The sequence below is a fragment of the Amycolatopsis sp. La24 genome, from assembly GCF_029087445.1.
In the GTDB taxonomy this organism is placed as follows: Bacteria; Actinomycetota; Actinomycetes; order Mycobacteriales; family Pseudonocardiaceae; genus Amycolatopsis; species Amycolatopsis nivea.
This window is the reverse complement of record NZ_JARACH010000055.1, coordinates 1-56,476: the sequence shown is the minus strand read 5'-3', so window position 1 is coordinate 56,476 and position 56,476 is coordinate 1. Positions and strand designations below refer to the sequence as shown.

The window sequence follows — 56,476 nt, the reverse complement described above, 5'->3', positions numbered from 1 at the left end:
TGGCGCTCGGGCTCGGCACGCTCGGCGCGTTCGGGTTCGCCGCGGTCGTGCGCTCGGCGGGACCGCCGGTCGCGGGCAGCTGCCTCTACCTCACTTCGCTGGGGTCGAGGACGCAGACCTACACCGGAGCGGACTGCTCCGACCGGGCCGCCACCTACCGCGTCGACACCGTCTCGAAGGGCCGGTCCTCCTGTCGCGGCGAGGACTACGTGCCGTTCGAGCTGTACTCGTCGGCGCGCAGCACCACCAGCAGGCCGACCCAGACGCTGTGCCTCGCGTTGAACGTCGTGTCCGGCGAGTGCGTCCGCGACGTTTCGGACGAGTCGAAGGTCGGCAAGGTCGCCTGCGACGACCCCAAGGCGGAAGCGCGGGCGGTCGTGCACGACGGCGCGAAGTCGGCGTCGAGCTGCGGCGAGAAGGACTTGTCGCTGGTGTACGCGGGACCGCCGGTGCGGACGATTTGCCTGCAGCCGACCGGGGCGAGCATCTAGCGCCTCACAAGGCGTTCGGGAGCATCGCCGCCACGTCGAGCCGGTTCGCGAGCTGCCCGGAGCTGTGCATCAGATCGGCCACGCGCTGCAGCCGGGTCGCCGACAGCGTGGTCGGGTAGCTGCCGAGCGAGATCAGCGCGGCGGTGGTCTGGTCGATGTCGGAGAACGACGGCAGCGCGTCGCGCACCTTCGCCGAGTCGGACGCGGCGAGCTGGGCCTGGGTGAGGACGTTGCGGAACGCGGTCAGCGTGCGCGGGTTCGCGGCGGCGAACTGGCCGGTCGCGGCGTAGCCCGACGCCGGGAAGTCCAGCGTCGCGCCGGTCGAACCGTCGGCGAGGACCTGCGCGCCCAGTTCCTTCTCCGCGCGGGTGATGTACGGCTCGACCATCAGCGCCGCGTCCGCGTCGCCGGACTGCAGCGCGGCGGGCATCTGCCCGAACGGCCGGGTCACGAACTCGATCTTCGACTTGTCGACGCCTGCCGTGCCGAGGACCGCCCGCGCGGTGAGCGCGCCGATGTCGTCGGGCGAGTCGACGGCGATCTTCGGCGACTTCTTCGCGGTCGGTTCGGAGTAGTCGGAACCGGGCAATGTGACGAGCGCGATAGTCGTGCGGCCGAAGGTGTACGCCTCGCCCTGCAATTGCAGCGCGGTGCCGGACCCGGCGGCGCGGAACAGCGACACGTCGCTGCCGAACGTCACATCTATCTGTCCGGACTTCAGTTTCTCCACGCCGTCGCTGTCGCCGAGTTCCACCAGCTGGACGTTCAGCCCGGCCTGGCGGAACTTTCCCGCGGCGACGGCGATCCGCAGCGGGGCGGTGTCGATCGGGCTCGCGACGCCGACCCGCAGCGTCGCGCGTTCCGGCGGTTGCGCTTGTCCGGTGTCACTGGATCCGAACACGGAGCAGCCGCTGAGTGCGAACAACGTCGCCACCAGCGCAAACCTCAGACCGGTCGCTTTCACTCGCCATCCCCTGCCGGGAGAATCTCTGCCTCGTGCTGGATCGTATGGGCCGCTGCCCATACGATCGCCCGCAGGGCCGTGCCCCCGCCAGGGTGGCTTCCCGATCTTTTCGCCGGCAACTACCGAGCGGTAGTTTCCGGCTGGAGCCCGATGACGTCCGTGGGCAGAGGTCCCCGCGGTGGAAAAGGAAGCACAGGTGACCCGTCGCGACGACCGTCCCCGTTCGGGTGACGCGACGGATCCGGCTGCCTCGCGCCCGGTCGGCGGCGGGTGGCGGCTGCGGAACTGGCGGCTGCGCACCAAGCTCTTCGTCGTCCTGCTGATCCCGGCGCTCGCCGTGGTCGTGCTGGTCGGTCTCCGGGTCAACAGCGACCTGCGCGACGCCCGCCAGCTCGCCGAGTTCGCCGCCCGCTGCCGGATCGACTCGACGGTCGCCGAGGTCGTGCACCAGTTGCAGCGCGAACGCGACGTCACGGTGCGGTTCGTCGCGGGCGACCGCAAGGGGGCCACTGACGTCCTCGTCGGCCAGCGCACCCGGGTCGACCTGGCGATCGGCGCGTTCGAGCGGTCGCTCGCCGACAGCAAATCGCGGCTCGACGAATCCGCGGCGGGCGATCTGCAGCAGAGCGACGACCGGCTGCGAGTGCTGGGCGGCCTTCGGTATTCGGCTGAACACTCCGCGTATCCGGCGGACGCGGTGCTCCGTTCCTACAGCGAGCTGATCTCCGGCCTGCTCGACATCAGCGACACCGCCGCGGCCGACGTCACCGAACCCGACCTGGCCCGGCTGCGGCTCGCCGGGAACGCGCTCGCGCGGATCAAGGACCAGATGTCGGTCAAGCGCGCGATCATGTCCGAGGCGATCGCGCAGGGCACGCTCAACCGGGACCGGACGCGCGCGCTGCTCGGCGCGGAGGCCGAACTGGCCGCCGCGCGCAGCGACTACCGCACCTTCGCGACTCCGGACGAGCAGCGGATGTACTCGGACACGGTGATCGGCATCGTCGTCGACATCGGCAACGACATGGTCGAGTCGGCGCTCACGCGCACGGAGAACAACCAGCCGCTGTCCGGTCTGGACGCGGACCAGTGGGACACCGCGTCGACGTACACGGTCAATCTCGCCCACCAGGTGCAGCAGGCGCTGCTCGTCCAGCTTCAGGAGAAAACGGACGCGCGGGCCGCCAGCGCCCGCGCCTCGACGATCTGGGACGGCGGAATCGTCATCGGCGTCCTGTTGGTCGCCGGTGTCCTGTCGGTGGTGATCGCGCGCTCGCTGCTGCGGCCGTTGCGGATCCTGCGCCGCACCGCGCTGGAGGTCGCCGACCATCGGCTGCCCGAGGCGGTGCAGCGGCTCCTCACCGAGCCCGACCCGGCTCCGGAGAACCTGCGGCACCGAGCGGCGGTCGCGCCGGTGCCGATCTTCACCCGCGAGGAAGTCGGGCAGGTCGCGCGTGCGTTCGACGCGGTGCACGGCGAGGCGGTCCGGCTGGCTGCCGAGCAGGCGATGCTGCGCGAGAACGTGAACGCGATGTTCGTCAACCTGTCGCAGCGCAGCCAGGACCTGGTGGAGCGGCAGCTGTCCGTGCTCGACCGGATGGAGGCGGGCGAACAGGACCCGGAGACCCTCGGCGGGCTGTTCGAACTCGACCACCTCGCCACCCGGATGCGGCGCAACAGCGAGAACCTCCTGGTGCTGTCCGGCACCGACCTGGTGCGCGAGGACACCGGACCGGTGGTGGCCGACGAGATCATCGGGGCCGCACTGTCCGAAGTGGAGGATTACCAGCGGATCGAGATCGGCCCGGCCCCCGCGCTCGCGGTGCGCGGCGACGCGGTCAACGACCTGGTGCACGTGGTGTCCGAGCTGCTGGAGAACGCCACCCGGTACTCCGGGCCGCAGACGGCGGTCACCGTGGAGAGCGCGCGGACGGCCGACGGCGCATGGCGGATCGAGATCACCGACCGCGGCGCGGGCATGCCGCAGGCGGAGATCGACCGCACCAACGCGCGGCTGGCGCATCCGCCGGAGGTCGACGTCGAGGTGTCGCGCCGGATGGGCCTGTTCGTGGTCGCGACGCTGGCCGAACGGCACGCCATCGCGGTGCGGCTGAGCCCGGCCGAGGGACGCGGGCTCACCGCGACGGTCGTCGTCCCGGCCGCGTTGATCACCGAGGCCCCGCCGCTGCCGCAGCCGCCCGCGCCGGTCGAACCGGAACCCGCGCCCGAGCCGGAACTGCTGGCCCCGCTCGCGCCGCTGGCCCCGGCTGAGGAGCCGGAGGAGCCCGCCGAACTGGTCGCGCCGACGCTCGACGACGCCGGTCCGCTGCGGCGCGCGCCGGTCGTCGAGGAGGCTCCGTCGTGGCCCGGCCCGGCGTCGCGGTCGCATCTGGAGATCGACGCGCCGACTGACCGGATGCCTGCTTATCGCGACGTGCTGTCGCGCTGGTTCGACCTCTCGGCGCCGCCGGAGGAACCGGTCGCGCCGGAGCCGCGGGTGGTCGCGCCGATGCCGGAGGTCCCCGCCTTCGAACCCGAGCACGCCTACGCGGAGCCGCCGGAGTTCCCGACGGAAGACCCGGACGAGGCGGCCCCCGAATGGCCGGCGCCCGCGCACGCCGAACAACCGGAGTGGCCGTCGCCGGAGCACCTGGAACAAGAGGACGGCGCCGAGGACACCTGGCCGTTCCTGCGGGTCGCCGACGTGGCGGGCGGCCCCGCCGCGGAGCCGGAGCCGCGGCCGATACTCTCGCTTTCCCCCGACGCGGTGCGCGCCCGGATGACGAGCCTGCAAGGCGGCTTCCGGCGCGGCAGGCACGCCAGGGGGGAAGACACCCCGCCACTGGATCGAAACGGATGAGGCATGAGTTCGAACACCGCCCTGCTGGAAGTGATCGCGCTGGGCGCGCAGGACGCGGAGCGGGCGCAGGAGGGCGGAGCGGACCGGCTCGAACTGGTCTCCGACATGGCCAGCGACGGGCTCACCCCGAGCGAGGCGACGGTGCGCGAGGTGCTCGCGGCCACTGATTTGCCGGTGCGCGTGATGCTGCGCGCGGAGAACACTTTCGACGCGCGCGCCATCGACGAGCTGTGCGCTTCAGCGGCCCGGCTGGTGTCCGCGGGTGCGCAGGAGTTCGTGTTCGGGTTCCTGACCGAGGAGGGCGAGGTCGACGCCGAGGCGTGCCGCGCGCTGCTGAAGGAGATCGACGGGCGGCCGTGGACGTTCCACCGCGCCATCGACCGCTCGCGCAACCCGATCGCCGCGTACGACGTGCTGGCCGAGCTCGGCTGCGACACCGTGCTGGCGGCGGGCCACGCGAACGGTGTCGCGAGTGGACTGTCGGTGCTGCAGCAACTGGCGCGGCGGACCGACGGCCCCGCGCTGTTGGTCGGCGGCGGCTTGCGGGCGCAGCAGGTGCATTTGCTGCGGGCTGGCGGCGTGCGCGGCTTCCACGTCGGCGGCGCGGTGCGTCCGTCCGGTTGGGACGCTCCGGTGGACGCGGCCGCCGTGCGCGAGTGGGCCGAACTCGTCAAAGGCTGACGCTCCGCTCCACTGCGGAAGGGAACCTCGCCGGGAATTCCAATTCCGGCAAGGTTCCCTTTTTTGCTTGACGAGCACAGCGCGCGTGCGTGCGCAAGGGGTCCGGATTGTCCGGGGGTTCCGCATTCCGACGGCCGATGGTTTCCGGATGCGGCGGGACATCGCGGCGGGAATCAGTCATAAATCGTGCAAGTGGAAAACAAACCAACCGCGTTAAGGTCAGCCAAAAGTAGGTTTCTTTGTTTCGAGCGGTTTTTTAGGGTCGGGGATACGGGTCGGTACCGCGATTTAGCCGGCCCGGTCCCTGCCTCTCGAGAGGAATTCTCATGCGCTTGCGCAAGCTCGTCGCCGCCGCGGTTCCGCTGCCGGCGTTGCTGTGCCTGTCCGTGGCCGGCGTCGCGAACGCCGATCCGCTGGTCGCCCTTTCCGGCAACGCCGCACCGCTCGCCGCCAGCGCGCGGTCCGGTGACGTCGCCGCTGAGCAGCAGATTCCCGCCGCCCTGTCCCTGAAACTGCACAACCAGCAGGCGCTGGCCCGCTTCCTCGCCGACGTGCAGGACCCGGCCTCGCCGCAGTACCACCGATTCCTCTCTCCGGAGCAATTCACTGCGGCATTCGGCCCAACGCAAGCCGAAGCCGATCAGGCGGTGAATTTCCTCAAGCGCAGCGGTGCACAGGGTATTGAGGTTTCCGGAAACCGCCAGGCGATCACCTTCTCGGCAACTGCCGGACAGCTGGAGTCCGCCTTCCATACGCGCATCGGCAATTACACCGACACCGTCACCGGCCGGAAGTTCTACGCCAACGACTCCGCGCCGGAACTGCCCGCTTCGGTGTCCTCGGTGGTCGATTCGGTCGTCGGCCTCGACAATCACGCGGTGAAGCACCACGCGAAGCCCACGCAGGCGCCGCGCACGGTCAAGCCGGTGACGCCGAGCATCCTCAAAACCGCGTACGGCACCAGCGGCATGTCCGCCACCGGCGCGGGCGTGAATGTCGGTTTCGTGGAGTTCGACGGATACAAGAAGTCCGACATCACCGCGTACGACACCAAGTACGGCCTCAAGGGCGGTTCGGTCAGCACGGTTTCGGTCAACGGAGCCAACTACGACTCGAGCCCCGGCGACGGCCAGACCGAGGTCGACCTGGACATCGAGGTCGTGCACGCGCTCGCCGCGCCGGCGAACGACTACGTGTACGAGGCCCCGAACTCCAACGCGGGCGAGCTGGCGATGTACCAGAAGATCGCGTCGGACAAGAAGGTCAGCGTCGTCTCGATCTCGTGGGGCTCCTGCGAGGCGGCGGAAGGCTCGGCCGCGGCCAACAGCGTCGACAAGGCGCTCGCGACCGGCACCGCCGAGGGCATCAGCTACTTCGCCGCCGCGGGCGACGACGGCACCACCGACTGCGCCCGCCAGACCGGCAGCAAGGCCCAGGCGGTGGACTTCCCGGCGTCGAGCCCGAACGTCTCCGGCGTCGGCGGCACGCAGCTGACGGTCAACTCGTCGAACGGCTACAGCAGCGAGACGACGTGGAACGACGGTGCTTCCGGCGGAGCGGGCGGCGGCGGCATCTCGACGATCTTCGCCGCGCCGTCGTGGCAGTCCAAGCAGAGCACGACCAAGCGCAAGGTCCCGGACGTCGCCGGGGACGCCGCGCAGGGTTCGGCGTACACGATCATCTCCGGCGGACAGACCGGGAACGTGTGGGGCACCTCGGGCGCGGCTCCGCTGTGGGCGGGCTTCGCGGCGCTGCAGAACGAGGTCCACAAGGGTGGCCTCGGCAACCTGAACGCGAAGTTCTACAGCATCGGCAACGGTTCCTCCTACGGTTCCGGTTTCCACGACGTGACCACCGGCAACAACACCTTCAACGGCACCACCGGCTTCTCCGCAGGCACGGGCTATGACCAGACGACCGGCTGGGGCTCGTTCAACGGCTCCGGACTGTCCAAACTGATCGGCTGAGCGCACCGCACGGGAGCGCCTGTCCTGGGGTCCACCCGGGACAGGCGCTCCCGTGCGTTCGGCCGATTGACCAAGATCCGGGACGCTGTTTTGATGGCCGGGTGCAGCCTCTCCTGACGCCGAAGCAGCAGGCCCTCGTCGACCGTGCCGCCAAGCTCGCGGACATTTTCGCCGAGCGCGCGGCCGAGCACGACCGGGAAAACACGTTCCCGCACCAGAATTACGACGACCTGCGGGAAGCGGGCTTCCTCCGGCTGTCGGTCCCGGAGGAACTCGGCGGCTCCGGCGCCGGGCTGCCGGAAATCCTGCCGGTGCTGGAACGGCTCGCGATGGGCGACGGTGCGACCGCGCTGGCGTTCACGATGCACCTGTCGCCGCTGGGACAGTGGGCGAGCGTCTGGCGGCGCACGAAGGCGCCCCGGCTGGCGGAACTGCTGCGCAAAGCGGTGGACGGCGAACTGGTCTGGGCGTCGATCACCAGCGAAACGGGCCTGCGCAACGACATGACGGACGCGAAGACCCGCGCGGTCCGCGTCGAAGGCGGCTTCGAACTGTCCGGCCGCAAGAGCTTCGCGACCAACTCGGCGGTCGCCACGCACTGCTCCACCACCGCCCGCCACGAGGACGCCGACGGCGGCCCGCGGCTGCTGCTGTGCCAGATCGCGCTGGACGCGCCGGGCGTCACGATCCACCAGACGTGGAACACCATGGGCATGCGCGGCACCCAGAGCAACGACGTCGAACTGGACAAGGTGTTCGTCGAGGACGCCGCGGTCGTGCACTCGCTGCCGGTGAAACACCTCGACTCGCGGGTGCTGGAAACCGTCTGGGCGTGGGCGATGCCCGCGTTCTCGGCGGTCTACACCGGAATCGCGGCCGGCGCGCTCGACTGGACCGTGCGGACGCTGGTCCAGCGCGGCAAGGCCGAGGACCCGGTGCTGCAGGACGTGATCGGCGAATGCCAGATCCTGCTGGAAAGCTCCCGCGCGCTGATCTACCGCCAGGCCGACGAGGTGACGAGCCGCCGCCTCTTCACCGGGGATATTCAGGACGGCGTGGCGCGCAGCGCGATCGTGAAGTACACGGCGGCGAACAACGCGGTCCAGGTGATGCAGCGGCTGGTCGACGCGTTGGGCGGCATGTCATACACGAAGGCGCTGCCGTTCGAGCGCATGTGGCGCGACGTGCAGGCGAGCACGTTCATGCCGATGGGCAACCTGGCGACCCGCAAACTGGTCGGGGCGAACGTGCTGGGCGTGCGGACGCTGCCGGAGATCGGCCCGGACGAGACCGGGCCGGATTCCCGCGCCAAGGGCTGAACGGGTGAACCCGGCCGGAACCGGGTGAGTTCTCGCTGCTCAGGGGCTATCTTGAGCGCTTCGGTCTTGGTGTCCAGGGGAGGGACAGCGAGTGGCGAAGCAGAAATTCCGCACGCTCAAGGACGGGCGAGTAGTCCCGATCAACGAGGGCGGCGGCGCGAAGGTTTTCGTGGCCGGAGTGGCGGTAGTCGCCGCTGTCGGAGGCGGCACGGCGGCCGGGATCGGCGGTTCCGCGAGCGTGGGATCCGGGGCCGCCGCGGAGGCGCTGCCGGGAAACCTCGCCGGGGACGTCGCGGATTCCCTGCCCGGCCGCAGTCTCGAGACGCGCAAAGCCGAGGGCAAGAAGTCCGCGAAGCGCGGCCGCAAGGGCGAGACCTTCAGCCGGTTCAAGCTCAAACAGCTCAAGCAAGCCGCGAAACACGAGATCGACTGCCTGCTGAACTCCACCGACCGCGTCCGGGATTACCTCGCGGAGCACCGCTGCACCTCATTGGACCGCAACCTCTTCGCCGTCGGCGACGGTCACGGCAACGCAGCAGTGATTTCCGTTGCCCGCGTGGGGTTTCCGAAGAAGAGCGACGCCGAAGGCTGCGAGCAGGTCGAAGAGGTGCAGGGCAGCGGGGACGTCAAACCCCTTGGCGCTGCCCTGCTCGGCCTCGACGGCGTGCACTTCTCCGGCCATCACTTCAAGTCCAGAGTGGACGGTCGGGCGATGGTGGTCGCCGAGACGGAAACCGTTGCCGGACACGTAGATCCCGGCACCCTCGACGCGCTTGCCGACGTCTCGGTGTGGTTCCCGAAGCTGTGACTACTTCTTCTCCGGAACGACAGCGGCCTCGGAAGCAGCGGCCTCCGCCGCCTCCTGTTCCGCCAGGTCGGCCGCCGCCTGCACGGCCGGACCGTGCAGCAGCCGGGCCACTTCACCGCGCAGCGAAACGAATTCCGCCGATTCCCGCGTCGTGATCTGGTCCCGCTGAGCGGGCAGGTCCACCTTCAGGTCCGCCACGATCCGCGCCGGCGACTTCGACAGCACCAGCACCCGGTCGCCGAGGTACACGCTCTCGTCGATGTCGTGCGTCACCAGCAACACCGTCGTGCCCTGTTCGACCTGGACCCGGCGCAGCAGGTCTTCCAGCTCGAACCGCGTCTGCGCGTCCACCGACGCGAACGGTTCGTCCATCAGCAGCAGCGCCGGACGGCTCGCCAGCGCGCGGGCGATCGACACCCGCTGCTGCATGCCGCCCGAAAGCTGCCACGGGTATTTGTTCACCGCGGCCGAAAGTCCGACCGCCTCGAGCGCTTCGGCGGCCCGGGCACGCCGGGTCGCCTTGTCGAGTTTGCTCCAGCGCAGCGGGAATTCCACGTTCTTCGCGACCGACAGCCACGGGAACAGGGAACGGCTGTAGTCCTGGAACACCACGGCGAGATCGTCCGGCACCGAGGTGACGCGGTCGCCGTGCAGGCTCACCGTGCCCGCGCTCGGCGGGATCAGGCCGGCGATCGCGCGCAGCAGGGTGGACTTGCCGCAGCCGGACGGGCCGACGATGCACGCCAGCTGCCCGGTCTCCACCGTGAACGACAGTTCGTTGACCGCGACGTGCGCGGACTCGCCGCTGCCGTAGCGGTGGCTGAGGCCGGAGACCTCGAGCATGGTCGACATAACGGGAAAACCTTCCTAGTTCCGGCCGGGCTGCCAGCCGAGCACCCGGCGTTCGATGCCGAGCAGCGCGGCGTTGAACCCGTACCCGAGGATGCCCAGCAGCACGATCCACGCCCACATCTGGTCGAAGTCGTACGAACGCTGGGCGGCGAGCAGCGCGTAGCCGATGCCGTTGAGCGCCCCCACCAGTTCGGAGATCGCCATCAGGATCAGCGCGATCGAAAGCGACACCCGGAGCCCGGCGAAGATCTTCGGCAGCGCCGAGGGCAGCACGACCAGCCCGATCCAGTACCGCTTCGGCGTCCGGAACGCGCGGGCCGTCTCGACCTTGACCTTGTCGACCGAGCGGACGCCGTCCACTGTGTTCATCAGCACCGGCCACAGCGAGCTGAAGATGATCGTCGCGGTCTGCATGCCCGGCCCGATGCCGAACAGGATGATGAACACCGGCACGAGCGCGGGCGGCGGAATGGCGCGGAAGAACGCGAAAAGCGGTCCCACGTAATCCATTCCGGTGCGCGAGCGGCCCAGCGCGGTGCCGAGCGCGACGCCGATCACCACCGCCAGCAGCCAGCCGCCGAGCAGCCTGCCGAGGCTCGGCAGGATGTGGTCGAACACCGGCTCGCCGAGGAACAGGTGCGAGGCCGGGCCGGAGAACCACAGTTTCGCGGCCGCGGCGGCGATCTTCGACGGCGGCGGGAAGAACACGTTTTCGCTCAGCTGCGCCGCGATCTCCCACAGCACCACCAGAATCGCGAACAGCAGCCACTTGCGGGCGAACCCGCTGAGCCCGCGGCTCATCCGGCGCGTGACGGTGGAGGGTTTTTCGACCACACTCACGCGGCGGCTCCTTCGACAGCGTTGCTCCAGCGGAACAGCCGGTTGCCCAGTCGTTCGAGGCCCTCGTTCACGAGGAAGCCGAGCAGCCCGGCGACCACCGTCCCGGCGAGCACCAGGTCCATCCGGCCCGGTCCGGAACTGGCTTCGAGCACGAACTGCCCGATGCCGAGTTTCGCCCCGGCCAGGAATTCCGTGCTGATCACCAGGATCAGCGAAATCGCCGCGGACAACCGGATCCCGGTGAACACGAACGGCGCGGCGTGCGGCAGCGCGACCGAGGTCAGCACCCGCGAACGCGGAGTTCCGTACGTGCGCGCGGTTTCCAGCAGCAGCGGGTCGATCTCGGCCAGCGCGTAAATGGTGTTGAAGAGAATCGGCCACACCGCCGCGTACACGGCGAGGGTGATCTTCGCTTCCGGGCCGCCGCCGACGACGATCAGCACCAGCGGAATCAGTGCCACGGAAGGAATCGGCCGCAGGAATTCGACGATCGCCTTGGTCGCGTCGCGCAGCCAGCGGACGCTGCCGAGCAGCAGGCCTGCCGGGACCGCGATGGCGATCGAGATGAGCAGCGCGATCAGCCACGCGAGCACGGAGGCGACCACGTCGCGGACGAATTCGACGTCGCCGAACAGTTCGCCGATCCGGGCGAACACCACGGTCGGCGGGGGAAGGTCGTTCTGGTCGATCAGACCGGCCCGCACGACGGCCTCCCAGATCAGGAGGAAGCCGAGCAGGCCGGTCAGGTTCCGGACGAGGCGCACGTCAGGACGCGTTCGCCTGCGGGACGATCATCGACTGCACGTCGATCTTCGACTGGATGGAACCGAACTGCTGCAGCAGGTCCGGCACCCGCTGAATGCGCCGGGCGTCCAAAGTGGACTGGAAGGTCAGCAGGTTCGTGATCTTCGCGGTCGCCTCGTCCACCTTCGAGAACTGGATCATCAGCGGCTCGATCTTGGAACGGTCGGCCGATTCCTTGGTGGCGCGCAGCATCGCGCGCTGGAACGCGGCGACCGTCTTCGGGTTCGCGTCGGTGAACTTGCCGAGCGAGCCGTAGCCCGCGGTCGGGAAGTCCTTGGTGCCGCCGGAAGCGGTGTCGATGACCTCGACCGTCCCGTTGACCTTCGCCGACTGCGTGATGAACGGCTCGGTCAGGAAGCCCGCGTCGATGTCGCCGCGCTTGACCGCGGGGCCGATGTCCGGGAACCGCAGCGAAACCCACTTCACGTCGGTGAAGCTCACGCCGTTGTCGCGCATGACCGACTTGGTCAGCGTGTCGCAAATCGTGTTGGTGGCGGTGATCCCGATCCGCTTGCCCGCCAGGTCGTGCACGTTCTTGATGTTGCTGTTCGGCATCGCCACGACTTCGGTGCTCTTCGGGCCCGCCGAGGAGGCGTCGGCGACGAGCTTGATGTCCGCGGCGCCCTTGCTCTTGGCGATGAAGAACGGCGTGTAGCTCGCGTAGGCGATGTCGACCTCGCCCGCCTGCAGCTTCTGCAGCGACGCGTCACCGCTGGCGGCGTCGACGGCTTCGACCTCGAGTCCCTCGTTCTTGAAGTAGCCGTTCTGGACCGCGAGGTGGAAAGGCACCACGTCGATCGTCGGCATGATCGAGACCTTGATCTTGGCCTTCTCGACCCCGGAGCCGCCCTTCGCGCTGCCCGAATCGTCCGATCCGCCCAGCAGGCCGCATCCGCTGGCAGTCAAGGCAACGCCGCCCGCCATAGCGAGCGACAGGAACCCGCGCCTGCCGTAGTCGCGCCGGCTGCTCACCGCTTCATCAAACAAGGTCGCTCCTAGCACATGGGCCCGCGTCTGGCATGGACGCGGGGGGAAGGTGGCTCATTGTCCGGAGTCACGCGGCTACTGTAGAGAACCAGGACGATCACTCACAATGGGTGTTCATATACGATTCAGAAGTGGTGCTGGTCACTCGATCAGGTGATCGAATCCGCTGGTATGTCGGGGTATGTGAACGACCCGTGGGTGCCCGATGGGCCTTGATCCGCTGCCTGGGTGCTCTCCGGGCAACTTCTGGAGGGTTACAAATGGGCCAGGCGTTCGCTACCCTCTGCTCCGGCAATGTGAGGTGTGGACCACCGATGTAGTGAGAGCCCGGACTTGGGAAAAGGGCTCTCCGCGTACTCCGGCGACGAGCCGGTGGGGGGTGGCCTCGGCCGAACGGACTAAGAGATCGACCACGTGCGGGGACCGAACGTCATGTCAGACCTGAACCGATTCCGCGCCCGAGGCGACGGGCAGCCGCACCGCGAAGTCGATCTTTTCACTCGAAAGGGTGTAACAGTCCGGGGCGCGGTCCAGACCACTCAGGTGGCGGATTACCTGCCGGGAGCGTGCGCGTAGTGGCCACGAGCACGGCAGGTTCGGAATCAACGGGCCCCTCGGGCCCGGACGGTGGTGCGGCGGTGCCGAACGAAGACACCGCGGGGGCAGGGGAGGCCTCCGCTCAGGAGAACGCGGGGACCGCGCAGCAGCGGTCCTGGCTCGCGCTCGGCAACTGGCGATTGCGGTCGAAGCTCGCGCTCATTCTCCTCATCCCCACGATCACCGCGCTGGTGCTCGGCGTGCTGCGCGTGGTCGACGACGTGCGGTCGGCGGTCGACCTCAACCACACCGCCAACCAGGTCGCCTTCGCCGAGAAGGTCACCGCGGTCGTGCACGACCTGCAGCGCGAGCGCGCGCTGGCGGTGGTCCGGATCTCGTCGGCGGACCCGCTGCGCCAGACCGGCCTCGACGCGCAGATGGCGAAGGTCGACCGCGACGTCGACGACCTGCGCAACGCCGCGGTCAACCTCGACAACGACGACCAGGCGGCCAGCGACCGCTACGCGCACGGCCTCCAGCGCCTCGACGCGCTGCGCCCGCTGCGCGCGGCGATGACCACCTCGGCGTACTCCGACCGCGCGGTCCTCGACACCTACTCTTCGGTGCTCGACTCGCTGATCCAGCTCGGCCGCGAGGTCTCCACCGCGACCACCAACCGCGACCTGCTCCGCCTCGGCACGAGCACGCAGTCGATCAGCGAGGCGAAGGAGTTCATCCTCCGCGGCGACTCCGCGCTGCAGATCGCCGCGTTCCGCGACGGCTTCCCCGGCAACCTGATCGACGAGACCCGGGCCGCCGAGGCCAGCGGCGACGCGTCGATCACCGCGTTCCTCGCGAACGCCACCGGCGACCAGGTCCAGCTCTACAACGACACCTACTCCGGACCCGAGGTCGACGAGCGTCGGCGTTTGCAGACACAGGCGTTCTCCTTCGCCCAGCAGAGCCAGCCGCTCAACCTCGACGGCACCAAGCTCGGCCAGGACTCCACCGTCGCCGCCGACAAACTGCGCGCGGTCGAGGTCAACCTGCTGACCCAGCTGCGCGCCCAGGCCGACGAACTGGCCAGCAACGCGGTGCGGTCGGCGTGGGTCGGCGGGGTCATCGTCCTCGCCGCACTGGTCGCCGCGCTGATGCTGATGCTCGTCATCGCCCGGCTGATGCTGCGCCCGCTGCGGGTGCTGCGGAAGACCGCGCTGGACGTCGCCTACACCCGGCTGCCGGAAACCGTGCAGGCGATCCTGGACGACCCGGACCCGGTCAACGCCTCGAAGAAGGCGGTTGACCCGGTCCCGGTCCTCACCCGCGACGAGATCGGCGAAGTGGCGCGCTCGTTCGACGTGGTGCACGAGCAGGCGGTCAAGATGGCCGCCGAACAGGCGCTGCTGCGCGAGAACGTCAACGGCATCTTCGTGAACCTCTCCCGGCGGTCGCAGCGGCTGGTGGAACGCCAGCTCGGCGTCATCGACCGGCTCGAGGCCGACGAGCAGGACCCGGACCATCTCGCGAGCCTGTTCGAGCTCGACCACCTGGCGACCCGGTTGCGCCGGAACGGCGAATCGCTGCTGGTGCTTTCGGGCGCGGGCCTCGCGAAGTCGGTGCCGAAGCCGGTGCCGGCGGCCGACGTGATCGGCGCGGCGGTGTCGGAGATCGAGCAGTACGCCCGCATCGAGATCGGGATCGTGCCCGAGGTCGCGGTGCAGGGCCTCGCGATCCACGACCTCGTGCACGTGCTCGCGGAACTGCTCGACAACGCGACCTACTTCTCCGAACCGGAAACCAAGATCACCGTCCGCGCGGTCATCACGCGCAAGAAGGCGCTGGCGATCCAGGTCACCGACCACGGCGTCGGGATGAGCGAGGAGCGCCTCGCCGAGGTCAACGAGCGCCTCGCCGACCCGCCGGACCTGGACGTGTCGGTGACGAGGCGGATGGGTCTGTACGTGGTCGCGCGGCTGGCCCAGCGGCACGGCATCGAGGTGCGGCTGCGCGAGAACGAGGACATCGAGGGCGGCGTGATCGCCCGCGTCGTGGTCCCGGTCGAGCTGCTCACCCAGGTCCGGACGGTTTCGCCGACGATGCGGAACACCCCGCCGCCGCCGAACCGCAACGAGGTCTCGCACCCGAGCCTCCCGCCGCTGAACCGCGAGCCGGAACCGTCGAACCCGCTTCCGCTCTCGCCGCCGCCCGCGGCCGCCGAGCTGACCGAGGCGATGGGCTCGACCGGCTCCGGCGCGGCGGCCGACAACGGCGGACTGGTCCCGCTCGACCAGCCGATCAGCCTCGACGACCTCGTCGCGGGCAACCGCGCGGCCGGTCCGTTCCTCAGCCCGGCGACGCCCGCCTCGGAAGCCCCGGCGTGGCCGACCGCGGAAGACCTCGCGCCGCTCACTCGCGAGTCGTACGGCGAGGGCGCGAGCCTGGCGCAGACCGAATTCCCGCCGCTGGTGCTGCCGAAGCGGGAGCCGAAGTACGTCGCTCCGGAAGCGCCGAAGGACCAGCCGCCCGCCGAGCCGGACGGTTCCGCCGCGCTCGAGGACGACGTGCCGACCCGGCGGCTGCCGATCTACCAGTCGGTGCTGTCGCGCTGGTTCAGCGAAGGCGAGGACAGCGAGCCCGGAACCGGAACGGCGCAGTCCGCCGCGTCGGAGCCGGAGCCGGAAGCCGCCGAGACTCCCGCCGCCGAGCCGCGGGAGCGGGACGAGACTCCGGCCGAGCCGGTGCGGCAGCAGGCGAGCGAACCGCTCGAGTCCACGCCGCTCTACCCCGGTTCCGACGAGCCGGAGGACGACAGCTGGCACAGCGTCTCCGACGAGGGATGGCAGGCGGCGCAGTCGCTGCTCGAATCCAAGAACGAGGAGATCACGCCCGCCGGGCTGCCCAAACGCGTGCCCAACGCGTACCTGGTCCCCGGCTCGATCGGCAACGCGCCGGAACCGGCGCAGCAGAACTCGTTCACGGACGCGACCACCGGAATGCCCGGAACGGGTGCGATCACCCGCTCGGCGACGGCTGCCCGCAGCCGGATGGCAAGCTTCCAGCGTGGGTACAAGTCCGGAAGGCACGCACTGAAGGAGCGGCCGCCGGACGCCCGGCTCGACGACGACGGGGTTCGCGTCACCGGGGCCGGGTATGTGAGCGACAGCAGTGAGGAGCGAGAGTGACACGGGCGGGAGTGCAGCCGGGAGGCGGCTCGGTGCAGCCGAACGGCAGGCAGGCCGGCGGCAGCGCGGCGAGCAGCTTCGCGTGGCTGATCACGGACTTCGTCCACCGGGTGCCCGGTGCGGCGCACGCGGTGGTCGTCTCGGCCGACGGTCTGCTGCTCGCGTCTTCGCGCGGGCTGCCGAAGGACCGGGCGGACCAGCTGGCGGCCGTCGCCTCGGGGCTGACCAGCCTCGCGCGCGGTGCGGCGAAGGTGTTCGAGGGCGGCCCGGTCGCGCAGACCGTGGTCGAGATGGCGAACGGATTTCTCTTTCTGATGTCGGTGTCCGACGGCTCGTGCCTCGCGGTGCTGGGTTCGCCGGAAAGCGACATCGGCTTGGTGGTGTACGAGATGACTCTGCTGGTCGAACGGGTCGGCCAGCAGCTGACACCGGAGATGCGGGCACAACTGCAGGGCGCTGCGGTCCGTCGCTAGGCGGACCTAGGACTACAGGAGTAAACCGTGGACGACGGGCGCTTGCGCGGCGACGGCCGGCTCGGTGACGAGCACACCGGGGGCTGGGGCGATCGGGACCAGAGCCGGGAGGACTGGAAGTCCTTCCGGGACCGGGTCGACCGCGAATGGCGTTCGAGGGACGTCCAAGCCGCGGATTCCGAACCGGTGCGCGAACCGCCGAACTGGCTGACCGATTCCAACGCCGGGCAGCAGCCGGGCATCACCGCGGTGCCCGGGTACCGCGAGCGGCTGCTCGGCGGACCCGGTTCGGAGCTGTTCGGCGGGGCGAGCGGACCGCTGTACGACTCGGCCGAGTTCGCCGCGTTCAGCGCCGAACGCGACGGGTCGCCGGGACCCTCGAGCTTCCCGTCGAACGGATTGGCCGCCGCGCTGCCGATGCAGGCGGCGGGCGAATACGTGGACGAGCCCGCCGAGGTGGAGACCTCCGGGCTGGTCCGGCCTTACTTCCGCACCCGCGGACGCACGAAGCCCACCTACGACCTCGCGATCGAGGCGCTGGTGTCGACGAGCGAACAGGGCAGGGTGCTTGACCGCGTCCGCGTGCCGGAGCACCGGTCGATCTGCGACCTGTGCCTCGACACCCGGTCGGTCGCCGAGGTGGCCGCGCTCCTGCGGCTGCCGCTCGGCGTGGTGCGGGTGCTGATTGGTGACGTGGCGGGCCTCGGCCTGGTGCTCGTGCACACGAGCAGCAGCACGAATTCGGGCGACCGCCCCAGTATCGAGTTCATGGAAAGGGTGCTCAGTGGGCTTCGGAGAATTTGACTCCGACGCGAACACACCGCAGACGGGTCCGACCTCGTCGGCCAAGATCGTGGTCGCGGGTGGGTTCGGTTCGGGCAAGACGACTCTGGTCGGGGCGATCTCCGAGATCGACCCGCTGACCACCGAGGCCATGATGACCGAGGCCAGCGTGGGCCACGACGACGTGTCGGCCACGCCGAACAAGTCGACCACCACGGTGGCCATGGACTTCGGCCGGATCTCGCTCGACTCCGACCTGGTGCTGTACGTGTTCGGCACGCCGGGCCAGCACCGGTTCTGGTTCATGTGGGACGACCTCGCCGTCGGCGCGATCGGCGCGGTCGTGCTGGTGGACACGCGCAGGCTCGCGGACGCGTTCCCGTCGATCGACTTCTTCGAGAACCGGAAGCTGCCCTACGTCGTGGCGATCAACTGCTTCGACCGGCTGCTGCACCACCAGATCGAGGACGTGCGGCACGCGCTCACCATCTCGCCGTCGGTCCCGATCATGGCGTGCGACGCGCGCGAGCGGGATTCGGCGAAGCAGGTGCTGATCTCGGTCGTGCAGCACGCGATCGCGCACGACACGGCTTTACGGGCGGGCTAGTCCCGTTCGCGGTCCCCGCCGCCGTCTGCGAAGGAGGCTTGCGCCGACTCCCAGATTCCCTTTACACCCCGGCTCGGGTGCGGCCGTTGGAGTGAACTCCACGGGCTTCACCCGCTTCGGGGAGTGGTGCCTCCGAGCGGGGCAGCTGAGTAGTCCTGTCCCGCTCGCGGCCGAGGCCGGCCGCCCCTGATCGGGGCGTCGGACCGGCGGTGACCTGCACGGACATCCCGCTGCGCACGGTGGCCGCCGCCACCACCGAGTGACCCGCGAATGCGTGGTTGTGCATGCGTTCGCGCGACGTTACATCCGGCAGACACGTACCGTGCCCGGGCACACGCTCGACACGACCGGGTGCGTGAATACGCTGGAACGACGACTTCACCGCGGCCGGGCGAGGATGGCCCGAGGGCGGCGAACGGGCGTCCGGCAGCGTTCGAGGAGCTTGGAGGGGCAGTGACCGATTCCGACCGGCCAGCGGACCAGGGCACGTTCAGCTGGCTGATCTCGGATTTCGTGCGCCGGGTCCCGGGTGCGGCGCACGCGGTGCTGGTGTCGGCGGACGGACTGATGCTCGCGCCTTCGGAGGGCTTGCCGCAGGAACGCGCCGAGCAGCTCTCGGCGGTGGCGTCCGGGCTGATCAGCCTGACCCAGGGCGCGGCGCGGTGCTTCGAGGCGGGCGGCGTGAACCAGACCGTGGTCGAGATGGAACGCGGGTACCTGTTCCTGATGTCGGTCTCGGACGGGTCCTGCCTGGCCGTGCTGGCCGCGCCGACGTGTGACATCGGGACAGTCGCGTACGAGATGACCCTGCTGGTCGAGCGGGTCGGCGAGCAGATCACGCCGGAACTGCGCGCGCAGCTGCAGGGCGGCGGGGTGCTGGGGTAGCCGATGAAGATCTCGGGTTTCGGAGACCAGGACACGGGCGCCTGGGACGCCCTCCACAAAGGCACGGAACGGGAGTCGTTCGACTCGCCGAGCCGGTACGACATGAGTTCGCTGAGCCTCCGGCTGCCGCATCGGCAGCCTCGGGCCACGCCTCCGCCGCCTGCTTCGCGGCATGCCCAGCCGCCTGCCCGGCGTCCGGAGCCCGCGCCTCGCCCGGCTCCCGCGCCGGTCGCGCCGCGCCCGGTGCAGCAGGCGGTGGCCCCGCCGCCCGCTCCGGCACCGGCTCCGGTGTCGGCTCCGGTGCAGGAGGAGAGCTGGGACGACGGCTACGAATGGGTCGAGGACGGCGAATCCGGTTACTGGGAAGAGCCGCGGCAGAACCACCGGTGGGAAGAGCCCCAGCAGCAGCGCTGGGAAGAACCGCCGCCGCCCCCGCCGAGCCGTCCCGCGGCGCACGACCCGTACTCGTTCGACGAGTACGCCGGTTCGCCCGGCCCGGACGACCGCGTGGTCCCGGAAGGTTCGGCGTACCAGCGCCAGCACGTCGAGCAGGCCACCCGCAGCAGGCACGCGCTGGCCGAAGAGCCCCCGGCGGAGGAGCGGTACTCCGACCCCGGACCGGCTTCCGGAGTGTCCGAATTGGACCGGTTCTGGTCCGAAGAGGAGCCCTCGCAACCCGAGCCGCCCGTACAGCCGACGAAGTCGCGGGTGCGGCCGTACGCGCGGACCCGGGGCCGTACGCACTCAGACCACAACCTGGCGCTGGAGGCCCTGGTCTCCACCAGCGACGAGGGCCGCCGCTACCGCGGGGTGCGCTCGATCGAGCATCGGCGGATCTGCGATCTGTGCCTGGACACCCGGTCGGTCGCGGAGATCGCCGCGCACCTGCACCTGCCGCTCGGCGTGGTGAAGGTCCTGGTGGGGGACATGGCGGACATCGGGCTGGTCATGCTGCACCAGACCGACCTGGTGCTGGGCGACCGTTCGTCGAGGGAGTTCATGGAGCGGGTGCTGCAGGGGCTGCGAAACCTCTGACCGCGCTTATGCCGCACTGTCTCCGCTGATGCTGTGCTGGCGCGCTCATGCTGTGGTGGCGCGCCAACGCCGCGCTGCCTCCGCTCCGCCTCACCCTCCCCCCTGATCCTGCCCCGCCTGACCCGGCCCCGCCTTGCCCTGCCTTGCCTTGCCTTGCCCCGCCTTGCCCTGCTCGCTCACGTCCGGACTGCCCCAGCCGAAACCGCCCCAATGTGGCATTGGGTGCGTCAGACGCACCGAACGCCACATTGGGTGCGTGGGATGCACCGAACGCCACATTGGGTGCGCGGGATGCACCGAACGCCACATTGGGTGCGCGGGATGCACCGAACGCCACATTGGGTGCGCGGGATGCACCGAACGCCACATTGGGTGCGCGGGATGCACCCAATGCCACATTGGGTGCGCGGGATGCACCCAATGCCACATTGGGTGCGCGGGATGCACCCAATGCCACATTGGGTGCGTGGGGTGCACCGAACGCCGCTTTGGCTGCTTCGGCCGTGCCCCTGCCGCCGGGCTCAACGGAACCCGCTGGCTCGCAACGCACCCAATGCCATCGCAGCGGGTGCGGCGCTGCCGGGCCGCGAGATAGAGATGTCCGTGCGGGGAACCCTCACGTACCTTTCGGTCGAGCGATCTCAGTCCTCGACCAGCGCAGCGGAAGTGATGCGGTGCAACGGATACCGCTCATGGTTCGCACCCTCCAACACCCCACCGCCGACCCGCAGCGGGCGCACCACGCGCTGGCTAGCCGTGCCGCGGGAGTCGACGAAGCCGATCCACACTTCGCGTTGTTCGAGCGTCGCGCGGGAAAGCAGGTCGAGCGTCGCCGTCGTGTCCGCACCGCCGCCGCCAGGTGCGCGCACCGTCGAACCGCGGCGGCGGGCCGAAGCTTGGTCTCCTGCGCGGAGATTCGACACGATCCGCGTCGCCTGTTCGTCAGTCAGCACCGCTTGTTCGCCTGGCCGGGCGCGGGCCGCGCGGGCGCGGGCGGGCAGGCGGCGTCCGGCGGGGCGCAGGTCGACCACCCGGCCGTCCGGGCCCTCCGCCGCGGGGGCGAAACCCGCGCCGCGCAAGGCTTCCAGTACCTCGGCCAGCGGGGCGGAGCTGATCAGCACCGTCGGCGCGATCAGTCGCAGGTCGTACTCGGCGGCGACCGGGTTCGCGAGGACTTCTGCGAGCAGCGCTTCGTCGTCGCAGCGCAGGAACGACCCTGCGGTGCCGCCGCGCAAGCGGCCGTGGCGGCGGGCGACGTCGTCGATCAGGTAGGTGAGGCCTTGCGGCACCGGGGTCGCCGACTTGTTGCGGAACATCGCGTGCAGTTCGTCGGCGGTCCGTCCGGTGTCGAGCGCGCGCCGCACCGACGGCTCGGTGACGCGGTAAACCGTTGCGTGGCCAGCGGATTCGACGTCCGCGACCGCGGCCATGTCCGCCGCCAGTTCCGGTTCCAGCGGGCCCGGCGCGACAACCGTCAGGTCGGCCTGCACCAAGACGTGGTCGACGGGTGCGGGCAGCGCGTCGTGCATCGCCTCGACCGCGCCGGAGCGGTCGTCCTCCAGCAGTAGCCGGGTAGCGGTGGTGAGGGCACCGAGACCGACCAGGCCCAGTGCGGTCGCTTCGGCCATGGTCCAGCGGACGGTTTCGTCGCGCAGCCGACCACCTCGCCGAGGTGCGCGCCAAGCCAGCACCGCGACTAGCTCGTCGACACTTTTCACGCCTGCGCCCGGATTCAGCTCAGCCAGCGCGGTAAGCACGCGGTGCCGCGAAACCGGCGCGAGCGGCCGTCGCAGCTCTTCGGACAGCGGTGCGATCGGCTTGTCCTTCGCGTCGCGGCCACCGGCGAGCCCCGGCAACCGCGGAAGTTCCAGCCACGCCTGCGCGAGCGTCATCCACCGCTGCACTGAAGGCGACGCGAGCCAGCTGTCGGTGAGCATGGTGGGCACATACTCAGGAGCGGTGTTTTCGCTGTCCGCAACGAGTCCCGCGCCGACGACCAGCTCCACGAGCAGCGTCGCGCGAGTCTCATCGACCTCGAGATCTTTAGCGATCTTCTTCAGCTCGCGTACGCCGAGCCCGCCCGCCTTGAGCACCGGCGGCGGCGAATCCGACCACATCCGTAGCAAGGACTCCGTCTGCCGCAACAACTCCATCGCTTCACCGGCGGCGGTTTCGTCCACTGTGTCCGTCCGATGTGGATGGACGGGCAGCTCCGGCTCGACGAGCGTGTCCGGTTCGAACGCGTGCCCGCCGCGCAGCAGCAGGCCGAGTTCGCGGGGCAGTTCGACGGTCTGGTCGTCCCGGCGCAGCAGCAGGCCGCGCGCGAGGAGCTTCTGCACCGGCGTGGCGGCGTCGGACAGCCCGACGTCGAAGCTCGCGTCGCGGGTGCGGCCGATCGGCGGCCCGGCGGCCAGCGCGGTGAGCACGGCCCGCTCGTCGTCGCCGACCTCCGCGAGCCGCGCGTCGATGTCGGTGGCGGCCAGCGCGGGCGACGGCGCGCCGAGCCCGGCTGGGAACGGCCCGAGAGCGTCGCGGGCCGCGGGCGGCACTCGCAACTCCGCGTCGGCGCCCCAGACGAGCGCCCGCGCGCGCAGCCGGGCGAGCGGTTCGCTCACGTCGCGGCCGACCAGCGCCGTCACCGCGGACACCGGCGTCGGCTCGACGTCGGCACCGGCGACCAGCAGCGCGTCGATCACCGCGAGAGTGAACGTGTCGAGGTCTTCGCAGGCGCGGGCGACCGACCCCGGGGTGCCCGCGCGGGTGGCGAGCACGGTGGTGTCGGACGGAGGAGGGGTGGACAGATCGCGACGCGTGCGCAGCAGTTCGGCGAGTGCGTCGTCGGACTCCGCACGCAGCCAGTCCGCCAGAGAGGTCGCGGGCATAGACACCCAGGATACCGGGCGGGTGCGCGCGCACGACCGGTGTTCGGGCAGACTGTGTGCGAGTTTGCCGGACGAGGGCCTCGGAGGAAGCAGTGGCGAAGGGCGACAAGCAGAGCAAGGGCATCGACCCGACGTGGCCGGGCGAACCGGGCGAGCACCCGGTCACCGAGCTGTCCTCGGACCGGCAGGGAGCGCTTTCGCCGTTCGGCGACCTGGCCTTCCCGCTCGAGCAGGTGCCGTACGTGCACCCGGAGACCGAGATCAACCGCTGACCTGCGGACCGCGTTCGGGAGCGCCGCGCTGGTGGCGCCCCCGAACCTGAAGTTACTGGTCAGTCACCCGGTTGGGGTGTGGTGGCGCGGGTCACCGGACTAGATTCGAGCCGTCCGAACCCACACCACCTGCGGGGAGTACGTGTCATGCCGGTTCCCGGTCCCGGGTATTCGATCACCGTCCGGGTCGAGGCCCCGGCCTCGTCAACGGCCGCGGGTGATCTCACCACCGCGGTCGGCCGCGTCGGCGGCGTGCTGACGGCGTTCGACGTCGTCGAATCGCACGCGGACTCGATCGTCGTCGACATCAGCGCCAACGCGCTCTCGGAAAACCACGCGCAGGACATCACGCAGGCGCTCGACTCGCTGCCCGGCGTCCAGGTGCGCAAGGTCTCGGACCGGACGTTCCTGATCCACCTCGGCGGCAAGATCGAGGTCAGCCCCAAGGTCGCGCTCCGCAACCGTGACGACCTCTCCCGCGCGTACACCCCGGGCGTCGCCCGCGTGTGCCAGGCGATCGCCGCGAACCCCGAGGACGCGCGCCGGCTGACCATCAAGCGCAACACCGTCGCGGTGCTCACCGACGGCTCCGCCGTGCTCGGCCTCGGCAACATCGGCCCGGCCGCCGCGCTGCCGGTGATGGAGGGCAAGGCGGCGCTGTTCAAGAAGTTCGCCGGCGTCGACGCGTGGCCGGTCTGCCTGGACACCCAGGACACCGAAGAGATCATCATGATCGCGAAGGCGCTCGCGCCGGTGTACGCGGGCATCAACCTCGAGGACATCGCCGCGCCGCGCTGCTTCGAGATCGAGAAGCGGCTGCGCGAGCAGCTGGACATCCCGGTCTTCCACGACGACCAGCACGGCACCGCGATCGTCGTGGTCGCCGCGCTGCGCAACGCGCTGCGCGTGGTCGGGAAGAACATCGAGGACTGCAAGATCGTGGTCAGCGGCGTCGGCGCGGCCGGCTCCGCGATCATCCGCCTGCTGCTGCGCAAGAACCCGGGCGACATCGTGGCCGCCGACATCGACGGCATCGTCTACCCCGACCGCGGCAACCTCGACGACAACCTGACCTGGATCGCCGAGCACACCAACAAGGACGGCAAGTCCGGCACCCTGCACGACGCGCTGGTCGGCGCGGACGTCTTCATCGGCGTCTCGGCCCCGAACCTCTTCGGCGCGGAGCAGGTCGCCACGATGAACGACGACGCCGTCGTCTTCGCGCTGGCCAACCCGGACCCGGAGATCGACCCGCTGGAGGCGCAGAAGCACGCCGCGGTCGTCGCCACCGGCCGCAGCGACTTCCCGAACCAGATCAACAACGTACTGGCGTTCCCCGGCGTCTTCCGCGGCCTGCTCGACGCCGCCGCGCACAACATCGACGACAACATGCTGCTGGCCGCCTCCGACGCGATCGCCGACGTGGTGGACAACGGCAAGCTCAACGCGTCGTTCATCGTGCCGAGCGTGTTCGACAGCGCGGTCGCCCCCGCGGTCGCGGAAGCGGTGCGCAACGCGGTGCGGGCGGAACGCGGGCAGTAGCCTCGCGGGCGTGAGTGAACTCAGCCACGTCGACGAGTCCGGGGCCGCCCGGATGGTCGACGTCTCCGGCAAGACCGCGTCCGCGCGCACCGCGCTGGCCGGCGGGACCGTCCACACCACGGCGGAGGTCGTCGGCCTGCTTTCGGCCAACGGCCTTCCCAAGGGCGACGCGCTGGCGACCGCGCGGATCGCCGGGATCATGGGCGCCAAACGGGTGCCCGAGCTGATCCCGTTGTGCCATCAGATCGCGCTGTCCGGGGTCAAGGTGGAGTTCGAACTGGCCGAGACCGCCGTGCACATCAGCGCGACGGCCAAGACCAAGGACGTCACCGGGGTCGAGATGGAGGCGCTCACCGCCGTCGCGGTCGCCGGGCTGACCCTGCACGACATGATCAAGGCTGTCGACCCGGCCGCGACGCTCGACAACGTGCGGCTGATCCGCAAGGACGGCGGCAAGACCGGGACCTGGGAGCGGCCATGACCAAGACCGCGCGCGTCATCGTCGCGTCGAACCGCGCCGCGCGAGGCGTCTACGAGGACAAGACCGGCCCGGTGCTCGTCGCCTGGCTGGCCGAGCGGGGCTACGACGTGCCGCCGCCGGTCGTCGTCGAGGACGGCGACCCGGTGGGCGGCGCGCTGCGGGCCGCGGTGTCCGACGGCGTCCAGGTGATCCTCACGACCGGCGGCACCGGCATCTCGCCGACCGACCGGACCCCGGACGTCACCCGCGCGGTGCTGGATTACGAGCTGCCCGGCGTCGCGGACGCGATCCGGGCGGCCGGGCTGCCGAAGGTGCCCACCGCGGTGCTCTCGCGCGGCGTGGCCGGAGTCGCGGGCCGAACCCTCGTGGTGAACCTTCCGGGGTCGAGCGGCGGCGTGAAGGACGGTCTGCGGGTCCTGACGGACATTCTCGACCACGCGGTGGACCAGCTCGCCGGTGGCGACCATCCGCGCGAGGCGGCGCCGTCCGGTCCGGCGGTCCGGATTCTGCGCGCGGACGTGAGCGACCAGCCGCTGTCGGTCGAGGAACACGCGCAACTGGTGGAGGACGACGCGGCAGGCGCCGTGGTCACGTTCTCCGGCGTGGTCCGCGACCACGACGGCGGCAAGGGCGTGCGCGATCTGACTTACGAAGGCCACCCGACGGCCCGCGACGTGCTCGCCGAGGTGGTCAACGACCTGGCGGCGCGCTGGAAGGGCGTGCGGGCGGTGGCGGTGAGCCATCGGGTCGGCGCGTTGGCGATCGGCGACGTCGCGCTTGCCTGCGCGGTCGCCGCCGAGCACCGCGGTCAGGCGTTCACGGCGTGCGCGGAGCTGGTCGATGAGGTCAAGGCACGGCTTCCGGTGTGGAAGCACCAGCACTTCACCGACGGCACCGACGAATGGGTCAACTCTCCCTGACCACCTCGTGCGCGGCGATGCCGGTTCTCACCGGCACCGCCACTCACGAGCCCGGACACGACGAAGGGCCCCACCGCCAGGGGATTGACGCGGTGGGGCCCTTCGGGCGTTCTGTCACAGCAGATGCTGCGCCGGAACCAGCCTCACGAGGAGGCCAGGGTTCACTTGGTGGCGAGCTTCTGGCCGACCACGATGAAGTTCGCGTTCGACACGTACTGCTTGTTCAGGTCCTGCAGCTTCTGGTAGCCGCCCTGGATGTTGTGCTCCTTGGCGATCTTCGAGAGCGTGTCGCCAGCCTTGACGGTGTAGTCGCCGTTCGGGTTGGAGTTCGCCACCAGCGCGGCCACCGGCTGGGTGACCTTCTTCGGGGCAACGCTCTTCGGGGTCGCCTTCTTGGCGGTGCTCTTCTTCGGGGTCGCCTTGTGCGCGGAGGCCGAGCTGCCGGCCTTCTTGCTGCACACCGGCCACGCGCCCGGGCCCTGGCCCTGCATGACGCGCTCGGCGACGGCGATCTGCTGCTCACGCGACGCGCCCTGCGGGCTGCCGGTGCCGCCGTAGGCCTTCCAGGTGCTCTGGGTGAACTGGAGGCCACCGTAGTAGCCGTTTCCGGTGTTGGTGCTCCAGTTGCCGCCGCTCTCGCACTGCGCGATGGCGTCCCAGTTGGTCGCCGACGCGGGGGTCGCGGCGATCGCGAGGGGGGCGCCGACCGCGATACCCGCGACTGCGACACGGGCAATGGTGCGGGTGGCGGCGGACATCTTGCGGTGCTTGCCTCGGTAAGACATCTGAAAACTTCTCGATTCCTGCGCCTACGAGCTCGATGCTGCGGGTCGGGTTGGGAGCCCGTCCGTCCGTTGCCGGGCGGCTGACGCGGACGTCGCACGACGCGCCGTCTTCGTCCCCTCGTCTCTGTCCGGAAATGCTTTCGCTCGGGGTATGGGTCCGGGGATCCGTTGGACAGAGCTGGGCGCTACGGATTCCCGGTGTTGCTTGGTCGGTCGGGGCCAACCGAAAAGCGACGGTACGTAATTCGCGGCGTGATCGGAAATCATTCGGGGTGTGACCTACGTCACAGTAACGGCACGCAACCTGTCTCGATCCGCCTGTTTCCGCTGGTCAGAGCGTCGTTATCTGCCCGTTTTCTTGCCGAGATATTTCACGGATCGTGAGGCTTGGGTCACGTCGATAACGCGTCAAGGGGCCATTCGCGGCAGATAAGGGAGGGCACTCTAAACCACTCGTCAACGGTCGGCCACTGCCCGCCGAGTGGTTCTTTGAGCTGCGAAAATACGCCGTGAGCGAAACGCTTCGGAGAGTAGGGATAAAGCGTGCCGACCGCTCAGCGCGCCAGTGCCGCCATTCGCCGTGGTCCGGACCAATCGGCCGGAAACCGCCGCTCCGGCCGTACACGCGGCGCTCAGCCGCGTGAACGGGGGCTTTCCGGTCGGTCATCCGCCGGCGAACGGCGGGAGGACGTCCAGGTAGGAGCCGTCACCGAGCGCGCGGCCGCGATCGCGGACCGCCACCTCGTTGACCAGGAAGCTCGCCGCGTCGAGAACGCGGGAAAGTTGCCCGGGGTGCAGCTCGCGCAGCGCCTGGACGGCGTCCGCCACCGTCGCGCCCGCCGCCAGCTCCACCTTCTCCTCCTCGGTGCCCGCCGCGGCCCGCGCCGAGGCGAAGTACCGGACGACGACCGTCACCGGGGAAGAAGGCACCGAGGGAGAGGTCATGGGGCTCAACCGCCGATCGCGCTCATCGGCCGGATCGGCTGCGCGAAGCCGGCCTCGTTGATCTCGTGGCCCGCGAGCTTGCGCCACATCGTGTCGCGCCACGCGTCCGCCACCTCCTCATCGCGCGCGCCCGCGCGCACGAGGGCGCGCAGGTCCGTCTCGTCGTTCGAGAAGAGGCAGGAGCGGACGGCACCGTCGGCGGTCAGCCGGGTGCGCTCGCAGGCGGAGCAGAACGGCCTGGTCACGGACGCGATCACGCCCACGTCGCCCGGTCTGCCGTCGACCAGCCAGCGCTCGGCGGGCGCGCCGCCGCGCGGGGCCGGGAACGGGGACAGGGTGAAGGCCTCGCCGAGCATCGCGAGGATCTCCTCGGCGGTGATCATGTCGCGGCGGTTCCAGCCGTGCTGCGCGTCCAGCGGCATCTGCTCGATGAACCGCAGGTGGTAGCCCTCTTCGAGGGCGAACCGCAGCAGCGGGACCGCCTCGTGCTCGTTGTACCCGCGCATCAGCACGGAGTTGATCTTGACCGGCGACAGCCCGGCGTCGCGGGCGGCGGCGAGGCCGGCCAGCACGTGCGGCAGCCGGTCGCGGCGGGTCAGTTCGGCGAAGCGCTCGCGGTCGATGGTGTCCAGCGACACGTTGATCCGGTCGAGCCCGGCCGCGACGAGGCCGGGCGCGCGCTTGGCCAGCCCGATCCCGTTGGTGGTCATGGACACCCGGGGACGGGGCTCGAGCGCGGTGATCCGCTCGATGATTCCTTCCAGCCCCGGGCGCAGCAGCGGTTCGCCGCCGGTCAGCCGGATGTCGGTGACGCCGAGCATCTCGACCGCGATCCGCATGAGCCGGACCAGCTCGTCGTCGGAGAGCACCTGCTCGCTCGGCATCCAGTCGAGGCCCTCGGCCGGCATGCAGTACGTGCAGCGCAGATTGCACCGGTCGGTGAGGGAGACCCGCAGGTCGGTCGCGACGCGGCCGAAGGAATCGACGAGACCGGGGTGCTCGGGCCGGGGCGTGCCGGACGGGCCTCGGTTGCCGGGGACGCGAGGAAACCCGAGATGTACTGCTGTCATTACGCTCAGGATAGCTTGCGCGGACTGAAAAGGCAGGCTTGCGAAAAGCTGGAAAACCACCCTCGGTTCCGATGTGGAGGCACTCGGTGAGCACCGCTGAGACGAATAGTGAGCTGACTCACTTCGCCGCGCTGGCGGCTCAGCTGCGCACGCACGTCGTCCTCCGGCACGCCCGCGACGCCGCCCTCGAAGGGCTCTCGGCGACCGAACTGCAGGCGCTCGAACTCGCCGGGCAGACCGCCGATTCCCTTACCCCGGGCCGAATCGGGCAGCTCACCGGCCTGTCGACGGGTGCGGTGACCGGCGTGCTCGACCGGCTGGAGAAGTCCGGTCTGGTACTCCGCGAACGCGACCGGGCCGACCGCCGGAAGGTGCTCGTGACGATCACCGAGGCGGGCCGCGAACGCCTCGACGCGATCTCCGCGCGGGTCGCGCGGCGTCTTGCCGGGGTGCTCGCGGAGTTCACTTCCGCAGAACGGAAAGTCCTCGGGCGTTATCAGTTCGCAATGCTCGAAGCGTTACGCGAAAATGCGCATCCCGCATAGCTTTTCCGCATCTGCGGGGATAATGTTCCGGCCATGCCGCAATTTCGGTTGTCCGAGGCCGCTCGGCTGCTCGGCGTAAGCGACGACACCGTCCGCCGGTGGGTTCGGGCGGGTCAGTTGACCGCGACGGACGACGCCGCCGGCCGCAAGGTCGTCGACGGCGCTCAGCTCGCCGGGTTCGCCCGGGCCCAAGCCAGCGAACCGGACGACCCGTCGGCGGTCGGCCGCTCCGCCCGCAACCGCTTCGTCGGACTCGTCACCGAGGTCGTCGCCGACAAGGTGATGGCGCAGGTCGAACTGCAATGCGGGGCGCACCGAGTGGTGTCACTGATGAGCACCGAGGCGGTCCGCGAACTCGGGCTGCGCCCGGGCGTGCTCGCGGTCGCCGTGGTCAAGGCGACCACCGTCGTGGTGGAAACCCCGGAAGGATCCCGATGAAGAAGCTCGCCCTCGTCGCCGCGGCGGCGACCGCGTTGTTCGCCAGTGCCTGCAGCTCCGGCGACCAGCCCAGCTCGAACCCGGGTGCGGGCTCCGCGTCCGCGCCCGCTCCGGGAGGCGGCACGCTGACGGTGTTCGCCGCGGCCTCGCTCACCGAGTCCTTCAACGTGCTCGGCAAGCAGTTCGAGGCCGCGCACCCGGGCGTCAAGGTCGTCTTCGACTACGAGGGTTCGTCCGCGCTCGTGCAGAAGCTGGACAACGGGGCCAAGGCCGACGTGTTCGCCTCGGCCGACCAGAAGAACATGGACAAGGCCGTGCAGGACGGCGTGATCGACGGCCAGCCGACGGTCTTCGCCACCAACAAGCTCGCGATCGCCGTGGCCAAGGGCAACCCGAAGGGCATCAAGACCTTCGCCGACCTGACCAAGCCGGGCCTGAACGTGGTCGTGTGCGCGCAGCAGGTGCCGTGCGGTTCGGCCACGCAGAAGGTCGAACAGAGCACCAAGACCACGCTCAAGCCGGTGAGCGAGGAGACGAACGTCAAACAGGTGCTGGCCAAGGTCCAGTCGGGCGACGCCGACGCCGGGCTGGTGTACGTCACCGACGCGACGTCGGCGGCGGGCAAAGTGGACAAGGTCGACTTCCCGGAGTCCTCGGGCGCGGTGAACCAGTACCCGATCGCGGCCGTGAAGAACGCTCCGCAGGCGGCGCTGGCGAAGCAGTTCACCGACTTCGTCCTCGGGGAGCAGGGCAAGGCCGAACTGGCCAAGATCGGCTTTGGCCCTGGCAAGTAAGGCGGGCGCGGCGGCCGAGACCCGGCCGCCGCACGCCCGGGTTCCGCTGATCCTCTGGTTCCCCGCCGTCGTCGCGCTCGCGCTCGTGGTGCTGCCGGTCGTCGGCCTGCTCGTGCGGTCCGATCTGACCCGGCTGCCGTCGCTGCTGGTCACGTCGTCGTCGCTGAACGCGCTCCGGCTGTCGCTGACGACCGCCGCACTGTCCACAGTGGCCTGTGTGGTGCTCGGCGTTCCGCTGGCGATCGTGCTGGCCCGCTCCCGGGTGCCGGGCGTGCGGATGCTGCGTTCGGTGGTGCTGCTTCCGCTCGTGCTGCCGCCAGTGGTCGGCGGCCTTGCCCTGCTGTACCTGCTGGGGCGCAAGGGTTTCCTCGGCATCCTGATCAACTGGCTGACCGGCGAGCAGGTGCCGTTCACGACGGCCGCGGTCGTCATCGCGCAGACGTTCGTGGCGATGCCGTTCCTCGTCGTCAGCCTGGAAGGCGCGCTGCGCGGCTCCGGCGACCGCTACGAGCAGGTCGCCTCGACGCTCGGCGCGCGCCCGTGGACGGTGTTCCGCCGGGTGACGCTGCCGTTGCTGCTGCCCGCGCTGGGTTCCGGCGTCGTGTTGAGCTTCGCTCGCGCGCTGGGCGAGTTCGGCGCGACCATCACGTTCGCGGGCAGCCTGGAAGGCGTGACCCGGACGCTGCCGCTCGAGGTCTACACGCAGGCCGAAGTGGACATCGACAGCGCGGTCGCGCTCGCGTTGCTGCTCATCGTGGTCGCGATCCTGGTCATCGCGCTCGCGCGGCCGCGGTCGTGGGAAGGCGGGCTGCGGTGACCCTGTCGGCGAAGCTGGCGCTGACCCGCGGCGAGTTCTCGCTCGACGTCGAGTTCACCGTGCCCGGCGGCTCCGTGCTCGCGCTGCTCGGGCCCAACGGCTCCGGGAAGTCCACTGTGCTCGGCAGCCTCGCCGGTCTGCTGCCGGTGACCTCGGCCGACGTCATGCTCGCCGACCGGCGGCTGGCCGGGAACGGCGTCGACTTGCCGCCGCACGAACGGCGGATCGGCCTCCTGTCCCAAGACGCGCTGTTGTTCCCGCATCTGTCCGCAATGGACAACGTCGCGTTCTCGCCGCGCTCGACCGGTGCCAGCCGGGCGGAAGCACGGGCGATCGCCTCGCGATGGCTGGCCGAAGTGGACGCGGCGGAGTTCGCGAACCGGCGGCCGAGCCAGCTGTCCGGCGGGCAGCAGCAGCGGGTGGCGATCGCGCGGGCGCTGGCTTCCGCGCCGGACCTGCTGTTGCTGGACGAACCGTTCGCCGCGCTCGACGTGGACTCGGCCCCGGCGATCCGCGGCTTGCTGCGCCGAGTGCTGCGCGACGGCCCGACGACCGTCCTGGTCACGCACGACCCGCTGGACGCGTTGGCTCTTGCCGACCACGTGGCGGTGATGAACGGCGGCCGGATCGTGGAACGCGGCCCGACGCGCGAGGTGCTGGCCGCGCCGCGGACGCCGTTCACCGCGCGGATCGCCGGGCTGAACCTGGTCTCCGGAACAGCGGTGGACGACGGATTGCGCACGCCGTCCGGCGAAGTGGTGACGGGTTTGCTGACGCCGGACACCGTGGTGGGCGAGGCGGCGGTCGCGGTGTTCGCACCGAACGCGGTCGCGGTTTATCCGCACGACGGCGACCACCACGGCAGCCCACGCAACACGACCGACGCCGTCGTGGCGGCCCTGGAACCGCACGGACCGGTGATCCGAATCCGGACCGAGGGCAGCGGCTGGGCACACGGCCTGACCGCCGACCTCACCCCGGCGGCCGTCGCCGAACTCGCGCTGGAACCCGGTTCGGCGGTGGCGCTGTCGGTGAAGGCCGCGACCGTGGCGGTGCACCCGGCTGCGGCTTCCTGAGCCTCGCTTCCCTGTGCGGTTGCGGTTCTTCGCTGCCGCTGATGTCTGTGAGGGGAACCCTGACGGAATCTGATTCCGTGAGGGTTCCCCTCACAGACGTTCGCCTCGGCGGACCGCGTCCATCGGCCAAGGGCGACTTCGCGCACCGCGGCCGCTGTGCCCGCTATTGAGAAACCCCAATGCCACATTGGGTGCGTGGGATGCACCGAATGCCACATTGGGTGCGTAGGACGCACCGAACGCCGCATTGGGTGCGTCAGATGCACCCAATGCGGCATTGGGGCGCAAGCGATCCCGCTCAGCCGCCGTGGTGGTGGCCGCCGCCGGGGTGGACGTGGAACTTCGCCACCTCGGGCGGGTGGACGACGAACGGCCGCATCATGCCCTCGTCCTCGTGGTCGAGGATGTGGCAGTGGTACATGAACTCGCCGGTGCCGCCGCTGAACTGGCCGGCGACGCTCACCCACTGCCCGGGGTTCACGATGATCGTGTCCTTCCACCCCTCCTCGTACTTCTCCAGGGGGACTTCCGCGAACCCGTCGATCGGCCGGGAAGTGCGCTCGGCGGCCGGGTCGAAGGTCGTGGCGAAGCTGCGGCGGAAGAGCGCCTGGAATTCGGTCAGGTGGATGTGGAACGGATGCGCGGGCCCGCCGTTCGCGACGTGCACGATGTTCCACACCGCCCATTTGCCGTGGTCGATGAAGATGCCGGTGGTGTCGTCGAAGAGCCGCCCGATCATCCGGAACGTCTTCAGCCCGCCCGCCGGGTCGTTGATCTGGATGATGCCCTCGCCGCCCGGATCGGCGTCGACCTGTTCGAGGTCCCACATCTCCGGATGGCCGCTCGCGTTGAGCAGCAGCGCGACCCAGACGTGGTCGTGGTCCTCCGGCAGCGTCGAACCGTGCTTGATCCGGACGTACGACGACGAGAGCTTTTCGGGCAGCTCGAACGAATCGTGCCGCGCGCGGCTTTCCACCCGGAACTCCATGACGTCCGGTTCGACCCCGCCGAGGTTCGGATCGGCGTTGCGCAGCTTGACTTTCTGCCCCTGGCACCGGCTGAAGTCGATCAGCACGTCGAACCGTTCGGCCGGCGCGACGGTCAGCCCGCCGGACGGCAGCGGCGCGGGAGCGGGCAGCAACCCGCCGTCGGTGCCGATCAGGCGGACGGCGTCGTTCCGCGGCACGTTGTTCTCGTCGACCAGGTTCAGCGTGAAGAACCGTTCGTTGGCCGCGTTGAGCAGCCGGAAGCGGTACCACCGTGCGCTGACGTCGAGGTGCGGCCAGATCACGCCGTTGACCAGCGTGAACGGACCGGAGAACGGGATCATCGGCCCGTTCGGCACGTACGGGAACTTGTACAGCAATTGCCCGGTGAGCGCTCCGGTCGCCGGGTCGGTGTCGAGGTTGCGGTCGGTCAGGATCAGCGGCAGTTCGCGATCGCCGCCGGGCAGGTCGAGCTCGTCCTCCTCGTCGTCGCGGATCAGGTACAGGCCCGCCAGACCGGTGTGGACGTTGAACCGGGTGATCGCCATGGCGTGGTCGTGGTACCAGAGCGGCATGGCCTGCTGCCGGTTCTGGTACTCGGCGAGCTGCGAAGTGCCCCGGAGGCCGGCGTTGTGCGCCCATCCGTCGCTGCTCGCGTTGGTGCGCGCGCCGTGCAGGTGAACCACGGTCCAGGCGGGCAGGTCCGCGACGCCGTCGACGATCGAGTAGCCGGGCCGGTCGAGCTCGCGGCCGGGGCGGGTGGTCGGTGCGTCGCCCACCGGTCCTTGCACGGCGACCAACGGGAACTCGCCTTCTATTTCGTTCGACCACGAAATCCGCAGTTGTTTGCCGCTGCGCACTTCGATTGTCGGTCCCGGGAAATGCCCGGCATAAGTCCACAATGTACTCGGCGGCAATTGCGAGTGCAGCCGTTGCCGCTTCGCCACCATCGGAATGGTGATCATGTCCTGTCCCCACCACGGCGGCCGCAGCACCGGCGGAACCGGCAGCGGGTCAAGGAACTTGGTGAGCCCCCAGTTCGGCCCGGTGATCGGGGCCGCGGCGGCGGGCCGGTCGACAATTTCTGTCATCAGGTTGTTCCCCCTTCGAGACAAGGGGCAGGAAGAATTGCGCCACGGCGAATACGCCGGAGCTTACGGAAAAGATTCCCCCGAACCCCCTCGGTAACCGGTGGCGCGACTCCCCTCGCGTTACCGGCAATTTCCACTGTAGCCGTTTTCGTCGTATGCCGCAGGCATCTCGCGCGCGTGATAGGTTTCCGCGCATGAGCGAAGGCCGGTGGACGTATCTCTCCGACATGGACGGTGTGCTGGTCAGGGAGGAACACCTCGTCCCGGGGGCGGACGAGTTCCTTGCCGAACTGCGGAACAACGATATCGACTTCTTGGTGCTCACCAATAACTCGATCTACACTCCGCGCGACTTGCGGGCGCGGCTGCTGCGCACTGGTCTGGACATCCCCGAGGAGTCGATCTGGACCTCGGCTCTGGCGACCGCCAAGTTCCTCGCGTCGCAGCGGCCGAACGGCTCGGCGTTCGTGATCGGCGAGGCCGGGCTCACCACGGCGCTGCACGAGGTCGGCTACGTGCTGACCGAACGCGACCCGGACTACGTCGTGCTCGGCGAGACCCGCACGTACAGCTTCAGCGCGATCACCCGCGCGATCCGGCTGATCGAGGGCGGCGCGAAATTCATCGCGACGAACCCGGACGCGACCGGCCCGAGCGTCGAGGGCTCGATGCCTGCCACCGGGTCCGTCGCCGCGCTGATCGAACGGGCCACCGGCCGCTCCCCGTACTACGTCGGCAAGCCGAACCCGCTGATGATGCGGTCCGCGCTGCGCCGGCTGGGCGCGCATTCGGAGTCGACGCTCATGATCGGCGACCGGATGGACACCGACGTGCACTCCGGGATCGAGGCCGGACTGCAGACCATTCTGGTGCTCACCGGCATCTCGAACGAGGAATCGGTGGAGAACTACCCGTACCGGCCGACGAAGGTGATCGGCTCGGTCGCCGACCTGATCGGGCGAACGCTCGACCCGTTCGGCGAAGGCTGACCGCCCACCGCCCGGGATCAGGGCATATCGTCGAACGATGAGCGTCTATGTGGTGGGCGACGTCCACGGGCACCGGGACGCCCTGGTTGACGCACTGCGCGCCGAGGGCCTGGTCGACAGCGACGGCAAGTGGGCCGGCGTCGACGACCGCTTGTGGTTCCTCGGCGACTTCACCGACCGCGGCCCGGACGGCGTCGGGGTGATCGACTTCGTGCGCGAGCTGCAGGAGCAGGCGGCGGAGGCGGGCGGCTCGGTGCAGATGCTGCTCGGCAACCACGAGATCCTGCTGCTCGGGATGTACCACTTCGGCGACCGTCCGGTGCCGTCCGACTTCGGGCCGCGCAGTTTCGCGCGCAGCTGGGAGATCAACGGCGGCCTGCTGTCGGACCAGGACCGGCTCACCCCCGAGCACATCGAGTGGCTCACCGAACGCCCGCTCGTCGCGGTCGACGAGGATCACCTGCTGCTGCACTCGGACACCCTCGAGTACCTCGACTGGGGCGAGGACCTCGACTCGATCAACGCCACCGCGCACGACATCCTCTCCGGCAGCAACATCGAGGCCTGGTGGGACGTGTGGCGGCGGATGACCACCCGGTACGCCTTCCGCGGCCCGGACGGCGAGGAGAACGCCGATCGGCTGCTCAACGCACTGGGCGGCTCGCGGATCGTGCACGGGCACAGCGTGATCGCCGACCAGCTCGGCATCCACCCGACGCAGATCGAAGGCCCGTACCTCTACGCCGGAGGGAAAGCGCTGGGCATCGACGGCGGCCTGTTCGTCGGCGGTCCGTGCCTCGTGGTGAAGCTGCCCTTCGAGCCTGAGGACTAGCTGGCCGCGTACCGCAGTTCGAGGATCCCGGACGGGAAGGCGGTGCTCTTCACCAGCCGCAATCGCCGGGCTTCGCCGAGTTCCGGGAACAGCGCCGCGCCCTTGCCGGTGACGGCGGGGAGCACCCAGAGCCGGTACTCGTCCACGACGCCGAGCTTGATCAGCGAGTGCAGGAATTCGGTGCCGCCGGCGGCGACGAGATCCTTGCCGGGTTCGGCCTTGAGCTGGGCGATCTCCTCCGCGAGGTCTCCGCTGGCGATCCGGGTCTCGGCCCAGTCCGCGGTGGTGAGTGTTCTGGAGAAGACGACCTTGGGGATCGCGTTCATCGCCTCGGCCGAGGGATGGTCCGAGGTGGGCCAGAAGCCCGCCATGGCTTCGTAAGTGTTGCGGCCCATCAGGAAAGCCCCGGCCTCCCACAGCTGGTCGACGAAGTATTTCTCCTGCTCGGGGTCGTCGATGGACATCATGACGTCCCGGATGCCGTTGTCGGCGTCGGCGCTCTTGCCGTCGAGTGAGACGTAGAAACCGAGGATCAGCTTGCGTGCACTTGTCATGCGGCACAGCTTGCTGCCGATGGTTTGAGTTGTCAAGACAAAATTATTTTTCGGTAGGACCTGCGGAGAGGCCGCGAGGCGAACCGAACTGGCCGGTTCGCCTCGCGGCAGGTCAACCGAGGACGGACCTCAGGAGTCGACGATCTCCTTGCCCAGCGGCATCAGCGAGATGGGGATCATCTTGAAGTTCGCCAGGCCCAGCGGGATGCCGATGATCGTCAGGCACTGCAGGGCCCCGGTGATCAGGTGGCCGATGCTGAGCCACAGTCCGGCGACCAGGAACCAGATCACGTTGCCGACGAACGAGCCGACCCCGGCTTCGCGGCGGTCGACGACCGTGCGGCCGAAGGGCCACAGCGCGTAGTTCGCGATCCGGAACGACGCGATGCCGAACGGGATCGTGACGATCAGGACGCAGCAGATGACTCCGGCGAACAGGTAGCCCAGCGCCATCCAGAAACCGGCGAGGACGAGCCAGATCACGTTGAGGATCAGTCGCATCAGACGTACAACTCCCCGCTCACTACGGTGACGGCCTGGCCACGCAGCAGCACGCGGTCGTCGCGGACTTCGGTGCGCACGGTTCCGCCGCGGGCGGAGATCTGGTGACCGACGAGGGCGTTCTTGCCCAGTTTCCGCGTCCAGTACGGGGCCAGCGAGCAGTGCGCGGAACCGGTGACCGGGTCCTCGTCGACGCCTACCCCGGGGCCGAAGAACCGGCTGACGAAGTCGTCGCCCGCCGCGGTGATGATCAGCCGACCGGTCCAGGTGGCGCGCAGGGCGTCGAGGTCCGGCTGTGCCTGGCGGACCGCTTCGACGCTTTCGAGCTCCACGAAGAGGTTCTCGCGCGCCCGTCCGGTGAACTTCGCCGGCAGGTCGAGGATGCGGGAGAGGTCTTCGCCGGTCTCGACGGGCGGGTCGGCGGGGAAGTCCATCTCGATCCAGCCGTCGGCCTTGGTGCAGGTGAGCCTGCCGCTGAGGGTGTCGTAAACCTGGTGCCCGCCAAGGACATGCGTGACCGCGATGGTGGCGTGCCCGCAGAGCGAGACCTCGTCGGTCGGGGTGAACCAGCGCAGGGATTTCGCTCCCTCGCCGGTGGCGACCACGAACGCGGTCTCGGAGTGCTTCATCTCCGCCGCGACCTGTTGCATCCACTCGGCGTCCGCGGGTTGCTCGAGCACGACGACGCCCGCCGGATTGCCGGCGAACGCCTGGTCGGTGAAGGCGTCGACTAGGTGGAATTGCATGGAGCCGATCTTGCCCTGCCGCACGGGGGCAGGGCATCGGGGATTAGCCCTGAATTCTCAGCGCACGCCCTCTTCGATCGTCTCCAGCAGCCACGTCCGCAGGTGCGCGCCCGTCGACGGGGTGAAATGCAGCCGGAACCCGCCGTCGGGCAACGGTTCCGAGAACGTCAGGTACCGCCCGCCGTCGGTGTCCACGAACGTCGCCGTCGAGACCGGGCGGAGCGTGCCTTGTCCTGGCCGCAGCGAAAGTTCCACGGTTCCGTGCCGGTGCAGCGGCCACTGCGAGTACCCGGCCAGCGCGTCGCGATCCTGGCGCGACGGCGCGGGCGCCGCGGCGTTGCGTTTCGGCGGCGGGCCCTGGGTGATCGCGACCGGGGAGACGGGCAGCGCCGGATAGGGCGGGAACATGCTCAGCACCAGATCCACCAGCCGCTCCGGCCGGACCTGCTGGAAGCGAAGCCCGTCGTCGACCTGCTCCGAGAACACGCCGAGGCCCTCGCCGATGCACGCCCGGTACAGCACGGTCCCGGACGGCAGTTCGGCCGCGCGCACGATGATCAGCACGTCCGGCCTCGTCCACGCGCGCAGGGTCGCTTCGACATCGCGGTCGAGTTTCTCCGCGTCGGCCAGCCCCCGGCCGCGCAGCGCGGTCCACGCCTCCTCGGCCAGCCGGTTGTGCTCGGTCATCGTCGCGCCCGCGCTGCGGATCTCGAACGGATGCCACGACGCGGGCAGCCCGGTGCGCCGCACCGCCACGTCGGTCTCGGTCCAGCCCAGGGAGAATTCCTCTGGCAACGTCCCAGTCCCCTCGTGCACGAAACAACCCGCACCGAGGGTAGCGGAACGCGCACGACCATCAGCCGCTCGTGCGAGCGCACCCCATAACTAGGGTGGCGGAAAGGTCCGAAATCGAGCTTAGACTCGGGCTCGTCGACGAAGACCGCCACGGGAGGCACCGATGCCTGACGCGCCTGCACTGCCGAGTTACGCCTCCGGGACCTCCAGCGTCCCCCTGCTCGGCGACACGATCGGGGACAATTTCGACCGCACGGTGGCCGCGTTCGGCGACCGGGACGCGCTCGTCGACCGCGAGGCAGGCGCCCGCTGGACCTACCGCGAACTCGCCGCCGAGGTCGACACCCTCGCGCACGGGCTGCTGGCGTCGGGCATCGGCAAGGGCGACCGCGTCGGCATCTGGTCGCCGAACCGGGCGGAATGGACGTTCCTCCAGTACGCGACGGCGAAGATCGGCGCGATCCTGGTCAACATCAACCCGGCCTACCGCTCGCACGAACTGCAGTACGTGCTCAGCCAGGCGGGCATCCGGATGCTCGTTGCCGCGGACAAGTTCAAGACGTCCGACTACGGGGCGATGATCGAGGAGGTGCGGCCGAACTGTCCCGGGCTGGAAGCGGTCGTGCTGCTCGGCACCTCGTCGTGGACCGACCTGATGGAGTCGGGCCGCGGCGGCGACACGGAACGGCTCGCGCAATTGCAGGCCGGGCTGTCCGCGGACGACCCGATCAACATCCAGTACACGAGCGGCACCACCGGTTTCCCGAAGGGCGCGACGCTCAGCCACCACAACATCCTCAACAACGGCTATTTCGTCGGCGAACTGTGCAATTACACCGAGGAGGACCGGGTCTGCATCCCGGTGCCCTTCTACCACTGCTTCGGCATGGTGATGGGCAACCTCGCGTGCACCAGCCACGGTTCGTGCATGGTCATCCCGGCCCCGGCGTTCGACCCGAAGGCCACGCTCGCCGCGGTCGCCGCCGAACGCTGCACGTCGCTGTACGGCGTGCCGACGATGTTCATCGCCGAGCTGAACCACCCCGAGTTCGAGACGTTCGACCTCGGCTCGCTGCGCACCGGCATCATGGCCGGATCGCCGTGCCCGGTCGAGGTGATGAAGCAGGTCATCGACCGGATGGGGATGACCGAGGTGTCCATTTGCTACGGCATGACCGAGACGTCGCCGGTGTCCACGCAGACCCGCGCGGACGATTCGGTGGAGCGCCGGGTGTCCACGGTCGGCCGGGTCGGCCCGCATCTGGAGTCCAAAGTGGTCGATCCGGAAACCGGGCTGACCGTGCCCCGCGGCACGCCTGGCGAATTGTGCACCCGCGGCTATTCGGTGATGCTCGGCTATTGGGAGGAACCGGAAAAGACCGCCGAGGCGATCGACGCCGCGCGCTGGATGCACACCGGCGACCTCGCGATCATGGACGACGAGGGATACATCAACATCACCGGCCGGATCAAGGACATGGTGATCCGCGGCGGCGAGAACATCTATCCGCGCGAGATCGAGGAATTCCTCTACACGCATCCGGACGTGCTGGACGCGCAGGTGATCGGCGTGCCGGACGTCAAGTACGGCGAGGAATTGATGGCCTGGATCCGGATGCGCGAAGGCGCGCAGCCGCTGACCACGGAAGCGGTGCGCGAGTTCTGCCAGGGCAAGCTGGCGCATTACAAGATCCCGCGCTACATCCACGTGGTCGAGGAATTCCCGATGACGGTGACCGGGAAGGTGCGCAAGGTAGAAATGCGCCAGCAGTCGGTGACCTTGCTGGGGTTGGAGCAGGCGGCGTCGCAGAAGCACGCGTGAGCTGACACCGGCGGCCGTCCGATGTGGACGGCCGCCGGTTCGCGTCAGGCGGAAGCGGCCGCGGCGGCTTCGGCGAGGGCTTTCTCGTCCTCCTCGCCGAAGGTGTCCTCGAGCTGCTCGGGCGAGTAGTCGAGGTCGATCTGCTCGACCGGCGTGCCCCGCGCGGATTCGATCGCACCGAGGCGGCGCTGGGCGCGGTCGGCGGCGTACTGGATCAATTCCTCGGGGTCGTTGTCGAACGGGACTTCCTCGAATTGGTCCTGCACCCACTGGATCATGCCGAGCGCGTGCGGCAGCAGTTCGCCCATGCGTTCCTGCACGGCGTCCCACATCGCGTCGTCCGCGGCGACGTGCCGGCGGCAGGTGAACGTGCCCCACGCCATGTGGCGGCGTTCGTCGTCGCCGATGCGGCGCACCAGTTCCTGCATTCCCGGCAGGATCTGGTTCTGCGTGCAGATCAGCTGCCACGAGTAGTACCCGGTGAGCGCGAGGCTGCCTTCGATCACGTGGTTGTACGTCACGCTCGCGCGGATCTGGTTGAGCGGACTGGGATCGTCCTCCAGCGTGCGCAGCGACTGCGGCAGTTCCTCGTAGAAAAGCTTGCGGTAGTGCGGGTTTTCCGCGACGTAGGAATGCAGGTCGTCGTCCAGTCCGACGGCGTCCATCCAGCGCCGGAAGACCTCGACGTGCTTGGCTTCCTCGAAACAGAACTGCGTCAGGTACATCTCGTCGCCGAACCGGCCGGTCGACGACATCGCGCGCATGAACGGCTGGATGTCCTCGGTCACCGCCTCCTCGCCCGCGATGAACTGCGCGACGAGGTAGGTGGTCGAGCGCTGCTGCTCGGGCGTCAGGCTTTCCCAGCCCTCGCGTTCCCTGCTGAAATCGAGGTCCGCCGGGTTCCAGAACTTCTTGTTGCCCTTGACGAACAGCCGCAACGGGAACGAGTCCCAGTTCAGCCCGCCCTTGCGCAGGGACGAGAATCCGCTGCGCAGCTCCGGAAGCGTCTCGGTCATGACTGGCCCTCTCGTTTCACTCCATTGTGGACGAATTGGTCGATGGCGGGGGCGATCACCGCGAGGACCGACTCGGCGGCCTCGGACGCGGAATGCGTCGGCAGCACCAGGTGGCTGAGCGACAGCCGGACCACCGTTTCGGCGAGCAGCGCGGCGGCCTCCTGGGTGAGCCGGGGTTCGAGCGCGAGGTACTGCTGCGCCGCGAGTTCGGCCGACGCGGTGAGGATCGGTTCGCCGCGCGAGGTCAGCAGGGGGAGCAGGTCCTCTCCCGCCTCGGTGCCGAGCGCCGCCGCGATCAGCCGGTTCTCCCTGGCGTGTTCGATCGTGTAGACGACCGCGCCGCGGATGCCCGTGAGCAAACTCTCGGCGTCCTCGAACCGGCAGCGGATGCCGTCGAGGAACTCTGCCGCGACGCGCAGCGCGACGGCCTGCGTGAGCGCCGCCTTGCTGCCGAACTCGTTGTAGACCGTCTGCCTGCTGACCCCGGCTTTCGCGGCCACGTCGGCCATCCGGAGACCCTGATGGCCGCGATCGGGGAGCAGGTCCGCGGCCGCGTCGAGCAGCGTTTCGCGAAGTGTCGCCTTGGTCCGCTCGGTGAAGCTGGTCACACCGCCAGCTTGACACAGACTGAATCTGTGTCAAGAACCTTTACCTGGATGGTGCACGTGTACAGCGGACGGTCCGGAACTGTCGGTCCGGACAGCTACCGTGTGGGACGTGGGCATCACGGTGGGGTTCGACCTCGACATGACATTGATCGATCCGCGGCCGGGCATGGTCGCGGCGATGAACGCGCTGGGCAAGAAGTCCGGGCTGGCGTTCGACGGGGAAGCGTTCGCCTCGAACCTCGGGCCGCCGCTCGATCAGGCGCTGCGCGATTTCGGCGCGCCCGAGGACCGGATTCCCGAGCTGATCTGGCAGTTCCGCGAGCTGTACCCGGAGACGGTCGTGCCGAGCACGGTCGCGCTCCCCGGCGCGGCCGAGGCGCTGGAGGCGGTCCGGGCGGCAGGCGGGCGGACGGTCGTGGTCACCGGGAAGTACGGGCCCAACGCGCAGATGCACCTCGACGCGCTGGGCATGAAGGTCGACGCGCTGGTGGGCGAGCTGTGGTCCACGCAGAAGGCGGCGGCCCTGCTGGAACACGAGGCACGGGCGTACGTCGGCGATCACCTCGGCGACGTACGGGGTGCGCGAGCGGCCAACGCGATGGCCGTGGCCGTGGCGACCGGGCCGTGCAGCCGCGAGGAATTGGCCGCCGAGGGCGCGGACGTGGTGTTCGACTCGCTGGTCGAGTTCCCCGGGTGGTTCGCCGGGACGTTCGTGGAGACCGCGGTGTAACCGCTGGTCAGCCGTGCTTTCCGGCGCGGGCTTCCTGGATCAGCGCGATCAGCCCGAGCAGGAGGCCGAGCGGGGTGATCACGCCGGCGGCCGCGCTGAGCCACACCGGCAGGTTCTCGAGTCCGGCGGCGAACAGCACGAACACTGTCGCCACGGCGAGCATGCCGATGGCGAACAGGCCGATGCCGAGCCGCATGAGGATCGGTTTGCCGGTCTGTTTCGCTGCGTTCTCCATGGGGTGAGAGTAACGGGACTATCCGCTTCTCCCCAGCGCCTGTGGCGAGATACGCTTATCGGACGCGCGCCTCGAGATCGCTCGGGGCGCGTTCGTCGTGACCTGCACAGCAGAAGGACTGGTGAGGGAAGTGCCGACCGGCAAGGTCAAGTGGTACGACGCGGAGAAGGGGTTCGGCTTCGTCACGCAAGACGGCGGTGCGGACGTCTACATCCGCAAGGCCGCGCTGCCCCACGGCGTGGAGGGCCTGAAAGCCGGGCAGCGGCTCGAGTTCGGCGTGGCCGACGGCAGGCGCGGACCGCAGGCGCTCTCCGTCCGGTTGCTGGACCCGCCGCCGTCGGTCGCCGAGGCGCGCCGCCGACCCGCGGAGGAGCTGCACGGCCTCGTCGAGGACATGATCAAGCTGCTGGAGCTGAAGGTCCAGCCGGACCTGCGGCGCAACCGGTACCCGGATCGCAAGAACACCAAGCAGATCGCGGAGATCATGCGGGCGGTCGCGCGCGACCTCGACCCGTGATCAGTCACGCCACCGCTTGAAACAGTGAAGGGCTCCGTGCGGGAATCTCCCCGCGCGGAGCCCTTCACGGCTTTTGGCCGGATCAGGCAGGCTGGACCTGCAGCGACCACAGCGCCGTCGTGACGGCTTCCGCGTCGTTCGGGTCGCCGGTGCGGCTGATAACCGACGCCTGTGCGATTTCGACCACCACGATCTGGTCGTCCTTCGCGGGCGGCGTCGCGGTGTAGGCGTAGCGGTCGCGGGAGGTGATGATGTCCTCCTTGAGCGGCTGGGGCTCGCCCTTGCCGTTCACGTACTGCACGGTGACCTTCCACGGCGTCTCGGCGATTTCCTTCGGCACCGAGATCTGCACCGAGCGGCCCGGCCGCACCTTGAGCTTGCCGGTCGCGCCGGGGTTGGCCGCGCAGACGCCGGACTTGATGTCGCAGTTGCCGATCGGGGCGACGTTGATCGTGTGCCCGTCGGCGTAGAAAGTCACCTCGGCCGGGCCCGGCGCGGAACAGCCGGCCACCGCGAAACCACCGGCCGCGAGCACGGCCACCACCCGGGAACGTCGCATGGCCCGAGATTACCGGCGGCCCCGCGCGGGCCCCGGGGCGGGGAAGCTGCCGGTCGGCTCCGGGCGCAATGGGCGATTTCCGCCGAGGCCGGGCAGCAGCGAACCGCCGCGCTGCACCAGGAACGTCTGCGTGAGGCCGACCGCGAGCAGGAGCGTCACGACCAGGAAGCCGATCCAGTACGTCGGCGGCAGCAGCAGCCCGACCGCGCCGCCCATGCACCACGACAGCTGCAGCACCGTCTCGGAACGCCCGAACGCCGAGGCGCGCGACTGCTCCGGCAGGTCCTCCTGGATCACCGCGTCGAGGCTGATCTTCGCCAGCGCGCTGGCGGTCGCGCCGATGAGACCGACGATCGCCGCCGTGGCGAGGCCCGGCAGCAGCGTCGCGATCAGCGTCGTCACGACACACGCCGCCACGCAGGCCACGATCACCTGGTCCGCCGAACCGAAGTGCAGCCGCGAACCCAGTGCGTTGCCGACGAATCCGCCGACGCCCGCGGCCGCGCCGATGATGCCCAGCAACAGCAACTGCACGAACGGGCTGTGCCCGGCGTGCTCGGTCTGCGCCTTCACCGCGAAGGCGGCGAACATCATCAGGAAGCCGGTCAGCACGCGGACGGAACCGTTGCCCCACAAGGCAACGACGATGTGGCGTCCCATCGGCTGGCGCTGCCGCTTCTGCTTCGGCTCCGGCCGCGCGGACAGCGACGTCGGGACTTCGCCCTCGGTCACCTCGACCCACGACGGGATCCGCATCGACTGCACGGCCGCGGCCACGCAGATCACCGCGGTGAACCACAGTGCGCCCGAGGAGTTGGAGAGGCTGCTCACCCCGCTGGCCAGCGCGCCGAACACGCCGCCCGCGATCAGGCCGAAGACGGTGATCCGCGCGTTGGTCTTCGACAGCGTGATCTCCGGCGGCACCACGCGCGGCGTGACCGCCGCCTTCAGCACGGTGAACGACTTCGACAGCACCATCATCCCGAGCGCCGCCGGGTACAGCAGCCAGTCGTCGAAGTGCAGCGCCATCACCACGGCCATCAGGCCCTGGCCGATCGACGAGACGCACATCGCGAGCCTGCGGCCGCGCTGGATCCGGTCCAGCGCCGGGCCGATCACCGGCGCGACGAGCGCGAACGGCGCGATTGTGATCAGCAGGTACAGCGCGACCTTGCCCTTGCTCTCGCCGCTGGTCGCGGCGAAGAACAGCGTGTTGGCCAGCGCGATCGCCATCGCCGCGTCGCTGGCGTAGTTCAGCATCACCGCGTACATCAGCGAGGTGAGACCGGACTTGTCCGCGCCGTCTGCCTTGGTGGCGCGCTGGAACGCGCCGATCGCCTGTCCGCTCAGCTGACGGCTGCGCAGCGCGGCGACCCGCGTGACGGTGAGCTTCTTCGGCAGCTTCGGGACCGACCCGGCGCCGGGGACGGCGGTGGTGTTGAAGGCCTCGTCCTGCTCGTCTTCGACGCGTGGCTCGCCCGCGTAGCCGCCGGTGTCGTAGTGCTCGTAGCCGGCGCTGCCGGGACGGTCGTCGTACGGCCGCGGGTGGACGGGCTCGGTGCGGTGGTCGCGCGGCGGGTATGGCCGGGCGCCGCGCGGGGGCGGCGGCGGACGGTGTCCCATCGGGACAGCGCCGGTGGGCGCTTCCTCGGCGTTCGGCGGGAACGGCGGCGCGTCGTCGTAGAACGCGCTGCGCGGCTCCGGCCGTCCGGGATAACCGCGGGGAGGGCGCTGATCGACGTGCTCGGGCCGCGGTTCGGCCGGGCGGCCGCGCGGAGGTTCGGGCTGGATGCGCTCCGGCCGGGCCCGCGGCGGTTCCGGCGCGTACTCCGGCGGCGCCTGGCGAACGCGCTGGTCAACGGCCTGATCGACCCGGGTCGGCGGGGTGTCGCGCCACGAGCGGGCCTGCGCCGCGCCGGGCTCGGGAGTCCAGCGGCGCTTCTTCTTCCCACGGCCTTTGCCCGACTGCCCGCCGAGGGGGCTGTCGGAACCGGAGCGCGAGCTGAAGAGGGCCACGGTTCAATCCTGCCTCATCGAGGTCACGTACCGCCCGCTCACGTGCCGGTTCGCTGATTTTCCGGGACGAACTTCACGCGGAACGACGTCGGCCACAGCTTCCCGGTCAGCAGGAATTCGTCCGTGCCCGGGATCGCGGCGATGCCGTTCAGCACGTCCTCGCCGGGCCGGGACGGCGTGCGGAGCTTGCCGGCGTCGATCTTCGCGGTGATCCGTCCGGTGCCGGCGTCGATGCGCAGAATGGTTCCGGTCTGCCAGACGTTCGCGTAAACGGTGTCGCCGACGCACTCCAGTTCGTTCAGCTGGTCCTGGCCGACGTCGACGGAACCGGTGACCGCAAACGTTTGCGGGTCGCGGAAGGTGAGCATCGACGACCCGTTGCTCATCACCAGCCGCCCGCTGGGCTGATGGCACAGTCCCCAGCCCTCGCCGTCGTAGTGCACGCGCCGCAGTTCGGCGAGCGTCTGGGAGTCGCGTTCGATCGCGATCCCGTCGCGCCAGGTCAGCTGCCACAGCTTCGGCCCGAGCACGGTGATGCCCTCGGCGAACAACGGCGACGGCACCGTCACCTGTTTGGCTGGTGTTCCGCCTGCCGGTCCCGCGGTGAGCGCGGACTTGCCTTCGAGTCCGCGGCTCTCGTACAGCGTCGTGCCGGAGTACTCGAGTCCTTCGGTGAAGGCGGTCGAGTCGTGCGGCAGCGTTCCGAGCACCTGGACGGTGAGCTGTTCGGGCTGGGCGGGCGCGGCTTGGGTGCCCGCGCATCCGCCGAGCAGGGCGGCGGCCACCAGGGGCCAGACGATCCGGGTTCGCACGAGGAACAGCCTGGCACGGGCGGCGCGGATGCGTGCGGCACAATTGGGGGTATGACGCTGCTGTTGACCCTGGACGACGGCTCTCTCCACCGGAAGCTCGCGGACGCTGTCGAGGCCGCGCGGGAGGCCGTGCTGGCGGAAGCACCCGCTGACCAGGTCGGCGAGCACGTCGGAGTGGAACGCGAGGACGCGGTTTCCGCGAGCCACCTCTTCGAAGCCTCGGTGCCCGGATACCGCGGCTGGCGCTGGTCGGTCACCGTCGCGGTGGCCGGGCCGGACGAGCCGGTCACGGTGAGCGAACTGGTGCTGCAGCCGGGCCCGGAGGCCCTGGTCGCGCCCGCGTGGGTGCCGTGGGAGCAGCGGGTGCGCGCCGGGGACCTCGGCGTCGGCGACCTGTTCCCCGCGGACAAGGACGACCCGCGCCTCTCGCCCGCGTATCTCCAGTCGGACGACCCGGCCGTCGAGGAAGCGGCGCACGAGGTCGGCCTCGGCCGGGTGCACGTGCTTTCGCGCTACGGCAGGCTCGACGCGGCCGCCCGCTGGCACGGCGGCGAGTTCGGCCCGCGTTCGGACATGGCCCGTAGCGCGCCCGCGACCTGCGGGACTTGTGGGTTCTTCGTCCCGCTGGCTGGGTCGCTGCGCGGCGCCTTCGGGGCGTGCACGAACGACATCGCGCCCGCGGACGGGCACGTCGTGGACGTGGCTTACGGATGCGGCGCGCACTCCGAGGTGCGGGTCGAGGTGACGTCCTCGGTTCCCGTCGCGGAGCTGGTTTACGACGATTCGCTGATCGACTTCACGCCCGCTCCGGAGCCGGCTCCGGAACCGAGCGTCGCCGCGGACCCGGCGGTGGTGGAAGAGGCGGCGGCCGCGGCGGCCGAGGAGACCGCTGAGGTCGCGGCGGTGGAGCCGGAGGCGGCCGCGGAGGTGGCGGTCGAGGAAACTGCCGTCGAGGTGGCTGCCGAGCCGGCTTCGGACGCGGCGGAGGAGTCTGCGGCGAAGGAGCCGGACGTCGTCGAGGCTTCGGCGGCGGGCACTGCTGCCGAAGTGGTCGTCGAGGCCGTTGCTCCGGACGCTTCTGATGCGACTTCGGACGAGGACGACTCCGACGGGAGCGATGTCCTCCGGTGAACGAAGTCGCTGGGGGAGCGGCTGATCCTTTCGGGACAGTCCGGCTGCGGGAAGCGGCGCTGAGCGCCTGGCGCGATTCGCCCACCCGCTTCACCGAGGACACCAACTCGGAACGCGACCTGCGCGTCGGCGCGTACCGCGACCGGTTGTTCGTCGAACTCGCGCAGAACGCCGCCGACGCCGCGCAAATCGCGGGCGAACCGGGGCGGATCCGGGTGTCCGTTGTGGACGGTGAACTGCGGTTCGCCAACACCGGCGCGCCGCTGGACACCCGAGGGGTCGAATCGCTGGCGTCGTTGCGGGCGTCGGCCAAGGAAGGGACCGTCGGCCGGTTCGGGGTCGGATTCGCGGCCGTGCTGACCGTCACCGACGAACCCCGGGTCGTTTCGACCTCGGGCGGGGTCGCGTTTTCCGCGCAGCGCACCCGGGAGGAATCCGGCCGGGACGGCGACGTTCCGGTGCTACGGCTGCCGTTTCCCGTCACGGAACAGCCGCCTGCCGGATTCGCCACCGAAGTGCGGTTGCCGCTGAAGGAGTCCGGGCAGGGTCTGCTCGACAGTCTGGCGAACGAGATCGAAGACCTCCTGCTGGCCCTGCCGTGGCTCGCCGAGGCCGAAGTGGACGGTCGCAAGTGGACTCGAAGCGGCGACGAGATCGTCGAGATCACTTCGCCGACCGGGCAACGACGGTGGCTGAAGCACGGAGTCTGGGCCGTTCCGGTCGACGCCGACGGCGTCCCGCAGTCACTCGAAGACGATGTGCTGCACGCGCCGACGCCGACCGACGAAGGCCTTTCGCTCCCGGCCCGGTTGATTGCCGAAGTGCCCCTGGAGCCGTCTCGCCGCCGGGTGCTTCCCGGCGCGGAGCTCACTCGCGCGCTGGAGAGGGCGGCGAGTGAATACGTCGAACTGGTCCGGGCAGTCAAAGCGGAACACCGGCCGACCTTGGTCCCCGCCGCGGGATTCCCGCTGTCCACTGTGGACTCACAGCTGAAAGACCTGGTTTACACCTCGCTCGCGCAGGAACCCTGGCTGGCCACTGTGGACGGTCAGGAAGTCTCCGGACAGCAGGCGCGGGTGCTCGACGTCGACGGGCTGGCTCCGCTGCTGGCCGACGTCATCCCGGGCTTGGTGCAAGCGAATCCCCGGCTGCTCAAGCCGGTCTCCGCGCACATCCTCGGCATCGGCGACGTCCTCGAAGTGCTGACTGGGATCGATCGCGAACCCGGCTGGTGGCAGAAGCTGTACGCGGAGCTGGCGGTCGCGGTCGAGAGTCACGCGCTCAGCGCGAATCAGCTCGACGGACTGCCGGTCCCGCTGTCGGACGGGCGGACGTTGCCGGGCGTCAAGGGCGCGCTGCTCGTCGACGGCAGCAGTGAACTCCGCGAACTTCTGTCCGATGTGGACGTTCCCGGCCTCCGGCTGGTGCACCCAGGCGCGGCGCATCAGTTGCTGGAACTGTTGGGAGCCAAGCACGCGGACGCGCGGCAGCTGCTCGAAGCGGAACAGCTGCAGTACGCGGTCGAGCACAGTGTCGCCGACGTTCAGTCCGGTTTGGACGGAATGAACCTCGCGGGCGCGGTGCTCCGGCTGGTCACCGATTGCGGCGATCAGGCGCCGGAGTGGATCGGCGCGCTGGCACTGCCCGCGGAGGACGGCTGGCGGCGCGCGGACGAACTGGTGCTGCCGACGTCGCCGTTGCTGGATGTCATCGACCCCGAGGTGTTCGAGCCCGGCGGCGCGCTTTCCGTGCTGGACGAGGAATTCGCCGAAGATTGGCCGACGGGAACCCTCGTCGCGGCGAAGGTGCTCGACTCGTTCGCGGTCGTGCTGGACGAGGATCCGCACGAACCCGACCACCACCTGCCGGACGAAGAGCAGTGGTGGGATTCGTTCGAGCAGCCGCCGACGACGGTCGTGTCCATTCGCGACCTCGACCTCGTCGCGGACGACGCCTGGCCGGACGCGCTCCGCTTGATCGCGTCCCGGCCGGAAACGTGGCAGGCACTGCACAGCCCGGACGGCCACGCGGGCTGGTGGCTCGCGCGGTACGCCCTGCTGGCCGGCGAAGCCCCCGGCGCGTGGCGGCTCGCTTCGGCGACCGCGCTGGCGGGCCTGTACGAACCGGTCCCCGACCTCGAGTTGAGCGACGATCTGCTCCGCGCCGTCGGCGTCCGGACCGGACTGGACCTGGAGACCGCGGAGGACGTCACCGACCTGCTCGAACGACTCGGCGACCCGCAACGGACGCCGACCCCGGGCTTGGTCGCCCGCGCACACGCGGCGTTGGTGGCCGCACCGATCGACGTCTCCGACGTCGACGCCCCCGCCCGAGTCCGCGCGGCGGACGGGAGCGTCGTCGAGGAAGCCGTGGTGCTGGACGTGCCATGGGTCGCGGCTGCCCTGGACCCGGCGAAGATCCTCGTCGCGCCCGCGGATCCGGAGCGACTGGCGGAACTCCTCGACGTCCCCGTCGCGAGCAGCCTGAAAGCCGAGGTCGAGAGCACCGGCGAGTACGTCGCGTGGGCCGACCTGCCCGCCCTCGCGCTCGCCGCGGACCAACTCGGCATCACGCTGCCGGACGGCGGGGTGCTGCTGCACGACCCGCTCACGGTAACGGTCGAGGGTGCTTCGGCGGAGGTGCCGTGGTGGTCAGACGACCGACTGCACGCGGCGGACACGTCCGAGGGGCTGGCGCGCGCGTTCGCGTGGGCGAGTGATCGGTGGGGCGAGCGTTATCGCATCACGGCGTTGCTGGAAGATCCGGCGCCGCGGACGCTGCTGAACTGACGTCGTGAGTGCCTAGGCCGGTTAGAACCGGCGTAAACACGCACGAGCCCTAAAGCCGCTGCGCCGATTTGGACCCGCGCCGAGCGGCCGCGCGCTGCCAGAAAATAATCCCGAACCCGATGAACCCGAGCGCGATCCCGGCGAGGCACGTCTGCACCCACACGCCCTCGCTGGTGAAGAAAAGCACCACGAGCGCGACAAGCCAGAGCGCAGTACCTACGATCACCACCGGCGTCAGGTCGGTGAGCCGCTTCGGCAGGTCCGGCGTGTGCCGCAGGGCGGCCGGAGTGTCCGGGGCGCTGGTCGGTTCTTCCACGGGCCAGAGTTTACCCGGACGGAAACAGCGAGACAGGCGGGGAAATGGCGGAGCAGCGCGAGCGGGCGGGGTCCACACTGGACCGCTTCTTCCGGATCAGCGAACGCGGGTCGAGCACCGGGCGGGAGATCCGCGGCGGTGTGGTCACGTTCGTGACGATGGCCTACATCGTGGTCCTCAACCCGCTGATCATCGGCAGTTTCGCGGCCGACACCCCGTCCGCGCACAAGGACGTGCTCGGCCACATCCTCCCGGTGCCGCAGGTCGCGGCGGTGACCGCGCTCGTCGCGGGCGTGCTGACGATCCTGATGGGGCTCGTCGCGAACTACCCGTTCGGCATCGCGACCGGGCTCGGCATCAACAGCCTGCTCGCGGTCACCATCGCGCCGCAGATGAGCTGGCCGGAGGCGATGGGCCTGGTGGTCATCGAGGGCGTGATCATCGTCCTGCTCGTGCTCACCGGCTTCCGCACCGCGGTGTTCCGCGCCGTGCCGCCCGCGCTCAAATCCGCGATCGCGGTCGGCATCGGGCTGTTCATCTGCCTGATCGGGCTGGTCGACGCCGGGTTCGTGCGCAGGCTGCCGGACGACGCGCACACCACGGTGCCGGTCGGGCTCGGCATCGGCGGTTCCATCGCCTCGTGGCCGACCGCGGTGTTCGTCGTCGGGCTGCTGCTCACCGCGGTGCTCGTGGCCAAGAAGGTCAAGGGCGCGATCCTGATCGGCGTGCTCGGCTCGACGGTCCTCGCGATCGTGGTCGAGGCGATCGTGAAGGCCGGACCGTCGAACGGCACCGACCCGAAGGGCTGGAACCTCGGCTACCCGGCGCTGCCGAGCAAGGTCATCGGCCTCCCGGACCTGTCGCTGGTCGGCGACGTGTCGTTCGGCGCGTGGACCCGGTTGCCGATCATCACCGTGGTGCTGCTCGTCTTCACCCTCGTGCTCGCGGACTTCTTCGACGCCATGGGCACGATGACTGGCCTCGGCAAGGAAGCCGGTCTGGTCGGCAAGGACGGGCAGCTCCCGAACGTCGGCAAGGCGCTGTTCGTCGAGGGCCTCGCGGGCGCGGCCGGCGGGTTCGGCTCGGCCAGCTCGAACACGGTGTTCGTGGAATCCGCATCGGGTATCGCGGAGGGCGCGCGGACCGGTCTGGCGAACGTCGTGACCGGTCTGCTGTTCATCGCCGCGATGTTCCTGACCCCGCTGTACCAGGTCGTGCCGGTCGAGGCGGCGGCTCCGGCGCTGGTCGTGGTCGGCGCGCTGATGATGGCGCAGGTCCGCGACATCGACTTCACCGATTTCAAGATCGCGCTGCCCGCGTTCCTGACCATCGTCGTCATGCCGTTCACGTACTCGATCGCCAACGGCATCGGCGCCGGATTCGTCAGCTACGTCGTGATCCAGGCGGTCACCGGCAAGGCCCGCAAGGTGCATCCGCTGATGTGGGTGATCGCGGTGGCGTTCGTGGCCTACTTCGCCGTCGGGCCGATCCAGGCCGCACTCAGCTGACCGGCGGACTGTGCTGATCGTTACTAGTCCGACCACAGTCACGGCCTCATGGCTTTTGTAGCAACGGTTACGTGCCGGGGTGGGGGCGGCCTGCTTTTGGTCGGACTAGTAAGCACCCGGGCGCAGGTCGTGAGGTATGCTAACTATATGTCCGGCGACCCGCACGAGCGTTCCCTGGCGAGCCGCTTGCGTCTCGCGGTGGTGCGGCTCAACCGCCGTCTCCGGGCACAGCGGGTGGCTGACGACGTGTCGCTCACGCAGATCGCGGCGTTGTCCACCCTGCACAAATGCGGCCCGCTGACCCCCGGTCAGCTCGCCGCGAAGGAAGGCGTCCAGCCGCCCTCGATGACGAGGGTCATCGCCGCGCTCGAGGAGATGGGGTTCGTCGAGCGCAGGCCGCACCCGACTGACGGCCGCCAGGCCATCGTCGAGCTGTCCGACGACGGGCTCACGTTCGTGCGCAAGGCCATCTCGGTGCGGGAGGCGTGGCTGGACCGGCAACTGGCCGAACTCGGCGAGGAAGAGCTCGAAGTGCTCTCCCGAGCCGCGGAGATCATCGACAGGATGGCGGGGAACTAGCACAGGTGACCACCACGGGTAGCGAAACAGGATGTCCGGCCCAATCCACTGCTACCCGGGACACGGCACCGCCGCCGTCCAGTTCCGCTCCACCCGGCCCCTCTTCCGTCCCGGCCGGGAAATCGTCTTCCGCCGCGGAATCCCCGGAGACCAAGACCCGCCGCACGATGTTCTCGTCGCTGCGCGTGCGGAACTACCGGCTCTTCTTCAGCGGCCAGGTCATCTCGAACATCGGCACCTGGATGCAGCGCATCGCCCAGGACTGGCTGGTGTTCACGCTGTCGGGCAACGACCCGGTGGCGCTCGGCGTCGCGGTCGCGCTGCAGTTCATCCCGACCGTGCTGCTGTCGCTGTGGGCGGGCGTGCTCGCCGACCGGGTCGACAAGCGCAAGCTGCTGATGCTCATCCAGGCGGCGAACTGCCTGCAGGCCGTGCTGCTCGGCGTGCTCGACCTGACCGGCGTCGCCCAGCTCTGGCACGTCTACCTGCTGTGCGTGATGCTCGGGACGACCTCGGCGATCGAGGTGCCGACGCGCCAGTCGTTCGTCGCCGAGATGGTCGGCCGGGACCAGGTGGCGAACGCGGTCGCGCTCAACTCGTCGATCTTCAACATGGCCCGCATCGTCGGACCGGCCATCGCCGGGTTCGCGATCACCTGGGTCGGCACCGGCTGGCTGTTCATCGCGAACGCGGCGAGCACGCTCGCGGTGATCACCGGGGTCGCGCTGATGAACCCGGCGAAGCTGTTCCGCGGTCCGGCGATCCCGCGCGCCAAGGGTCAGCTCATGGAGGGCCTGCGCTACGTGCGCGGACGGCCGGACCTGGTGACGGTCATGGTGCTGATGTTTTTCGTCAGCACGTTTGGCATCACCTACTTCACGTCGCTGCCGATCGTCGCCGCGAACGTCTTCCACACCCAAGCCGACGGGTACGGCCTGCTGTCGACGCTCGTCGCGGTCGGCACCTTCACCGGTGCGCTGGCGTCGGCTCGGCGCGGGGTGAAGAGCCGTCCCCGGGTGCGGCTGATGCTGGTGTCGGCGGCGCTGCTCGGGGTGTTCGAGTTCGTCACCGCGTTCATGCCGACGTACCTGGCGTTCGGGATCGGGCTGATCCCGCTCGGGTTCGCCACGATCACCTTCCTGAACACGGCGAACGCGCTGGTGCAGACGTCGGTGTCGCCGGAGATGCGCGGCCGCGTGATGGGCATCTACGTGCTGGTGCTGATCGGCGGCAACCCGATCGGCGGGCCGATGACCGGCTGGATGGCCGACGCGTTCGGCGGCCGGTCGCCGTTCTACATCGGCGGGGCGATTTCGGCGATCGCGGCGGTGGTGTGCGCGGTGGTGCTGATCCGGCGCGGCGGCGTCCGGATGCCCCGGCGGCTCGGCAACGGCCTGCGAATCCTGTCGCGGGAACGGGTCTGACCTGCGGAAATGGCTGTCCGAAGGCAGCGGAGACCGCCGAAAGTCGTCACTCGTGAGGGTGAGACTGAGGTCTCCGCTGGGACGGGCTTGCCTCGGTTGGTGAGGTTAGGCTAACCTCATACATGTCCGCTTCGTGGTGGGAGCGGCAGTCAGTTCGGGAACGGACAGAGCCCCGCGACCTGGGAACCCCGGGACGCGGGGCTCTGTTCATGGTCGGGGCTCTTCCCCGCGAGGGCAAGGCCGTTCACGGGGTGAGCGTCAGGACGGGTGCGGGGTCGGGGTCTCCAGCGGATGCTCGCCGGGCCGCATCGGGAGCCGGCGCAGCCGCAGGCCGAAGTACACGTGGTAGGCCACCCGAACGGCATCGTCGTTCGGCAGCAGCACCTCGTGGCGCACGCCGTCGACCGTCTCGATCAGCCGGTCGCCGGACAGCGTCACGCGGCCCTGGGCGGTCGGGCGCGAGCACGTGAGGGTCTGCGTGAAGTGCGACTGCGGCGACGTCGACTGCCACCACGCCATCGGCGCGAAGTCCGACAGCTGCCGTGGGCGGCGCTCCAAGCGGTACTCGGGCTTGCCGTCGCGCAGGACGTCCACGTCGCCGTACGGGGCGTCCAGGAGGAGGTATTCGCCCTCTGGATCGCTCTGCGGCTCGACCGCGGACAGCGCGAGCGGCTGCCGGCTGAACTTGCCGAAGCCGACGTCCACCAGGTACTGCTCCTCGCCGAGTTGGACGAGGATGGCGGCGTGGTCGAGCGGCGGTCCGGGCACCCCGGCGTCGTTGAAAACGCGAGCCGCGTGCAGCGTCGCGGCGAAGCCCAGCTCTCGCAGCAGGGCGGCGAAAAGACCGTTCAGCTCGTAGCAGAATCCGCCGCGATGGTGGCGCACGAGCTTGTCGAAGAGCGCTTCTTCGGTGAGTTCGATGGGTTCCCCGAGGTGCACGCTGAGGTTCTCGAACGGGACGTGCATCAGGTGCCGCTCCTGCAGCAGGCGCAGCGCGGCCAGGTCAGCCGCCGGAGGCACCGGCAGGTCCAGGCGAGCGAGGTAAGCGTCGACGTCCATGGGTTCCACTCTCACACCTCCAGTGCACTCCAGGTCAAGCGAAAAAACGGGGTCCGGCCTGTCGCCAGGCCGGACCCCGGGGTGCCGCTGGCCTCAGCTGAGCAGGAGGCCGTTGCCGCCGGCGACGGCGTTGTCGAAGCGCTTGCTGATCTCGGCCCAGTTGAAGATGTTCCACAGGGCGTTGACGTAGTCCGGCTTCACGTTCTTGTAGTCCAGGTA

The 56,476-nt window shown here is 69.6% G+C and carries 54 protein-coding genes (1 of these 54 cut by a window edge); 31 read left to right on the top strand and 23 right to left on the bottom strand.

All coding sequences use genetic code 11. The features are described from left to right. Nucleotides 1-491, top strand: partial view of a hypothetical protein gene (locus PUT80_RS35630; RefSeq protein WP_238604052.1) — the 3' portion only. It extends 130 nt beyond the left edge of the window; 491 of the gene's 621 nt are visible here — the last part of the coding sequence; its start codon lies beyond the left edge, outside the window; it ends in the stop codon at nt 489-491. 4 nt (nt 492-495) lie between these two features. Here the strand turns inward: PUT80_RS35630 and PUT80_RS35625 are convergent, their stop codons facing one another. Next, entirely contained in the window at nt 496-1,515 is a 1,020-nt protein-coding gene (locus tag PUT80_RS35625) for an ABC transporter substrate-binding protein (RefSeq protein ID WP_134661894.1), read from the bottom strand. A gap of 136 nt (nt 1,516-1,651) precedes the next feature. On the opposite strand from PUT80_RS35625, the gene PUT80_RS35620 reads away from it, so the two are divergent. The 5 genes from PUT80_RS35620 (at nt 1,652) to PUT80_RS35600 (ending at nt 9,090) form a co-directional block, all read left to right on the top strand. Then, nucleotides 1,652-4,315 carry a nitrate- and nitrite sensing domain-containing protein gene (locus tag PUT80_RS35620; RefSeq protein ID WP_275294773.1) on the top strand — a complete coding sequence of 888 codons (2,664 nt, stop codon included), beginning with the start codon at nt 1,652-1,654 and terminating at the stop codon, nt 4,313-4,315. Between the two features lie 3 nt (nt 4,316-4,318). Next, nucleotides 4,319-4,996 carry a copper homeostasis protein CutC gene (locus PUT80_RS35615; RefSeq protein ID WP_275294772.1) on the top strand — a complete coding sequence of 226 codons (678 nt, stop codon included), beginning with the start codon at nt 4,319-4,321 and terminating at the stop codon, nt 4,994-4,996. 326 nt (nt 4,997-5,322) lie between these two features. Continuing rightward, the gene (locus PUT80_RS35610) at nt 5,323-6,963 is read left to right on the top strand and encodes a S53 family serine peptidase (protein ID WP_043827290.1); all 1,641 of its coding nucleotides are present in this window, start codon (nt 5,323-5,325) and stop codon (nt 6,961-6,963) included. A gap of 101 nt (nt 6,964-7,064) precedes the next feature. Continuing rightward, the gene (locus PUT80_RS35605; RefSeq protein ID WP_275294771.1) at nt 7,065-8,282 is read left to right on the top strand and encodes an acyl-CoA dehydrogenase family protein; all 1,218 of its coding nucleotides are present in this window, start codon (nt 7,065-7,067) and stop codon (nt 8,280-8,282) included. Nucleotides 8,283-8,373: 91 nt separating this feature from the next. After that, complete coding sequence (locus PUT80_RS35600) at nt 8,374-9,090, top strand: hypothetical protein (protein WP_275294770.1); 717 nt, start codon at nt 8,374-8,376, stop codon at nt 9,088-9,090. On the opposite strand, the gene PUT80_RS35595 is transcribed toward PUT80_RS35600, so the two are convergent. The 4 genes from PUT80_RS35595 to PUT80_RS35580 are packed head-to-tail and all read right to left on the bottom strand — an operon-like array spanning nt 9,091 to nt 12,510. Continuing rightward, entirely contained in the window at nt 9,091-9,942 is an 852-nt protein-coding gene (locus PUT80_RS35595) for an ABC transporter ATP-binding protein (protein WP_037807849.1), read from the bottom strand. It lies immediately after the preceding gene. A 15-nt stretch (nt 9,943-9,957) separates the two neighbouring features. Continuing rightward, nucleotides 9,958-10,743, bottom strand: coding sequence for an ABC transporter permease (locus PUT80_RS35590; protein WP_051171484.1), 786 nt, complete (start codon nt 10,741-10,743; stop codon nt 9,958-9,960). A 35-nt stretch (nt 10,744-10,778) separates the two neighbouring features. After that, nucleotides 10,779-11,546, bottom strand: coding sequence for an ABC transporter permease (locus PUT80_RS35585; protein ID WP_037807847.1), 768 nt, complete (start codon nt 11,544-11,546; stop codon nt 10,779-10,781). A 1-nt stretch (nt 11,547) separates the two neighbouring features. After that, complete coding sequence (locus PUT80_RS35580; protein WP_037809278.1) at nt 11,548-12,510, bottom strand: ABC transporter substrate-binding protein; 963 nt, start codon at nt 12,508-12,510, stop codon at nt 11,548-11,550. Nucleotides 12,511-13,211: 701 nt separating this feature from the next. Between PUT80_RS35580 and PUT80_RS35575 the strand changes: the two genes are divergently transcribed. From PUT80_RS35575 to PUT80_RS35550, 6 genes are all read left to right on the top strand, one after another. Further along, a complete protein-coding gene (locus tag PUT80_RS35575) occupies nt 13,212-16,292 on the top strand; it encodes a nitrate- and nitrite sensing domain-containing protein (RefSeq protein ID WP_275294769.1) in 3,081 nt (1,026 codons plus the stop codon). Nucleotides 16,293-16,324: 32 nt separating this feature from the next. After that, complete coding sequence (locus PUT80_RS35570; RefSeq protein ID WP_009083960.1) at nt 16,325-16,765, top strand: roadblock/LC7 domain-containing protein; 441 nt, start codon at nt 16,325-16,327, stop codon at nt 16,763-16,765. Between the two features lie 27 nt (nt 16,766-16,792). Then, nucleotides 16,793-17,569, top strand: coding sequence for a DUF742 domain-containing protein (locus PUT80_RS35565; protein WP_037807839.1), 777 nt, complete (start codon nt 16,793-16,795; stop codon nt 17,567-17,569). Then, nucleotides 17,550-18,155 carry an ATP/GTP-binding protein gene (locus tag PUT80_RS35560; protein WP_037807836.1) on the top strand — a complete coding sequence of 202 codons (606 nt, stop codon included), beginning with the start codon at nt 17,550-17,552 and terminating at the stop codon, nt 18,153-18,155. Before PUT80_RS35565 ends, PUT80_RS35560 begins: the two co-directional genes overlap by 20 nt. 453 nt (nt 18,156-18,608) lie before the next feature. Beyond that, nucleotides 18,609-19,040, top strand: a complete 432-nt coding sequence (locus PUT80_RS35555) for a roadblock/LC7 domain-containing protein (RefSeq protein WP_009083953.1) — start codon at nt 18,609-18,611, stop codon at nt 19,038-19,040. 3 nt (nt 19,041-19,043) lie between these two features. Further along, nucleotides 19,044-20,075 (top strand): DUF742 domain-containing protein, encoded by a 1,032-nt coding sequence (locus PUT80_RS35550; protein ID WP_275294768.1) that lies wholly within the window; start codon nt 19,044-19,046, stop codon nt 20,073-20,075. Nucleotides 20,076-20,716: 641 nt separating this feature from the next. Here the strand turns inward: PUT80_RS35550 and PUT80_RS35545 are convergent. Then, the gene (locus PUT80_RS35545) at nt 20,717-22,957 is read right to left on the bottom strand and encodes a helicase-associated domain-containing protein (protein WP_275294767.1); all 2,241 of its coding nucleotides are present in this window, start codon (nt 22,955-22,957) and stop codon (nt 20,717-20,719) included. Between the two features lie 92 nt (nt 22,958-23,049). Between PUT80_RS35545 and PUT80_RS35540 the strand changes: the two genes are divergently transcribed. From PUT80_RS35540 to PUT80_RS35525, 4 genes are all read left to right on the top strand, one after another. Then, the gene (locus tag PUT80_RS35540; protein ID WP_037807827.1) at nt 23,050-23,229 is read left to right on the top strand and encodes a hypothetical protein; all 180 of its coding nucleotides are present in this window, start codon (nt 23,050-23,052) and stop codon (nt 23,227-23,229) included. Nucleotides 23,230-23,376: 147 nt separating this feature from the next. After that, nucleotides 23,377-24,771, top strand: coding sequence for an NAD-dependent malic enzyme (locus tag PUT80_RS35535; protein ID WP_037807825.1), 1,395 nt, complete (start codon nt 23,377-23,379; stop codon nt 24,769-24,771). 10 nt (nt 24,772-24,781) lie between these two features. Beyond that, complete coding sequence (gene moaC, locus PUT80_RS35530) at nt 24,782-25,252, top strand: cyclic pyranopterin monophosphate synthase MoaC (RefSeq protein ID WP_037807821.1); 471 nt, start codon at nt 24,782-24,784, stop codon at nt 25,250-25,252. Next, nucleotides 25,249-26,172: a molybdenum cofactor biosynthesis protein MoaE gene (locus tag PUT80_RS35525; RefSeq protein WP_037807819.1), complete on the top strand. Its 924-nt coding sequence runs from the start codon at nt 25,249-25,251 to the stop codon at nt 26,170-26,172. Before moaC ends, PUT80_RS35525 begins: the two co-directional genes overlap by 4 nt. A 161-nt stretch (nt 26,173-26,333) precedes the next feature. On the opposite strand, the gene PUT80_RS35520 is transcribed toward PUT80_RS35525, so the two are convergent. From PUT80_RS35520 to moaA, 3 genes are all read right to left on the bottom strand, one after another. Then, the gene (locus PUT80_RS35520) at nt 26,334-26,957 is read right to left on the bottom strand and encodes a transglycosylase family protein (protein ID WP_037807815.1); all 624 of its coding nucleotides are present in this window, start codon (nt 26,955-26,957) and stop codon (nt 26,334-26,336) included. Between the two features lie 663 nt (nt 26,958-27,620). Then, on the bottom strand, nt 27,621-27,902 hold the full coding sequence (locus tag PUT80_RS35515; RefSeq protein WP_037807812.1) for a MoaD/ThiS family protein: 282 nt from the start codon (nt 27,900-27,902) through the stop codon (nt 27,621-27,623). 5 nt (nt 27,903-27,907) lie between these two features. Then, nucleotides 27,908-28,972 (bottom strand): GTP 3',8-cyclase MoaA, encoded by a 1,065-nt coding sequence (gene moaA, locus PUT80_RS35510; RefSeq protein WP_275294766.1) that lies wholly within the window; start codon nt 28,970-28,972, stop codon nt 27,908-27,910. A gap of 86 nt (nt 28,973-29,058) precedes the next feature. Between moaA and PUT80_RS35505 the strand changes: the two genes are divergently transcribed. From PUT80_RS35505 to PUT80_RS35485, 5 genes are read left to right on the top strand one after another with little or no spacing between them, the layout of a single operon-like run. Then, nucleotides 29,059-29,517 carry a MarR family transcriptional regulator gene (locus PUT80_RS35505; RefSeq protein WP_275294765.1) on the top strand — a complete coding sequence of 153 codons (459 nt, stop codon included), beginning with the start codon at nt 29,059-29,061 and terminating at the stop codon, nt 29,515-29,517. Between the two features lie 33 nt (nt 29,518-29,550). Beyond that, nucleotides 29,551-29,955, top strand: coding sequence for a helix-turn-helix transcriptional regulator (locus PUT80_RS35500; protein WP_009083933.1), 405 nt, complete (start codon nt 29,551-29,553; stop codon nt 29,953-29,955). Beyond that, a complete protein-coding gene (gene modA, locus PUT80_RS35495; protein ID WP_275294764.1) occupies nt 29,952-30,749 on the top strand; it encodes a molybdate ABC transporter substrate-binding protein in 798 nt (265 codons plus the stop codon). The genes PUT80_RS35500 and modA overlap by 4 nt, the downstream gene beginning before the upstream one ends. Nucleotides 30,750-30,798: 49 nt before the next feature. Next, nucleotides 30,799-31,566, top strand: coding sequence for an ABC transporter permease (locus PUT80_RS35490; RefSeq protein ID WP_037809276.1), 768 nt, complete (start codon nt 30,799-30,801; stop codon nt 31,564-31,566). Further along, nucleotides 31,563-32,642, top strand: coding sequence for an ABC transporter ATP-binding protein (locus PUT80_RS35485; RefSeq protein WP_275294763.1), 1,080 nt, complete (start codon nt 31,563-31,565; stop codon nt 32,640-32,642). The genes PUT80_RS35490 and PUT80_RS35485 overlap by 4 nt, the downstream gene beginning before the upstream one ends. A 298-nt stretch (nt 32,643-32,940) precedes the next feature. Here PUT80_RS35485 and PUT80_RS35480 read toward each other — a convergent pair whose 3' ends face one another. Then, complete coding sequence (locus tag PUT80_RS35480; protein WP_275294762.1) at nt 32,941-34,719, bottom strand: multicopper oxidase domain-containing protein; 1,779 nt, start codon at nt 34,717-34,719, stop codon at nt 32,941-32,943. A gap of 194 nt (nt 34,720-34,913) precedes the next feature. Between PUT80_RS35480 and PUT80_RS35475 the strand changes: the two genes are divergently transcribed. After that, nucleotides 34,914-35,708: an HAD-IIA family hydrolase gene (locus PUT80_RS35475; protein ID WP_275294761.1), complete on the top strand. Its 795-nt coding sequence runs from the start codon at nt 34,914-34,916 to the stop codon at nt 35,706-35,708. A gap of 37 nt (nt 35,709-35,745) precedes the next feature. After that, entirely contained in the window at nt 35,746-36,540 is a 795-nt protein-coding gene (locus PUT80_RS35470) for a metallophosphoesterase (RefSeq protein WP_275294760.1), read from the top strand. Here PUT80_RS35470 and PUT80_RS35465 read toward each other — a convergent pair. The 4 genes from PUT80_RS35465 to PUT80_RS35450 all read right to left on the bottom strand — a co-directional run bounded on the left by PUT80_RS35465 (nt 36,537) and on the right by PUT80_RS35450 (nt 39,157). Next, nucleotides 36,537-37,094, bottom strand: a complete 558-nt coding sequence (locus PUT80_RS35465) for a dihydrofolate reductase family protein (protein ID WP_275294759.1) — start codon at nt 37,092-37,094, stop codon at nt 36,537-36,539. The genes PUT80_RS35470 and PUT80_RS35465 overlap by 4 nt on opposite strands. Before the next feature lie 129 nt (nt 37,095-37,223). Then, nucleotides 37,224-37,595 (bottom strand): YccF domain-containing protein, encoded by a 372-nt coding sequence (locus PUT80_RS35460; RefSeq protein WP_037807799.1) that lies wholly within the window; start codon nt 37,593-37,595, stop codon nt 37,224-37,226. Next, on the bottom strand, nt 37,595-38,341 hold the full coding sequence (locus PUT80_RS35455) for a PhzF family phenazine biosynthesis protein (RefSeq protein ID WP_275294758.1): 747 nt from the start codon (nt 38,339-38,341) through the stop codon (nt 37,595-37,597). The genes PUT80_RS35460 and PUT80_RS35455 overlap by 1 nt, the downstream gene beginning before the upstream one ends. 57 nt (nt 38,342-38,398) lie before the next feature. Continuing rightward, on the bottom strand, nt 38,399-39,157 hold the full coding sequence (locus PUT80_RS35450; RefSeq protein WP_134661878.1) for an ESX secretion-associated protein EspG: 759 nt from the start codon (nt 39,155-39,157) through the stop codon (nt 38,399-38,401). Nucleotides 39,158-39,299: 142 nt separating this feature from the next. Between PUT80_RS35450 and PUT80_RS35445 the strand changes: the two genes are divergently transcribed. Continuing rightward, on the top strand, nt 39,300-40,958 hold the full coding sequence (locus tag PUT80_RS35445; RefSeq protein WP_275294757.1) for an AMP-binding protein: 1,659 nt from the start codon (nt 39,300-39,302) through the stop codon (nt 40,956-40,958). 44 nt (nt 40,959-41,002) lie between these two features. On the opposite strand, the gene PUT80_RS35440 is transcribed toward PUT80_RS35445, so the two are convergent. After that, on the bottom strand, nt 41,003-41,974 hold the full coding sequence (locus tag PUT80_RS35440; RefSeq protein ID WP_275294756.1) for a R2-like ligand-binding oxidase: 972 nt from the start codon (nt 41,972-41,974) through the stop codon (nt 41,003-41,005). Further along, nucleotides 41,971-42,582, bottom strand: coding sequence for a TetR family transcriptional regulator (locus PUT80_RS35435; RefSeq protein WP_037807788.1), 612 nt, complete (start codon nt 42,580-42,582; stop codon nt 41,971-41,973). The genes PUT80_RS35440 and PUT80_RS35435 overlap by 4 nt, the downstream gene beginning before the upstream one ends. Before the next feature lie 109 nt (nt 42,583-42,691). Here PUT80_RS35435 and PUT80_RS35430 point away from each other — a divergent pair, with 109 nt between their 5' ends. Continuing rightward, complete coding sequence (locus tag PUT80_RS35430) at nt 42,692-43,312, top strand: HAD hydrolase-like protein (protein WP_275294755.1); 621 nt, start codon at nt 42,692-42,694, stop codon at nt 43,310-43,312. 7 nt (nt 43,313-43,319) lie between these two features. Here PUT80_RS35430 and PUT80_RS35425 read toward each other — a convergent pair whose 3' ends face one another. Next, nucleotides 43,320-43,547: a hypothetical protein gene (locus PUT80_RS35425; RefSeq protein ID WP_037807785.1), complete on the bottom strand. Its 228-nt coding sequence runs from the start codon at nt 43,545-43,547 to the stop codon at nt 43,320-43,322. Between the two features lie 130 nt (nt 43,548-43,677). Here PUT80_RS35425 and PUT80_RS35420 point away from each other — a divergent pair, with 130 nt between their 5' ends. After that, on the top strand, nt 43,678-44,064 hold the full coding sequence (locus PUT80_RS35420) for a cold-shock protein (protein WP_037718500.1): 387 nt from the start codon (nt 43,678-43,680) through the stop codon (nt 44,062-44,064). Between the two features lie 82 nt (nt 44,065-44,146). Here the strand turns inward: PUT80_RS35420 and PUT80_RS35415 are convergent, their stop codons facing one another. From PUT80_RS35415 to PUT80_RS35405, 3 genes are read right to left on the bottom strand one after another with little or no spacing between them, the layout of a single operon-like run. Beyond that, nucleotides 44,147-44,623, bottom strand: coding sequence for a DUF2771 family protein (locus tag PUT80_RS35415; RefSeq protein WP_037807782.1), 477 nt, complete (start codon nt 44,621-44,623; stop codon nt 44,147-44,149). Nucleotides 44,624-44,632: 9 nt separating this feature from the next. After that, on the bottom strand, nt 44,633-46,639 hold the full coding sequence (locus PUT80_RS35410) for an MFS transporter (RefSeq protein WP_037807777.1): 2,007 nt from the start codon (nt 46,637-46,639) through the stop codon (nt 44,633-44,635). A gap of 38 nt (nt 46,640-46,677) precedes the next feature. Beyond that, a complete protein-coding gene (locus PUT80_RS35405) occupies nt 46,678-47,451 on the bottom strand; it encodes a glutaminyl-peptide cyclotransferase (RefSeq protein ID WP_275294754.1) in 774 nt (257 codons plus the stop codon). A 51-nt stretch (nt 47,452-47,502) separates the two neighbouring features. Here PUT80_RS35405 and PUT80_RS35400 point away from each other — a divergent pair, with 51 nt between their 5' ends. Together PUT80_RS35400 and PUT80_RS35395 are read left to right on the top strand one after the other, a co-directional pair. Beyond that, nucleotides 47,503-48,582 (top strand): DUF3027 domain-containing protein, encoded by a 1,080-nt coding sequence (locus PUT80_RS35400; protein ID WP_275294753.1) that lies wholly within the window; start codon nt 47,503-47,505, stop codon nt 48,580-48,582. Beyond that, on the top strand, nt 48,579-51,371 hold the full coding sequence (locus PUT80_RS35395) for a molecular chaperone Hsp90 (RefSeq protein ID WP_275294752.1): 2,793 nt from the start codon (nt 48,579-48,581) through the stop codon (nt 51,369-51,371). Before PUT80_RS35400 ends, PUT80_RS35395 begins: the two co-directional genes overlap by 4 nt. 49 nt (nt 51,372-51,420) lie before the next feature. Here PUT80_RS35395 and PUT80_RS35390 read toward each other — a convergent pair whose 3' ends face one another. Then, nucleotides 51,421-51,648, bottom strand: coding sequence for a DUF2530 domain-containing protein (locus tag PUT80_RS35390; protein WP_037809264.1), 228 nt, complete (start codon nt 51,646-51,648; stop codon nt 51,421-51,423). 83 nt (nt 51,649-51,731) lie between these two features. Between PUT80_RS35390 and PUT80_RS35385 the strand changes: the two genes are divergently transcribed. The 3 genes from PUT80_RS35385 to PUT80_RS35375 all read left to right on the top strand — a co-directional run bounded on the left by PUT80_RS35385 (nt 51,732) and on the right by PUT80_RS35375 (nt 55,198). Then, nucleotides 51,732-53,195 carry an NCS2 family permease gene (locus PUT80_RS35385; RefSeq protein WP_037807765.1) on the top strand — a complete coding sequence of 488 codons (1,464 nt, stop codon included), beginning with the start codon at nt 51,732-51,734 and terminating at the stop codon, nt 53,193-53,195. Nucleotides 53,196-53,342: 147 nt separating this feature from the next. Next, nucleotides 53,343-53,774, top strand: coding sequence for a MarR family transcriptional regulator (locus PUT80_RS35380; protein ID WP_037807762.1), 432 nt, complete (start codon nt 53,343-53,345; stop codon nt 53,772-53,774). 167 nt (nt 53,775-53,941) lie between these two features. After that, complete coding sequence (locus tag PUT80_RS35375) at nt 53,942-55,198, top strand: MFS transporter (RefSeq protein ID WP_238604074.1); 1,257 nt, start codon at nt 53,942-53,944, stop codon at nt 55,196-55,198. A 258-nt stretch (nt 55,199-55,456) separates the two neighbouring features. On the opposite strand, the gene PUT80_RS35370 is transcribed toward PUT80_RS35375, so the two are convergent. Further along, a complete protein-coding gene (locus PUT80_RS35370; RefSeq protein ID WP_238604075.1) occupies nt 55,457-56,257 on the bottom strand; it encodes an arylamine N-acetyltransferase in 801 nt (266 codons plus the stop codon). A 93-nt stretch (nt 56,258-56,350) separates the two neighbouring features. Continuing rightward, a partial coding sequence (locus PUT80_RS35365; RefSeq protein ID WP_275294775.1) for a Fe-Mn family superoxide dismutase occupies nt 56,351-56,476 on the bottom strand: 126 nt, incomplete at its 5' end.

Excerpts from the sequence above, each read along its gene's own strand:
- PUT80_RS35625 (WP_134661894.1), bottom strand. The coding sequence starts at position 1,515 with ATGGGCAGCGGCCCATACGATCCAGCACGAGGCAGAGATTCTCCCGGC.
- PUT80_RS35615 (WP_275294772.1), top strand. The coding sequence starts at position 4,319 with ATGAGTTCGAACACCGCCCTGCTGGAAGTGATCGCGCTGGGCGCGCAG.
- PUT80_RS35610 (WP_043827290.1), top strand. The coding sequence starts at position 5,323 with ATGCGCTTGCGCAAGCTCGTCGCCGCCGCGGTTCCGCTGCCGGCGTTG.
- PUT80_RS35595 (WP_037807849.1), bottom strand. The coding sequence starts at position 9,942 with ATGTCGACCATGCTCGAGGTCTCCGGCCTCAGCCACCGCTACGGCAGC.
- PUT80_RS35590 (WP_051171484.1), bottom strand. The coding sequence starts at position 10,743 with ATGAGCCGCGGGCTCAGCGGGTTCGCCCGCAAGTGGCTGCTGTTCGCG.
- PUT80_RS35580 (WP_037809278.1), bottom strand. The coding sequence starts at position 12,510 with ATGGCGGGCGGCGTTGCCTTGACTGCCAGCGGATGCGGCCTGCTGGGC.
- PUT80_RS35550 (WP_275294768.1), top strand. The coding sequence starts at position 19,044 with ATGAAGATCTCGGGTTTCGGAGACCAGGACACGGGCGCCTGGGACGCC.
- PUT80_RS35545 (WP_275294767.1), bottom strand. The coding sequence starts at position 22,957 with ATGCCCGCGACCTCTCTGGCGGACTGGCTGCGTGCGGAGTCCGACGAC.
- PUT80_RS35535 (WP_037807825.1), top strand. The coding sequence starts at position 23,377 with ATGCCGGTTCCCGGTCCCGGGTATTCGATCACCGTCCGGGTCGAGGCC.
- PUT80_RS35525 (WP_037807819.1), top strand. The coding sequence starts at position 25,249 with ATGACCAAGACCGCGCGCGTCATCGTCGCGTCGAACCGCGCCGCGCGA.
- PUT80_RS35520 (WP_037807815.1), bottom strand. The coding sequence starts at position 26,957 with ATGTCTTACCGAGGCAAGCACCGCAAGATGTCCGCCGCCACCCGCACC.
- PUT80_RS35515 (WP_037807812.1), bottom strand. The coding sequence starts at position 27,902 with ATGACCTCTCCCTCGGTGCCTTCTTCCCCGGTGACGGTCGTCGTCCGG.
- moaA (WP_275294766.1), bottom strand. The coding sequence starts at position 28,972 with ATGACAGCAGTACATCTCGGGTTTCCTCGCGTCCCCGGCAACCGAGGC.
- PUT80_RS35500 (WP_009083933.1), top strand. The coding sequence starts at position 29,551 with ATGCCGCAATTTCGGTTGTCCGAGGCCGCTCGGCTGCTCGGCGTAAGC.
- modA (WP_275294764.1), top strand. The coding sequence starts at position 29,952 with ATGAAGAAGCTCGCCCTCGTCGCCGCGGCGGCGACCGCGTTGTTCGCC.
- PUT80_RS35480 (WP_275294762.1), bottom strand. The coding sequence starts at position 34,719 with ATGACAGAAATTGTCGACCGGCCCGCCGCCGCGGCCCCGATCACCGGG.
- PUT80_RS35475 (WP_275294761.1), top strand. The coding sequence starts at position 34,914 with ATGAGCGAAGGCCGGTGGACGTATCTCTCCGACATGGACGGTGTGCTG.
- PUT80_RS35470 (WP_275294760.1), top strand. The coding sequence starts at position 35,746 with ATGAGCGTCTATGTGGTGGGCGACGTCCACGGGCACCGGGACGCCCTG.
- PUT80_RS35465 (WP_275294759.1), bottom strand. The coding sequence starts at position 37,094 with ATGACAAGTGCACGCAAGCTGATCCTCGGTTTCTACGTCTCACTCGAC.
- PUT80_RS35460 (WP_037807799.1), bottom strand. The coding sequence starts at position 37,595 with ATGCGACTGATCCTCAACGTGATCTGGCTCGTCCTCGCCGGTTTCTGG.
- PUT80_RS35455 (WP_275294758.1), bottom strand. The coding sequence starts at position 38,341 with ATGCAATTCCACCTAGTCGACGCCTTCACCGACCAGGCGTTCGCCGGC.
- PUT80_RS35445 (WP_275294757.1), top strand. The coding sequence starts at position 39,300 with ATGCCTGACGCGCCTGCACTGCCGAGTTACGCCTCCGGGACCTCCAGC.
- PUT80_RS35440 (WP_275294756.1), bottom strand. The coding sequence starts at position 41,974 with ATGACCGAGACGCTTCCGGAGCTGCGCAGCGGATTCTCGTCCCTGCGC.
- PUT80_RS35425 (WP_037807785.1), bottom strand. The coding sequence starts at position 43,547 with ATGGAGAACGCAGCGAAACAGACCGGCAAACCGATCCTCATGCGGCTC.
- PUT80_RS35415 (WP_037807782.1), bottom strand. The coding sequence starts at position 44,623 with ATGCGACGTTCCCGGGTGGTGGCCGTGCTCGCGGCCGGTGGTTTCGCG.
- PUT80_RS35400 (WP_275294753.1), top strand. The coding sequence starts at position 47,503 with ATGACGCTGCTGTTGACCCTGGACGACGGCTCTCTCCACCGGAAGCTC.
- PUT80_RS35385 (WP_037807765.1), top strand. The coding sequence starts at position 51,732 with ATGGCGGAGCAGCGCGAGCGGGCGGGGTCCACACTGGACCGCTTCTTC.
- PUT80_RS35380 (WP_037807762.1), top strand. The coding sequence starts at position 53,343 with ATGTCCGGCGACCCGCACGAGCGTTCCCTGGCGAGCCGCTTGCGTCTC.
- PUT80_RS35375 (WP_238604074.1), top strand. The coding sequence starts at position 53,942 with ATGTTCTCGTCGCTGCGCGTGCGGAACTACCGGCTCTTCTTCAGCGGC.
- PUT80_RS35370 (WP_238604075.1), bottom strand. The coding sequence starts at position 56,257 with ATGGACGTCGACGCTTACCTCGCTCGCCTGGACCTGCCGGTGCCTCCG.